The organism is Agrobacterium rubi TR3 = NBRC 13261 (assembly GCF_000739935.1).
In the GTDB taxonomy this organism is placed as follows: domain Bacteria; phylum Pseudomonadota; class Alphaproteobacteria; order Rhizobiales; family Rhizobiaceae; genus Agrobacterium; species Agrobacterium rubi.
In genome coordinates, this window is sequence record NZ_BBJU01000015.1 from 56,348 (window position 1) to 112,318 (window position 55,971).

Sequence of the window (55,971 nt, forward strand, 5' to 3'; positions counted from 1 at the left end):
TTGACGTCACAAATCACGTCACAAAAATGGGTTTTGAATGGCTGGCACTCTCCGGCATTGGAAAGAACGAAACGGCCGCTATTCAGCGCGACTCGTTGTTCCGCCTTATCTCCGTCCATACCTCGACAATAAAGCAGAGTTGGAAATCCAGCTTGGCGGCGACCGGCGCACAGCGCTTCGCAACCACGCCGCCGCCGTTGCATCAATCCAGCGGCAGTTAGGTATCGCAAGGCAGAAGCATGAGGCAGCAACCGGTCAACAATCGAAAGCACCGCCTTACCCGCTTACAGCCCAACAAATCGCTCTTCGGGATTACGAAAGCCAAATCACCTTCGATGCAGAGATTCGGGCGCATGATCCCCGTTATGCGCAGATCGATCCCGATCCGGCATATGACGCCTTCCCATTTCGTGACGGCTTTGCAGGTAAGCTTTCAGACGACGAGCTAGAGGAACTTGTTGGCGCACGTATCGAGCGCGTTCGCCTTGTAGGAAACTCCGATGCTGTGAAGGGATCACCTGAATGGCGTAGTTGGCTCACGCGCTCTGCGTTGCGTCCTTTGAGGCGGTTGCACGTCGCTATGAGCGCAATGATGGTGACTTCAACGGCACGCCATCGCACCCCATGCTTTCGGAAGCCGTCAAACAGGATGAAGAAGCTCCCCCTGTCACATTTGACAATATAATAGACGACGAGGTGAAGCGGCGTGCGCGCGGGAAGAATGCAAAGCCGCTGCCTGATCGCTCGGTTAAGAAGTATCGGGATCATTGTGCTGCATTTTCGAAATGGCGAAAGAGCAAGAATGCCCTGACCGTTACCGCCGCTGAAGGCAAGGGCTGGATCGAATCATTGCAGGACGCTGGCGAACTCGGCAATCGCACCGTGAAAGCCATGCTTCAAAACATTCGCACTGTTATGAATTGGGGAAGACAGAACGACCCCACTAACTTTTTCCCGGCTGGCAACCCGCTCACCGGCATTAAAGCCCCTGACTTCACCACCCTGCCCTCCTATCTTCGCGCCTTCACGATGGATGAAGCCAAGCTTGTCCTTTCAGCAGCCCGGAAGGAAGAAAAGGCCATGTTTCGGTGGATACCGTGGCTTTGCGCGTATTCCGGGATGAGGGTTAGCGAAGCAGGCAATCTTCACAAGGAAGACTTTTTCGAATTGAAAGGCCAGTGGTTCTGGAAAGTTACCACAGTCGGTGCACGGTCATTGAAAACAGCCAGCAGTGAGCGCCGTATTCCCGTTCACAAAGCTCTGATGGATGAAGGACTGATCGAATTCGTCAAGGCCGCGAAACCCGGTCGCTTGTTCAGAGGCGACACCAAAGATGCCGTTCTCATCCAACCGCGTATCAGCACGTGGGTTCGCAGTTTCATACCATTCGACAAGCGGCCCGAACTTTCACCGAATCACGGCTGGCGACATTTGTTCGAGGATTTGTGTCGGCGCGATGGAGTGCCGGAGGACGCTCGCAATTACATCACGGGACGGACGGATGGTGGTTCACAAGAGCTATATGGCCGTAGCGAAGTCATGCTTCCGGGACTCGCGAGCGCTATGAGCAAGATCGATCCCCTGCCCGTATGATGATAAAAATTGATAGCTTTAGCGTAAATAATCATTATTTTTGATAACTGCGATTCACATCAGATTCGGCATATGAGATAATATTCCTAAGTTAAATAGGAGTATTATCCAGTGGGATTTTGGAACGACGTCAAAAGCATGTTTGGAACGGGTGAGCGCAAAGCTTACACCCTGACCGACCCTGCCGTTTCCGAAATCTTTGGTATTCGCTCCACGAACAGCGGCGTGAGCGTCGGCGGTTTATCAGCCCTCAACACCCCGGCAGTGCTTCAAGCCGTCCGGCTTATCTGTGAAACGATTGGCTCCCTCCCGGTCAAACTCTATAAAGAGGTGGCCGACGCCAAGACGTGCGCAAAATATCACACCGCTCATAAGATCGTTCATAAACGGGCGAATGAGTGGACCGGCGCAGGCGCGATCCGAACACAGCTTACGTCTGACGCGCTGATTTACGGCAACGGCTTTGCCCGTGTCGTGCGATATCCTGACGGACGCCCGTTTGAGCTTATAATAATGAGTGGCGCAAAGCCCGTGCCGAATATCTACAAGCACACCCAACGTGCCGTCTATGCGGAAACCTTGCGACCCTAGTTGATCACGTCATTCCCCATCGTGGTGACAAGCGCCTGTTTTGGACCCGTGCCAATTGGCAGCCCCTTTGCACACCCTGCCATAGCTCCACCAAACAACGGCAGGAGTTGTCCTCTTGCTAAAAGTAACTCGAGCCGGAATCGTTGGGATACGGAGTGTCTGCGAATTTGTAGACATGATGGTGATCAGTTTGACAGGTCCGATAATCCCCATTGCCTTGCAAAAAACTGACAAGCCTGTCGCGATTCAAGCAGACTGGGCAAATGAAGTGAGCCGGTTGATTATTGCGCATAGCATCGCTCAGTTTGAAAACAAGCGATCCTTCCGCAGTCTGAAAAAGCTCGTATCTTGCCTTTTCACGCGCAAATTCGTCTTGCCGCAGAAGCTCCTGATTCAGTGCTTTGAGCGCTTGGCTGATTTGAACGTTCGTCATGTTTGCCAATGTCAGTTCATTCGCAAGCTCATTCAAAAGTTTCGAAGCTTCACCGCTGTCCGGAGTCTTGCCTCCCTCAAACATGCCCTTGATAGCTGTGATCGTGGAAGCAGCTTTGCCCGTAAGCCCCACCGCGCTGGATGCAAGGCCGAGCGCCTCGTTGAAAGTGGTAAGGTCCATGTCCCCGTTCCCCGAAATTTGATCCGTAAGTCTGAACTCTACGCATCTTCAATTACTGCGCGCAAGAACACTGCGGGGGTGGTCCTCAACTTTCCATACACCACCGGGACCGGCGCGGGGAAGTCTCTTCAAGAAAGAGCGGAAATAACTTTTTCAAAAGAAGCAGCGGAATGACAGGCATCACACCTGAACTCGCCAAGCAACACATGCGCGTTGATCACAGCGAAGAAGATGCTTTGATCATGCTCTACATTGAAGCGGCGGAACAATATGTTTCGAATTACATCGGCAGATCGCTTGATGATTTCGACCCATTCCCGGCTGATCTGAAAATCGCAATCCTCCGGCTTGTGGCTTTCTATTATGAGGTGCGCAACGTCACCACCTTCGGCATGTCTAGCCAGATCGCACCGCAGACCATTACCCAAACCCTTGATAGCTACCGTTTAGCGTGGTTCCACGATGGGGAATGATGGCCTTGACGATCTCATGAAGGCATTCGACCGGGTGAAGAAAGCCCCGCGTGATGCCGTTTTGAAGGCACTGGCGACCTCGGCAGAGTCGATTGCATCAACACAGCGTGTCCTTGCACCGCAAGATACAGGCGCATTGAAGCAGTCGATCACCGTCACCATGCCCGGCCAGTCCACCCCGCCTTATAGCCAGCCGGGCGGCAATCGCGTTGCCGGTCCCGCCGAAGTCATCATCACCGTTGGCGATGCCGACACCCGTTATCCGCACATTATCGAATACGGCACCAGCAAAGCCGACGCTCAACCCTTCTTTTGGCCGGGCTTTCGGCTTCAGCGCAAGCGCGCACAGCAACGTATCGACCGAGCTGGCCGAAAAGCCATCCGGGACGCATGGAAAGGCACGACCAGCCAATGAGTATCGAACCCGTTCTTACGCTTCAAACAGCGATCCGAAGCCGCCTGATCCACAAGCCGGAAGTGACCGACCTTGTGGACGCCAGCCATATCCGGGCAGGCAGCACACGGCCTGACAAAACGCCGTCCATCATCATCGCAGACGGCAACACCGAACTGCATGGCAATGACTATCGCGCACAGAGCGCTGCATGGGTTTATCTCGACCTCCATATCTGGACGCTAGATGCTGGACAGGATGCAGCGAAAGAAATCGCAGCGACCGTCAACGCCGCATTGTCCAAATACAATCTTTCCAATGAGATGCAGAGCGTTGGCGCTTACTGCGATCATTTCAAGGTGACGGATATCAGGCATGTCCGCGACCCTGACCCGGCCTACGGGCATTCTATCGTGAGCGTGGAAGCGCTAATCCGGTGGCTGGCATGATCAATATTGGCCGCATGGATCGACGTGTCACCATTGAGCGACAGGCCGAAACTGTAGAACTCTCCGGCGACGTGGTGAAGACATGGACGACAGCAGCCGTTGTTTGGGCTGAAATCATCCAGCAGACCGCAACAGAATTCTTTACTGGCTACGGCGAAGCGGAAACCGACAGCGTGATTTTCCGTATCAGATACCTTCCCGGCATCACCACGGCAGATCGCGTCACATATAACGGCAGCGCCTACGGCCTGAAAGAAATCAAAGAGCTTGGCAGATACGAAGCCCATGAGTTGCGTGGGGAGGTTCTGCAATGACTATTGCAATCAACAGAAGAAATAACTATGGTTTTCATAGTGCGCCATTGGTGAAACTGGTAGACACGCGGTATTGCCTAAACACTCCAGCGGTGTGTTTAGGAATATCGTGGGGAAACCCTTGCAGGTTCAAGTCCTGCATGGCGCACCAATTCTCTGAGGCTGTCTAATGCGTGGCCTCAAACCCTCCGTGATCGTTCCCGGTTCTTCTACTGTGCTGACAGTTCCGAAGCCTCCGGCCTATCTTTCTCGTGACGCTAAGGCTGAATGGAAGCGTGTTGCGCATATCCTCACTCACGAGCGCAAAATTCTAACTGAAGCCGATCTTGCCGCTCTTGAAAATTACGTAATCGCCGTCGCCACGATGCGGGAGGCACACCGTGAATTGCAGACCTCCGGCCTAATCGTCAATGGCAAACGGAACCCTGTCTCTACAATTCTTAAAGACAGCCAAATGCTTTCACTTCGAGCAGCATCGGAACTTGGCCTGACGCCCGCCGCCCGGTCACGCGCAGCGATTATGCAAGTAAGCTCCGACGATGACGACGATAACCCCTTGGCGGTGGTGTAATGGCGAGCACCTACCCGAATTGGGTTTTCGATAACAGCACCATTGAAGACCCATTCGGTCATGGGGAACGCGCCGTGCGCTTCCTTCGTATGCTTCGCCATCCATCCAGCAGCGCACCCAAACGCGCCTTCACCCTCACCCCGTGGCAAGAGCGCATTATCCGTCGCATCTACGGCCCACGCACGCCAGACGGCCACATGATCGTGAAGACGGTTCTGCTTTTGATGCCACGCGGAAATCGTAAAACCACGCTGGCCGCAGCACTGGCATTACTCCACACCATCGGCCCGGAAGCGGTTGCCGGTGGACAAGCTATCTTCGCAGCAAAGGACAGCGATCAAGCCAAGATCGCGTTTGAAGAAGCCGCTGGCATTTTGCGTGAAGACAAGCGGCTCGTTTCCGCGACAAAGATTTATGGTTCAAAGACCGGCAAGCGCCTGATCGACTGCCCTGTGAAAAAGTCGCGGCTTGAAGTCATGTCGTCGGACGGCGGTAAAGCGCACGGTCTATCCCCGACATTCATTCTTGCCGACGAATTGCATGTCTGGAAAGGCCGCGAACTTTGGGAAGCACTCAAAAGCTCCCGTGTGAAGAAGCGCCCCTTGACCATCATCGCCAGCACGGCGGGCGCTGGAAACCAGAACCTGCTTTATGATGAGTATGTAAACGCCTGCAAGATTGCGACAGGTGAGAAATTTAATCCGTCATATCTTCCGGTCTTGCTCGTGGCCGAGCCGGACGACGCATGGGACGACCCGGCGACATGGCACAAAGCGAACCCCGGCCTTGCTGACGGCTTCGTTTCTATCGAAGAATTTGAGAACCTCGTCACCGACGCCAGAGACAGGCCGCAAGAGCGCTATTCATTCCTGCAATACAATCTGAATATCTGGCAGGGCGCTTCCCGTGAACCGCTCTTCGACATGGGTATCTATGACGAGGGCCATGACACAAATTTCGATCTAACCGAACTCGAAACGCTCCCGGCATATCTCGGCGTGGACATGTCCGTTAATGGCGACCTGACGGCCATTGTTGCTGCCTTCAAGCATGGTGATGGCCGCATTTTCGTCCACCCGTGGTTCTTTGTTCCCGGTGACGATCTCAAGGCCAGAGCCGTCAAAGATGCCGTGCCTTATGAGCAATGGAAGGCTGACGGCCATGTAAATGTGATAGACGGCCCGATCATTGAACCGGAAGCTATCGAACAGCATATCCGCGATCTCTGCGCCACCTTCGACGTCAGAGAAATCGCCTTCGATCCGTATCTTGCCCGCAAGACCATGCAGCGCCTCCACGATGACGGCTTGCCAGCAATCGAAATGCGACAGGCACCGCTCACCATGGGACCGGCGACTGGCGATCTTGAGCGCACGGTCAATGGACGGATGATCCGCCACAACGACCACCCGGTTCTTCGACACCATTTTGATTCGGTTGTCGCAAGCCGTGGCGATACCGGCCTTGTCAGAATGCACAAGGACAAGCGCACAGATCGCATCGACGGTGCGGTGGCAGCAGCCATGGCCGTTTCCCGTGCCATCCAGAGCAACAACACCCGGTCAATCTATGACCTCCCCGAAGATGATTTTGATCGGCTGATGCAGGCCGCAGCGTAGGAGTTTCCACCATGGCAGATGAAGGCCAACAGCTTTTAGTCACACTTGCAGCCCGTTTCGACAAATACGAACGCGACATGGACCGCCAGAAACAACGCAGCCGCGACGGTTTCCGCAGGATGCAGAAAGATGCCGACGACGCCGGTAGAGGCATGGAGCGATCCATGAATAAGGCGTCAGCTTCCATCGCCGGTAAAATGGAGGGCATGTTTGCTGGCGTCATGAAGGGCGGTGCGCTTGTTGCGGCAGTCGGTGGCGCAGCGATTGCAATCAAGCAAGTTGCCGATAGCGTGGCCGAAGTAGACCGGGAAGCTCGGAAGGCAGGCGTGTCTTCTAAAGTGTGGCAGCAATGGTCATATGTAGCGACCGCCACCGGCATGAGCATTGACGGCGTGACAGATGCGATAAAGGAACTGAACATTCGCGGCGATGAGTTTGCCAAGACCGGCAAGGGCAGCGCCGAAGAAGCTTTCCAACGCCTTGGCTATTCTGCGACAGACGTTGCGCAGAAACTCAAAGACCCTAGCCGGTTCATGGACGAAATCATTGCCAAGTTGCAAACGCTGGACGCTGCAGCGCAGACACGCATCCTTGACGAGATTTTTGGCGGAACTGGCGCGGAACAGATGGCTAAGGTTCTTGGCCTGTCCGTTAGCGAAATCCAGAAGATGCGCGGTGAAGCCGCTACTTTCACCGACGAACAGGTTGAGGCGGCAAAGAAGATCGACCGGGAGTTTTCGACCATGTGGCGGAACTTTACCGTTTACGCCAAACAAGCCGCGATCTCCGGGGTTGATGTTGCATCCAAGATCATCGGTGCAATCAATGACCCCTCCGGCGGTGCGCGTGACAAAGCCGTGGCTGCCTACAACTCCCCCGAAAAGCATCTTGAACGCCTTCAGGAACAACGCGCCAAAATCTTGCGCCAGATCGAAGACACGCAGGGCGGAACGTCTGTCCTCAAAGAAGCGGAGTTGCGCCAGCTTCGCGCCTCCTTGTCGGCGGTCGATGAGAAAATCCACGATGTAACGGGCGGCAGTGAGGAATTTAAGAACGCGATGAAGGCGCTTTCCACTGCAAGCCTTAGCCTCTCCACCAACATGAACGGCAATGTCTCGGCGGCGGCGAACTTCAAGGGCGCACTTGTCGAACTGAAAAACCTAGTGCCGGAACTGAAGGCGGAAATGGATAGCCTTGCGACCGCGAATGGCATTGACGCCGCTTATCAGAGCGCCGTTGGCAATGCCCGTTCGATGGGACAGGTGATGGATGCGACCGCTATCGCAAATCGTGCCAAAAACATTGTGAGCGTCAATTCAGCGAAGTCCGATCCGACGCGCTTTCTTGAGGGCAATCTGGCCAGCGGTAAGAACCGCCAGCATATCGACGGTATGGCTTCGGCCTTCGCTGAAAAGCTGGCGACCATGCTTACCTCGATGCCGGAAAACCTGAAGGGCGATATCACCATCAACTCCGGCTATCGGGACGTGCAACGCCAGCAAGAGCTTTGGTTGCAGGCACTCAAGAAATACGGTTCCACGGAAGCAGCGCGCAAGTGGGTTGCCCCTCCTGGTAACAGCCAGCACAATAAAGGCAATGCTGCTGATCTTGGCTATGCGTCCGATGCTGCCCGGAAATGGGCGCATCAAAATGCTGGTGACTTCGGCCTGTCTTTCCCGTTGTCGAATGAGAACTGGCATATCGAAGATACTGACGCGCGGAACAAGGCGAAGAGTGCAGAACTCGACCAGCAAACGGAAGCCATCACCCGGCAGAACGACGCACGGCGCAACTTGAACCAGAGTGTTGAGGACGGGCTTGATCTTGCCCGCTTCGAAGCGTCCATCTCTGGCCTGTCCGCATCGCAGCAGCAAATTGAGCTTGGCGTCTATCAGGCACAGGCTGAAGCGAAACGTGCCGGGATCACGCTATCTGATCAAGAGCTTGCCAAGATTCGTGAGAAGATCACGCTGACGACACAGCTTGATCAAACAAACCAGCAGGTTGCTGCCTCGTCCGATGGCCTTAAGAATGCGCAGATGTATTTTGCGGAGTCCTTCACATCTTCCCTCTCCGGCCTGTTGACCGGCACCACGACTTTGAACGGTGCGCTTCAGAACCTTTTGAACAGCCTGATCGATGCGACCCTTCAGGCGGCGTTGCTTGGCAAAGGTCCGCTGGGCGGTTTGTTTGGTGGCGGGCTGGGCAGCGGTATTCTTGGCGCGATCTTCGGTTTCGAGTCGGGCGGATACACCGGCGACGGCGGCAGGAGCGAACCGGCTGGCATCGTCCACCGTGGCGAATACGTCATGTCGAAAGCTGCTGTCAGCCGCATTGGTGTTAGCAATCTTGAAGCTTTACATCAGGGGGCTTTGAAAGGTTATTCCGATGGTGGATTTGTCTCACCGACACCTGCCCTGTCCGCGCCTTCAATCGGAAGCTCGTCGGTCCCTGTCCAATCCATCACTATCTCAGCACCTGTTACCGTTAATACCAATGGCGGTGGCACACCACAACAGAACGAAGACCTCGCGAAACGGATGGCAAAGGAGATGGAAGCGACAATGCGTGGTGTTGTGGCTTCAGAAATGCAGCGCCAAACAAGACCGGGCAACTTTGCCAATTCGCGCTCCCGATAACGGAGCTACAACCAATAAAAAGGGGAAGCAGCCTATTGGCTCTTCCCCCGTAGCGTTTGCCGCCGTCGCTTGCAGCGTTTAAACTCTACCCAATAGTCGATAATAAATCAACAAAATCATTTGTTTATTTGAATTTCCTGAAGCGTCTGCTTGCGTGATCATTTGCCCAATGCTATATTAGTGCATCTAAAGCATTCAATGCATTCAAAAGGAGTTTTCGCATTGGCTACCGCAGCAATCCGCCTTCCCGAAGAACGCGCCGAACAGGCTCGGAAACTGGCCGCTCATAAGGGCATCACTGTCGCTGATCTTGTCGGCGACCTCATCACCAGCGAAATCAAGCGACTTGGCCTTGGCCTGCAAATCGGCCTTGGGAGTATTGATATTGCCGATCTGGAAAACGGCCAAGTCCACCTTGATTATGGCGCTGGTGTCCATATGTGGACCAAAGCACAGACGCTTGATGTTGCCCAAGCTATTGAAAACGCGCTTGCCCGGAAAGGCGGGGTATTGAACATGGACGCTGAAATCGAATTGGGCCGTGTAGGCGTTTCGGTCCGGCTGAAAAATCTCAACACCAACCATGAACGGACACTGGCTTCGTCCGTTGCGAAAGAATTGGTAGCGCTTCTGCGCCACCACGCCAACCACTAAAAATACTCTGCCGTCGCTCGTATCACCCCGTTGAGGCTCGTCGCCCTTGTCTTCTAATCCAAGCCACTACTCCGGCCAATCGCCACTCTTCCGCCGCCTGATCAATGGCCCATTGGAAGGTGAGGAAACGCGCAAAATTGCGACAAAAAGCGATGACGATAAGACCTCTGAACCCCTTGCAGAACAAGGGTTCGAGCGTGATTCGTCAGACGCTAGGCTAGTAGCTCCCCAACAAACCTCTACTACCCTCAAAAAACCAACTAACGAAGACACCTCCACACCCCTGAAAGCACCTCTAACAGACCAAGCAGAAACACCTCTTCCAGCCACGCCTAAAGCAGCCAAGCCCAAAAAGCAGGCTCCGAAAAAATGGCGCAACCTTTCTGATATCGAAAAGCTGACAGAAGCTCACATCACCGCTGAAAGTCTCGGCGCGCTGGCCTTCACCATCAACTTCAGCGACCGCCTACAGAAAACCCTTTCAGCATTCAGCGATCCAACCCGCCTCATTTCCGGTTATATCGGCAGAGAGCTTCGGAAAGCGCTTGGCCATTCCCTCCCCCATGTATTCACTATTGAAGTCTCCCGGAGTGGAAAGCTCCATGCACACGGCGCTGTAGTGATTGGCGATGATCTTCGGGAAGAACGCATCGCATCTATAGACAAGGCTCTTGGCCGGGCTGGTGGGAAGCTGAAAGCTGCAAGGATTGTCTGCCAAACCCAAAGCTATCTTGATCACCTTCATAATGGCGAAGGATGGGCAAAGTATCTGGCGAAGTCGCGTAGTGCGACGTGCAAGCATTTGGGAACAGACAAGATCAGCTTCATTTCCACCGATCTTCTACGGTTGGCAAGGTTTTCGATGGAATAATGCTGGGATCAGCACAAAATACCTGTTGGTAGTTTATGCACGATACTTGAACCTCCGCTGTTTTATTCTATTTTGGTAATGTCCTCATTTGAGGGGATAGTCAGGAGGCTCCTTTGGAAGCTTTTTTGGTTCCCCTAGTCTCAAGGCGTTGCGAATAGCCTCGCTCTGAGGCGTCTCTGAACGGGGACGGGTTAAGACCAAATGGAATCCGGGGGTGGGCTATTGCCACCGGTCTGCATACGTAGAGTGGCATTCGGATGTTTGCCATTCTGGGGAATCCCTCATATGGATCAACCCCGGTCGCGTCCGGCAGATAAGGTCGATGATGGAACGTAGAGACGCCTTGCGTGGAATGGCAGGACCCGGCCTTGTAGCTGGAACTCGGCCTAAAACGCACCAGAGAGAGCGGACCGTCGAACCCACTGTAACCACCAGCCACTTGTGAATCGCTCTCCACGGCCCGCTAAGACTCAACCCGCCCATGTGGCGGGTTTTCTATTTTCTTTTCCCAGTTTGTTGACTTTGATTTGGTAACGATAGATAAGCGTTACCAGTAACAGAATATATCGTTACCGGGGAGATGGATGGCAAAGACACGAGCAGAAATTCAACGTGAATACCGAGAACGAAGAAAAGCGGAAGTGCAAGCCAAGCGCGCAAAGCCTGCTCCGGTTCTTGATCCCAGCATGGCAAATCCCTCCCTGTCCTTCGCTACGTTCCTCAAGGACCGGGAGGCCAACTTCACACTGCCGGAAAATCTGCACTGGGTGGGTATCGAACTCGAAACCGATCTGACAGCTGACGTGCCTAAGCTAGAGCGCTCCGAAGAATGGCAAGAAATGGGTTTAGAAGTGAATAGCCTGACAGTGGCAACGGCCATGGTGGAAATCATGATCGACGCAGCGAAAGAGCTTTCCACGCTGATCAACACCTACAAGCTCGAAGAAATCGACCGACTGATGGAAAATGCATCGCTGGTGAAAAGGGCACAGCTTGAAGCCCTCAAAACCCGGCTGGCGAGGAAGACCAGCCATTTCTTCCCGGTCATCGACTGACCACTTAGACAATGCCCTACCGAAGCGGTTGCAGCCGCCCCGGTAGGTTGAGAATGCCAATTAGGGTCAACATTCATACAAGAGCAAGATACAATGAAACTCGAAGAAACTAAAGGCGCAACAAACTACGTCGATATCTCTGTCAGCAGTGAGCTTTTTGAGAAAGCTTCAAGGGGCTGGCCGGTTAAACGTTTTAACGGCAAATATAATTGTGTTGAGTATCTCAACTCACCATCCGGCCTGATTATCCTTGCGCACCAGAACACACGCGACCGCCAAGTTGACGGCATTCATCCCGCCGTCCTCTCCGAGAGCATTAACAGTGACCGAAACATTGTGGAGCCGCTGAAATCACACTCCGGCAATCCGTTTTCTAACAGTCCGGTTGAATACAACATGCACTGGATGACGCGCCGCTCACAAGGCGCGCTTATTCAAAAAGCCTTTGGAAGAATGATCGACCAAGGCGATAAGGAAGCTTATGTGATTGAGCTTTCGACAAGCGTTCAACTTGCCATTTACGATGCGCCATTCGGCCTTGTCATTGCTCTGTCTGGCTCCAGGACCAATGACGTTGCCGTTATCCTTTCTGCTGGCGAGGTCGATTTCATGGAAGAAGGTGTGATCAGAAGTTAGGCACCGGAATTGGTGGAAATGACGCCGGAGGATGAGGCGAATATTCAGCCTAAATAAACTGACTCAATCGATTGACGGCCCGCCTCTTGCATTCGGCGGGCTTGTCTCTCGGCGGCATTATGAATCCTTTCTAGTCTCTCCTCATTTTCGACAATTGGCCTTTACATGCGAGCAAACTATAACTAGAACAAAAAAGGAACATTTAGAGAATCGATACTCAACTTGTGGGTGGAGCAAAAATCACCTGTGTTTTTTGGTTGCTTTAGGTTGCAAGTCTAATTTCCCGCTTTTAGGGTGCTTTCAATCTGGAGGCTCACCATGGCAAGAAAAATTAAAGTATCGGCATCTGCACTGAACATTCGACTGCATCCGCACGAGCAGGGAACCTATTCAAAATGGCTGCGAACGGTATATAGAAAACGAATTATTGGTCCGGTTCACGGTGATCGACACGGGATGATATCGTCGCTTGATACCCGTCAAGAAATTGAGGGAATAGTTACCGGATTAATCACGACATTTGTGAAATTTGACAAAGACGCGGAGTGGTTTAATTCAGCGGAACTAAAAGAAGCTACCGAGGACGAGCTTTCAGAAATCGAAATACCTCCGGATTTACACTACAATCCAGCTTACTTTTACTTCGCTCTCCATGAGAAAACACACAAGCTATATTTTCAGACTTATTCGAAAGGAGATACGCTTACTCCTTTGTCAGCGAAGAAATTTTTTGGGTACCTCGCCAAAAATATCGACGTGATGAGAGAGTTTGGAGAGGCGCAAATATCTCTGGTCCAAGAGAAAGCTAGCCTAGAGAGAATGTTTGAGATCGACCGCATCACAGAGATATCAATAACGATTGCTAAGCCTAATACTGATATCTTCGATGATGATTTTGATAAAAACATTGAAAATCACCTAGCAGAGACCCACAGTCGAGCAATAACGATATCTTATAAAGCTGATGCAGGTGGATCAATTCAGCCGGATGACGACATTAGAAAAATCAGTAACGTTGCTCTCAGCAACGGATCAGTGGAGGTTAAGGGGCGCGACGAAAAAGGTGCAGTTAAGCTAAACAGCGAAGATTATCCGTTGGAACTGCACGATAAATACGACCCAGACGCTAAGCAAGAACGTAGTGCTTTTCTGGCGTTGTTGCCCATCTTCGGAGCTGCCTTTAGGTAGATATGTTCAAACAGTGGAAAACACTATATCGGTGGCTTCGTCGCTACTTGCACGCTTATGGCGGCGTCATCGGAATTCTGGGCTCCCCCATTTTTGGGGTGGCGGTCATTGTCAGTGCGTTAAGTTATTCAATCTGGCTATCGCCTACGTGGGTAGACAAGGTTGATTCTTTGATTCCCAGCCTCTTAGGATTCAGTCTCGGAACCTATGCTATTTTGTTTAGTCTCGTTAGCGCCCGGATAAAGGGCACTCTGCGCGCTTTGACCACAACCTCTGGCGTCACTTACCTTGAGTCAATAAACGCAACGTTTTTCCATTTCATAATGGTGCAAGTCGTGACGCTTGTCTGGGCAATTCTATTTAAGGGCAGTTGGTTTTTTGATGCCCTTGATTTTTTGGGCGGCGACGCACCTTGGGTTTCGACAGCTAAATGGTGGGCTTTTCGTAGCGGTGCTTTTGGCGGATTCGTAATGTTGACTTACTCGATACTACTGACAATAGCGGCGGCGCTGGCGGTTTACCGACTGGCGATAATCAAAGACCCAAAGGAAGATAATTGATCGGTGACATTGGAAATTTTGTCACAAAAAGATCACCGTCACAATGTCACAAATTAGGTAAATCTAACATTTACTTTAATAAATAAAACTAATTATTTAATTACATTAATTTTGAGAGATTTGACTTTTCGAGTCTCTCATCGCCCACCATTTTCCATAATTCGACATACGATATTGCGCGCAGGATCTGCTGTCGGCGGTTTGTTGTCGATGCCCTTGGCAAATATTGACGGCGCCGTTTAGGCACACACCAAATTCTTATGCGGTATCATGTGTCATTCGGTTAGCCGACAGCGAAAGGCAGGATAAGCCGAACACCTCCGGCCTACCCTCCCCCTCATCAAACACCGTCAACCATCTGCCGGATGCCCTGACGTGGTGAAGCCGCCGCCTTGGTAGATGACGGCCGGGTCTTTGGGGTCTTCCTTGCCGATTTCCGCGATGATCTCTGCGCGCCATTTCGACGAGCTGTCTTTTGGTTTCCAGCCCAAGAAAGACGTGTTGGCGTTGTCCCACCAGCTTTCGTGATTGTTGGATGCGCCGTAAACGACGGCGTGGCCGAGGCGCGGGGCGTCGAAACCGTGGGCGCATAGGGATACCAGATCGCCGATGCTGAGCCATGTCGCCAGCATGCGGGTGTTCAGCGGTTTGGGCGTGCAGGAGCCGATGCGCACCGACAGGGTTTCCTGTCCGAACTTGTCGAAATAATAACTCGCCAGGTTTTCGCCGAAGCACTTGGAGACGCCATAGAGCGTGTCGGGGCGAACCGGTGAATGGCTGTCCAGCTTCTGATCGCGCCTGTGAAAGCCGATCGTGTGATTGGAGCTGGCGAAGATGATGCGGGGCTGGCCGTTGTGGCGGGCAGCCTCGTAGAGATTGTAGACGCCCTCGATATTGCCCTTCAATATGAGCTCGAACGGCCGTTCCACCGAGATTCCGCCAAGGTGTATGATGCCATCGACGCCAGCCACAGCTTGATCGACTTCGGCGCGGTTGGAAAGATCGCATTTCACGAAACGCTCATGGGCGGCCATATCGGTGATATCCACCATATCAGACAGCACGACGTTTTCGGCTAAATCCGTCAGCAAGGGTCTGATGGCCTTGCCAACGCCGCCTGCGGCTCCTGTTAACAACAATGTTTTCAGCATGATTCCTCCCCATCGAAACCCAAATCGCCCACCGATTTGTGGTCATACAGAATTCCGTTCGTTATCTTATCTCTAAGCCATGGAGCCGCATCTGTTCAAGCGCGAAGATTCGCCGATATTCTCTGCGCCCGTGCCACGGCATCAAGCATGACTACCGCTTTCTCTATTTTCTCTTCCATAAAGATTCTACATCCGAATACGTCAACTCATATGATAAGTTCTTGACGAAGATCATATCTCGATTATCATCGCCGCAAACATAAAATCGGAGAGACACATTTCATGGCTATGGATCCTCAAGAACTCAAAGTCGCACTCGGCGCGGGGCTGCTGTCCTTCCCTGTCACGCCTTTTACCCAAAATGGCGACTTCAACGAAAAGCCGTATCTGGATCACGTCGGCTGGTTGTCGGGCTTCAATGCATCCGTCCTGTTTGCTGCAGGCGGCACGGGTGAGTTCTTTTCTCTGGCGCCTGAGGAAGTCGCGACCGTCGTCAAGGCTGCGAAATCTGCGGCGGGTACGGTGCCAATCGTTTCGGGCTGTGGTTACGGCACCAAGATGGCTATTCAGATTGCCCAGAGCGCTGAACAGGCCGGTGCGGATGGTATCCTGTTGTTGCCGCATTATTTGATGGATGCCTCACAAGCTGGCATGTATGCGCACATCAAGGCCGTGTGCGATTCCATCTCGATCGGCGTCATGGTCTATAACCGCGACAATTCCATTCTGACCGCAGAGACGCTGCAAAAGCTCTGTGACAACTGCCCCAACCTCGTGGGTTTCAAGGATGGTTCCGGCGATATCGGCCTTGTGCGCAAAATCACCGCGACGGTCGGGGAGCGCCTGACCTATCTCGGCGGCATGCCGACGGCCGAGTTGTTTGCCGATGCCTATCTGGGCGCTGGTGTGACCACCTATTCCTCTGCCGTCTTCAATTTCGTGCCTGAGCTTGCGCAAAAATTCTACACGGCACTGCGCGCGGGCGACAGAGCAACGACGGATCGCATTCTCATTGATTTCTTCTATCCATTCATGGACATTCGTAACCGCCAGAAGGGCTATGCCGTGTCCGCCATCAAGGCTGGTGTGCGCCTGCTGGGCTTCGATGCTGGCCCGGTTCGTGCGCCGCTGACGGATTTGACGGAGGAAGAAGTCGAAATGCTCGAAACCTTGATTGAGCCTTACACGTCATGAAAATAGAGGCGGTCCGCACGCATCTGCTCGACTACAAGCTGGGTCATGCCTTCGAAAGCGCGTCAATGCGTTTCGACCGGCGCATCCACTGCCTTGTCGAGATCATTTGTGATGACGGCACCGTGGGCTGGGGCGAATGCCTCGGCCCGGCGAAGCCGAATGCAGCGGTGGTGGCGGCTTACGCCCCTCACCTCATCGGCAAAGACCCGCTCGATATCGAAATCATCTGGCATCAGCTTTATAATCTGCTGCGCGATCAGGGGCAGCGCGGTCTGACGGTGACGGCGCTGAGCGGCATCGATATCGCGCTTTGGGATATTAAGGGCAAACGCTTCGGCACATCGATTTCACGGCTGCTCGGCGGTCGTTTCCGCGACAGCGTCCAAGTGTATGCCACCGGCTCCTTCCGCAAGGATGGTGTCGATGCGGTCTCGGATGTGGCGGCGGAAGTTGCCGGTTACGCTGCGCAGGGCTTTCACGCCGTCAAGATCAAGATTGGCTTCGATGTGTCGGAAGACATCGCCGTCATCCGCGCTGCGCGCGAAGCCGTCGGTCCCGATGTCCGCATCATGATCGACGCCAATCATGGATACGATGCGCTTGAAGCCATCGAGGTCGGCAACGCGCTTGCGCCGCTGGGTATCGACTGGTTCGAAGAGCCTGTCGTGCCGGAGCAGCTGGACGCCTATCAGGCCGTCCGCGCGGGTCAGCCGATCCCCGTTGCAGGTGGAGAGACCTGGCATGGGCGCTATGGCATGCGCGCGCCACTGGAAAACCGTGCGGTGGATATTCTCCAGCCCGATCTTGCCGGCAGTGGTGGATTTTCAGAAACCAAACGCATCGCCGATCTCGCGACGCTCTACGGCGTACGCGTCGTTCCACATGTGTGGGGGACCGGCGTGGCGATTGCTGCGGCGTTACAATTCATGGCCTATCTGCCACCGGACCCAGCGCGCCGCAATCCGCGCCCGCCCATTCTGGAATTCGACCGAACGGAGAATCCGTATCGCCAGGCGGTGCTCACCAGCCCGCTGGATCACGTCGATGGCGTCGTAGAGATACCGGATGGACCTGGACTGGGGATTGAAATCAATCGGGATGCGCTGGAAAAGTATGCTTTGAAGGACGCGTGATATCTGGGTGATATCTGGGTGAAGCGATCACGATAAAAAAGCCGAGCGTCAGAGATGACGCCCGGCTTTTTGCTTGATGGGTGCTTCCTACTCCGTCATCCCGGACTTGATCCGGGACCCAGTCCGCGCCGCAAAGACTCCTTCTCGCCGCAGACGCGGCGAACTGGATTCCGGCTCAAGGCCGGAATGACGGAGAAATAAGCGGTGCAGCTTATTAAGCTCAGTGCGTAGCCTTCATGTCGACGGAGAAGAACAGCGTCTCACCGGACGAGTCATCCACGCCGTCATTGTCGGTTACCGCAAAGGCTTTGCCCGACTTGTCGAAGGCGAAACCTTCGAGTTTATCCACGACGTAGCCGTTCGTTTGAGCTTTCAAGTCGGGGAGGAAGTCGTGAGTTTCCGTTTTCTTGACCAAGGGTAATGCGCCACCGATCTTGCCCGGCTTCAGGTCTGCAATGGCGACGCTGTAGAGCTTCTTGATCTTTGCCTTTTCGCCAATCTGATTGTCACGCTCGACGATGTAGACCTTGTCGCCATGGGCGGTGATTTCTGACAGGCCGACCCAGCCGTCCTTGGTCTTGTCCAACGGATAGTGCACGGCGCCCCATTCCTTGGATTTGAGATTGTAGGAAACCAGTTTGACGGTGCCCTTTTCATCGTTGCCCCATTCGCGCTGAACGGCCATCCAAAGGGTGGCGTCGTCGCCTTTGCCGATCAGCGTAATGCCTTCGAAGCCGAATCGCGTCTCGCCTTCCAGCAACTCTTTGGGAAGGGCGATCTCGGCTTTGATCTCGCCCTTGGCATTGATGTTGTAAAGCGCGTGCGGAACGAGCTTTTCACTGTTGCCTTCGGAGGCGACCCAGAAGCCGCCCTTTCCGTCCAGCGTGATGCCTTCCATATCCAGCTTCTGCGCGGTCATGCCATCACGTTTCACACGAAGGACGCTGGTGATGAGGGCGGGCTTTTGAGTGGCGTCGATGGTGTAGATCGAGGGCTGGTTGCCATAGACCGAGTCGGAGATGGCGTAGAGAATGCCGTCCTTGTCCGAGTCGCCCACGAGGCCCGACAGAGCACCCCAACCGATGGGCGCGCCATCGACCGTGGCCGATGTGAGCTGCGGATAGGCCGCCTGCCCTTCGGCACGCTCATAGATCATCACATGCGAGCGAGCGCCGCCGTCTTCCACCAGATCCGCTTCGTTGGCAGTCACCAACAAATTGCGCGATGGAATGGCGACGGCACCTTCCGGCGAGATGCCGGATGGCAGCAATTGTTTCAGTTCTGGTTCTGCGCCGGTGTCCTTGTAGACGCCGACGACGGAGGCACGCTCGGCCAAAACGAAGAAGTATTTATCATTGCCGAAGGTCGCGGTCTCCAGGCCTTCAGGCTCTATGCCTTTGGACTTGGAGCGCTTCTCGGGGTAATGGCCGATAGCTGCTACGGCGCGTTCCAGCGAGGCACCTGCCTCATAGACCGGCTTGCCGTTCTTGTCGAAGATGGTGAAGCCGCGCGAGCCACCCTCCCAATCGCCCTCATTGGCGATGACGATGCGGTTGTTGTCAAGCCACTTGACGGCATCCGGCTCGCGCTTGCGGGCCTTCTGGCTGTCGGTGAACTTCAGTTGGCCATCCGACTTGGCGTCGATGCCGTCCAGATCGACCGTGCCGGCGGAGAAATGGTTCGTGACCTTGCCGCTCTTGCCATCGATGATGACGATGTGGTTGTTTTCCTGAAGCGTCAGGGCGATCTCGCCATTGGTATTGATGGAGACGAATTCAGGCTCCGGGTCTTCAGGTGAAATCTCGGCGAGACCAGTCACGTCGATTTTCTTCAGCGTCGAGCAATCGGCAGCGCCGTCTTTCAGGCCGATGGTGACGAGAAAGCCTGCGGGCATCTGCGGCAAGGCGCCATCATTGACCTTTTCATCACGCTCGTTTTCGATGGCGATCGCCACAAAGCTTTTATCCGGTGAAACCGCAACAGAATCAGGCTGGCCACCGAGTTCACAGCTCGCCTCGATTGTCTTCGTTGCAATATCGACCGTTACCAGCTTGCCGGATGGTTTGACGAAGCTCTCCGACGTGTTGACACCCGCCAGCACCTTGGAGCCGGAAGCGATGACCGATGTCGGCTCGCCATCCATCATAAGCGCGCCGAGCGCCTTCGGTGCCTTGGCGTCCTTGATGTCGATGAAGCCGATGCCACCCAATGGGCTGTCGGAATAGACCAGCGTGTTGCCGTCTTCGCTTGCGGTGATGATTTCGGCGGAGGTGACCGTCTTCTCATCTTTGTCGGATGGAAGATTCAGAGCCACGGCGAAGAATGCGATTCGGTTGAAAACCGGCTCGGCCACCGCCGGAAATGCGACGGAAGCGCAAAGCGCTGCGGTGAGTGCAGCACTGGAAAATCGGAATGTCATGGTGTCCCCCTTCAATGCATTTGAAATGCCTGATTGGGCTTCTGCGACATGCACGTGACACGCACATGACAATCAGAACTGACTGATAAACAAAAAGCCCGGCATGGCCGGGCTTTCTGCATTTTATTCGGCCGCATTTTACAAAAATTGCAAAGAGCCAAATTGTCCTCGTGTCATACAAAGACTGACTGCACGCCGCAGGCGCGATCAGCCTTCTGAAACTTACGAGTTAACCGCGTCCTTCAGGCCCTTGCCTGCAGAGAACTTAGGAACGTTGCGAGCCGGGATATCGACTTCTGCACCCGTGGATGGGTTACGGCCCTTGGAGGCTTCGCGACGGCTTACGGTGAAGCTGCCGAAGCCAGCGAGACGGATGTCGCCACCGGCCTTCAGTTCGCCCTGGACAGTTTCGAATACAGCATCCACAGCGGAAGCAGCATCAGCCTTCGTAAGACCAGCCTTTTCGGCAACTGCAGAGACGAGCTCGTTCTTGTTCATGTTTCCACCCCTTTCAATGGTTTGAAACGACTCAAATAAAGTCGGCGCAGAATACGAATGCATTCGCGCACCGCAACTCAAAAGCGCTGGAATGGCCTGAAAAACAAGGGGTATGCTGATATTTTCACAAAAAAAGACCGGCATGACTGCCGGTCTTGGACTTAATTTGTGACATATGGGTATCACCGTGGCGTGAATGCCTCAATGAGCGATTGTTTGCCCGGCGTCATCGACGCCCTCGACAGTGGCAACCAATGGCGTTTCGATGCTGCCATCCCACTCGATCGGCTCCGGCTTGCGGATCAACGCGTGCTGGATGACCTCTCCCATACGCGACACCGGAATGATCTCCATTCCGTTTTTCACGTTGTCGGGAATGTCGGCCAGGTCCTTCGCATTCTCTTCAGGGATCAGCACTTTCTTGATCCCGCCGCGAAGGGCTGCAAGCAGCTTTTCCTTGAGGCCACCGATGGGCAAGACACGGCCACGCAGAGTGATTTCACCCGTCATGGCAACATTCTTGTCCACCGGAATACCGGTCATGATCGACACGATGGCCGTGGCCATGGCCACACCGGCAGACGGACCGTCCTTGGGCGTCGCACCTTCCGGTACATGCACGTGGATGTCCGACTTGTCGAAACGCGGTGGCTCGATGCCGAAATCCACGGCGCGGGAGCGGACATAGGATGCCGCTGCCGAAATGGATTCCTTCATCACTTCCTTCAGATTACCCGTCACCGTCATGCGGCCTTTGCCGGGCATCATCACGCCTTCGATGGTCAGAAGCTCACCGCCAACTTCGGTCCAGGCCAGACCGGTGACGACACCGACCTGATCTTCGCCTTCCGCTTCACCGTGGCGGTAACGCGGAACGCCAAGGTAATCGTTGATGTTGGCAGCCGTGACGGCCACAGATGTAGATTTACCCTTGATGATCTCGGTCACGGCTTTACGCGCCAGTTTCATCAATTCGCGTTCGAAGTTACGCACACCGGCTTCGCGGGTATATTGCTGGCTGATGGCCATCAACGCATCGTCGCTGACGGAAAACTCTTCCGGGCGCAACGCATGTTCCTTGATGGCCTTGGGCAGCAGGTGACGCTTGGCGATTTCGCGCTTTTCGTCTTCCGTGTAACCGGCAATGCGGATGACTTCCATACGGTCCATCAATGGGCCGGGAATGTTCAACGTGTTGGCGGTAGTCACGAACATGACGTCCGACAGGTCATATTCCACTTCGAGATAGTGGTCCATGAATGTGGAGTTCTGTTCCGGATCCAGCACCTCCAGCAGAGCGGAGGAGGGATCGCCACGGAAGTCCTGTCCCATCTTGTCGATTTCATCGAGCAGGAAGAGCGGATTGGACTTCTTTGCCTTCTTCATTGACTGAACGATCTTGCCGGGCATGGAGCCGATATAGGTCCGACGATGGCCGCGGATTTCGGCTTCATCACGAACGCCACCCAGCGCCATGCGCACATATTCGCGTCCGGTTGCCTTGGCAATCGACTTCGCAAGCGAGGTTTTACCAACGCCGGGAGGACCGACGAGGCAAAGGATCGGACCACGAATTTTCGAAGCACGGGCCTGAACGGCCAGATACTCGACAATGCGTTCCTTGACCTTATCAAGCCCAAAGTGGTCCAGTTCAAGAACGGCTTCAGCAGCGTTCAGGTCCGTCTTGATCTTGGACTTCTTGCCCCATGGCAGGCCGACCAGCCAATCCAGATAATTGCGCACGACGGTCGCTTCCGCGGACATAGGGCTCATCTGGCGCAGCTTCTTCATTTCCGCGTCGGCCTTTTCCTTGGCCTCCTTGGAAAGCTTGGTCTTGGAGATGCGCTCTTCCAGTTCGGCCATCTCGTCGCGGCCATCCTCGCCGTCGCCAAGCTCCTTCTGGATCGCCTTCATCTGTTCATTCAGGTAATATTCGCGCTGGGTCTTTTCCATCTGGCGCTTGACGCGCGAGCGGATGCGCTTTTCGACCTGAAGAACAGAAATCTCGCCTTCCATGAAGCCGAGAGCCTGCTCCAGACGCTGCTTGACGCTGAGCGTCTCCAGCATCTGCTGCTTTTCGATCATCTTGATCGGCAGGTGCCATGCGACCGTATCGGCGAGCTTGGAATTGTCATCGATCTGGCTTGCGGTGCCAACGACTTCAGGCGAAATCTTCTTGTCGAGCTTCACATAGCTTTCGAACTCCGACACGACGGAGCGAGACAGAGCCTCAAGCTCGACAGGGTCTTCCTCGGTCTCGTGCAGAGCAACGGCCTTGGCTTCATAGAAGTCTTCCCGATCGGTGTATTCTTCGATCTGAGCGCGACCTTTGCCTTCGACCAGCACCTTCACCGTGCCATCGGGCAGCTTCAGAAGCTGCAAGACGTTGGCAAGCGTGCCGATCTTGTGGATCGCGGATGGATCTGGATCGTCGTCACTCGCATTGATCTGGGTGACCAGCATGATCTGCTTGTCTGAACCCATGACTTCCTCTAGCGCACGAATGGACTTTTCGCGGCCGACGAACAATGGAACGATCATATGCGGGAAGACGACAATGTCGCGCAGGGGAAGTACGGGATATGTACCACCAGATGCAGCAGACGGAACGTTTGTCATATCATTTCCTTTCAATGGTCCCTTGGGAGGGACGCCTGCCGGACTTTCTTGGGGAGTTTCCGGCATATTCTTTGTCGTGACTAAAAGTGGAGTTCGTCACTGTCATTTTCAAGTCACAAGAGGAGATAGCCTCGACCGTTGGTGCAGGCTAAAATCTCGCACACGCAATACGTCACAATACGCTTCACATTTTTCCGCATTCGCCCGCCACGCCGAATCGGAAAACACAGCAAACGTTCAAAAAAACGTCATATCGCGCTGCAAATCACATAAAAACTCTATCGGAAACGCCATTCCGCTCCAAACGCTAAATCGGTCAGAGTCGAAATATCGGGACGTTTTCGGTGAATAACAAACGAAAAGACCCGCCAGAAGCGGGTCTTTGCTTGTCATCAATCGTGCGTGAAAGCTTAAGCCGAGACGTTGGCTTTCTCTTCCTGACGATCCGCGTAGATGTAAAGCGGACGCGCGGCACCGCTGACGACCTCGTCAGAGATAACGACTTCACGAACGCCTTCAAGCGTTGGCAGTTCGAACATGGTGTCGAGCAGGATTTTCTCCATGATCGACCGCAGTCCACGTGCGCCGGTCTTGCGGGTGATCGCCTTGCGAGCGATCTCACGCAGGGCGTCGCCCTGGAATGTCAGTTCCACGTCTTCCATCTCGAACAGGCGCTGATACTGCTTGATCAGTGCGTTCTTCGGCTCCGACAGAATCTGGATCAGCGCGTCTTCATCCAAGTCTTCGAGCGTTGCCAAAACAGGCAGACGACCAATGAATTCGGGGATGAGGCCGAACTTGACGAGATCTTCCGGCTCCAGTTCACGCAGCACTTCGCCAACGCGACGATCGTCTTCCGCCTTCACCGTTGCGCCAAAACCGATAGATGTCTTTTCGCCACGGGCAGAGATGATCTTGTCGAGACCGGCAAAAGCGCCGCCGCAGATGAACAGGATGTTGGTCGTATCCACCTGCAGGAATTCCTGCTGTGGATGCTTGCGGCCACCCTGTGGAGGAACGGAGGCAACCGTGCCTTCCATGATCTTCAACAGCGCCTGCTGAACGCCCTCGCCCGACACGTCACGCGTGATGGATGGGTTGTCCGACTTGCGGGAAATCTTGTCCACTTCGTCGATGTAGACGATGCCGCGCTGGGCGCGCTCAACGTTGTAATCGGCAGACTGGAGCAGCTTGAGAATGATGTTTTCAACATCCTCACCCACGTAACCGGCTTCGGTCAGCGTCGTTGCGTCAGCCATTGTGAAGGGCACATCGATGATACGGGCCAAGGTCTGGGCAAGATAGGTTTTGCCGCAACCGGTCGGGCCAACGAGCATGATGTTGGACTTCGCCAGCTCGATGTCGCCGTTCTTGGACGAATTCGCGAGGCGCTTGTAGTGGTTATGAACAGCCACGGACAGGATTTTCTTCGCCTGCTTCTGGCCGATGACATATTCATCGAGAATCTTGATGATATCCTGCGGGGTGGGCACACCCTCGCGAGACTTCACCATAGAGGTCTTGTTCTCCTCGCGGATGATGTCCATGCACAATTCGACGCATTCATCACAGATGAACACCGTCGGCCCGGCAATGAGTTTCCGGACTTCGTGCTGGCTCTTGCCGCAGAATGAACAATAGAGTGTATTCTTAGAGTCGCCGCCGTTGCTGCCGCTGACTTTGCTCATATCTCTTTCCTTCCAGCACGCCGCAGGTCCGCAAAGCGAAACGCGGTCAACTTACCGTCTGCCGACATGGTCGCTTCCTACAAGCCTCCATGTCCGCTTCGTTCCCGGGGGTACTAACCGCATCAGATATTACACCCGACAACGGCGGCAACGAATTCCCCTTCATACCGCCAAGGCAAAAATGCCTCGGCATTTATCTCGTTTTCTGCCCCTTGAGCCGAATCAGGCTTTTATGGGACCAGACCAAGCTATGTCATAAAAATTCAACACAGCCTTAATATCTACTATTAGCGCTTTATTTTCCCGTTTAAACCCCGAATGTGACTTCGATAGGTCAAATACGCGCCAACGTTCTCGCGGCTTAGCTGGCTGCGGCACCTTCAAGTTCCTGACGTGAGGTCAGGATTTTGTCGATAACGCCCCAGTTTTTCGCCTCGTCCGCGTCCATGAAGTGGTCACGATCCAGCGTATTTTCAACTTCTTCGAGCGTACGCCCCGTGTGCTTCACATAGACGTCATTAAGGCGGCGCTTCATCTTGATGATGTCGCGGGCGTGACGCTCGATGTCGGAAGCCTGGCCCTGGAAACCGCCAGATGGCTGGTGAACCATGATACGTGCGTTCGGTGTGCAGAAGCGCATGCCCTTTTCACCGGCAGCCAAAAGCAGCGAACCCATGGAGGCAGCCTGACCGACGCACAGCGTGGAAACAGCAGGACGAATGAACTGCATCGTATCGTAAATCGCCATACCGGCGGTGACGACACCACCTGGGGAATTGATGTATAGCGCGATTTCCTTCTTCGGGTTTTCCGACTCGAGGAACAGTAGCTGGGCGCAAACGAGCGACGCCATGTGATCTTCCACCGGACCGGTCAGGAAGATGATCCGCTCTTTCAGAAGACGCGAGTAGATATCATAGGACCGTTCGCCGCGGTTGGTCTGCTCTACGACCATTGGCACCAAAGCCATGGCGGTATCAACTGGATTTGTCATGTCCGTCCTTTGTCAACTCTTGACCGGCGAGCATTCGCAGCCGGAATCAATTCTATTCGTCTACTCTCTACATAGAGTGTGATTGCCCGGTTCTTCAAGACTGAGGTGACGGATATCCTTAATGACGTCCCGGCAAATATCACCGATCGCCATACAAGGCCGCAGAAAAAGGCACCATGGCTATTCAGCCTACAAATGGCGTCATCAACCGAGAAACACAAGAGTGGTCAACCAAAGGTTAAACACGACAATATTTGATGCGCAACCTCTCGTTACGTAAAGTAGAAACCACTTTTTAGGTTTTCAATGATGATAGTGCTCGCGACAGCTTAAAACCACCCACAGCTGACTGACGGTTTTTTGAAGCATTCATTTGAGACGCAGACAGCGCGGGCAGACCCTAAACGTCGTACCTCGCCATCCGCCGCACGGATAAACTACGGGGTTCGTTACGTGTTAGACGCCAAGACGGGCATGATCATATGGTCGATGGAGACCTTGACGCTTTCAGGCGTGCTGGTGGTGTTATGGCTGCATGATACGACAAAAAAACATCACCTGTGTTTCGCATCCGGGTTTGCCCTGGTGGGTATCGGCGCCATCCTCGTCGCACTGCGCGGAGCCATTCCCGATTTTCTGTCCATTCAGTTCGGAAACATATCCGCACTCGCGGCATTCAGTTTGTGGCTGGCGGCCCTCTTGCTCCTGGGAAACCGCCGGATCGAAGGCTGGATCGCCATTCCCCCGCTCACATGGATCGCCTTCATGTTTGTGCCCCCGGTGCACGACAGCATGGCAGCCAGGGTTATTCTTTACCACGTATGCGCCGGGATCGGGTACTTCATGCTGGCGGGCGTCCTGCTGACATCGAAAGAGTTCATCTCGAAAACCAGAAAATTGTTGGCGGTGGCCCTCGTCGTTCAGGCCTTCGTGGGTGCCATCGCCGCGTCCCTCGTCATTCCCTATAATCTCGTGACGGGCCAGGTCGTGCCGCTGACGACCCCGATTGTTGTCGCGGGCGCATTCGGCTTCATCGTCTTGATGATGATCAGCGTCAAAATGTTCATGGAGGACGCGGAGCGCCGCCTGCAGCGTCTCGCCATGACCGACCATCTGACCGGGACGCTGAACCGTCGCGGGCTGATGCAGGAGTTTGGTACGCTGAAAGCCAGACTTGCCGGCACGTCGAGACATCTGGGTTTCATTCTCTTCGACATCGACAACTTCAAAAAGATCAATGACGAATACGGTCATCAGTGCGGTGACGAGGTGCTGGTCAAGTTCTGTGCGCAGGCTGGTCAGATCACCGAAGGCCGGGGCTTTTTGATCCGTATGGGTGGCGAGGAATTCGGCTGCCTAGTGGAAACGGACGATCCCTCGAAAGTCGCGATCCTGGCCGAAGCGATTCGGATTCGTTTCAGCCGCCTAGACATCTTCGCGGATGGCAAACAGTTTTCCGCAACCGTCAGTGCCGGGGTGTTCTGCCAACTCGCAACCGACGCTGTTCTCGACACCATGCTGACGATGTCCGACCGCGCGCTTTACGGTGCCAAGAAGGAAGGTCGCAACCGCACCGTCGTGCGCGACGGCTCGGTCAACATGGTCATCCCCGCCAACGACCGCGACGAAGACCCATGCGACAACAATGCCGACCGGCAGGTGGCCGCTCTGACGCGCATCTCGCATATTGCCAATCGATAGACCATGACTTGACCTGACCGTCCCTGCGATCCCATCATGCGCGCCAAAGGCAATGGAGGTTTCGTCATGACTGTCAGGTTTTTCACCGGGCTCTTGATATGTGCAGCACTCGCCGCTGGTTCGGCTCAGGCGCAGCAGGCATCGGACACGGTTGCACCAGAACGGGCAACTGGCACCAAGACCGCAAGCCGCGTCGAAACCAAAAATTTCATGGTCGCAGCCGCCAATCCGCTGGCAGCAGAAGCAGGCCGCAAGGTGATTGCCGATGGCGGCAATGCCATCGATGCGCTGGTTGCCGTGCAGACGGTTCTGGGTCTTGTGGAGCCGCAAAGTTCTGGCTTGGGTGGCGGCGGTTTCCTGGTCTATTACGATGCCGCAGCCAACAAGCTGACCACGTTCGACGGGCGCGAAACAGCGCCGATGGAAGCGACGCCGAAGCTTTTCCTCGATGACAGCGGCCAACCGCTGAAGTTTCTGGATGCGGTGATCGGTGGACGGTCCGTCGGCACACCGGGAACGGTGCGGCTACTTTCCGACGTCCATCAGAAATATGGAAAGACGCCCTGGCCTGAGCTTTTCAAGCCAGCTGAGAAACTTGCGACCGATGGCTTTCAAGTGTCTCCGCGTCTCGCATCTCTGATTGCGTCTGACGGCGAACGGCTGAAGAAATACGAGGGGCCGCGTGGCTATTTCTACGATGCCTCCGGCGCGCCACTGAAAGCTGGCACGGTTCTGAAAAATCCCGCCTACGCGCAAACGCTCAAAACCATCGCGACCAAGGGTGCCGACGCTTTCTATAGCGGGCCGATTGCCGAGGCGATCGTCAAGACAGTGCGGGAGGCTGCGGGCAATCCCGGTGTTCTGTCTCTGGCCGATCTGACAAACTACCGCACCAAGGAGCGGGAGCCGGTCTGCGCCACGTACCGCGCGCTGGATGTGTGCGGCATGGGACCGCCCTCCTCCGGTGCTGTCGCGGTTGGCCAGATGCTCGGCATCCTCGAGAATTTCGATATCAAGGCGCTCGGTCCTGAGAATGTGGAAAGCTGGCGGCTGATTGGCGATGCGCAGCGCCTGGCCTTCGCCGACCGCGAACGGTATGTGGCTGACCCTGATTTCCTGCCGCTGCCCACCAAGGGCTTGCTAACGAAGGACTATCTGGCCACGCGTGCGTCGCTGCTGGACGGAGACAAGGCGCTTGCTGCTGATGCCGTCAAGGCCGGTGAGCCGCAGTGGGACCACGCATCGCTGTTCGGTCGTGGACCCACGCTCGAGATGCCCTCCACCAGCCACTTCGTCATCGTCGACAAGCAGGGCAATGTCGTTTCCATGACGACCACCATCGAAGGCGGCTTTGGATCAAGGCTGATGACGAATGGTTTTCTGCTGAACAATGAGCTGACGGATTTCTCCTTCAAGACGCATGATGGCGGCCTGCCGGTTGCCAACCGCGTCGAACCGGGCAAACGCCCGCGTTCCTCCATGGCTCCAACGATCGTGATGAAAGATGGCAAGCCGCTTCTGGCCATCGGCTCGCCCGGCGGCAGCCAGATCATCGGCTATGTCGCACAGGCGCTGATCGCCTATATCGACTGGGGCATGCCGGTCGAAAAAATCGTGGCGCAACCGCACCTCATCAACCGCTTCGGCACCTACGATATCGAGGCCGGGACGGATGCGGAAAAGTTTGCAGACCCGCTGAAGGCCATGGGATATGAGGTGAAACCGGGTGAAATGAACTCCGGTCTGCACGCCATCGAAATCACCGGCAGCGGTCTTGTCGGCAGTGCCGATCCTAGGCGCGAAGGCGTCGCCGTGGGCGAATAGAATCGCTTCCGTGAGGCAGGTGTTTGCGATAGAGATCGGGCATGAACACCGTGACTGATTTCCTCCATATCGATGCGGACAAACGCTCTGTTTCTCTCGATGCCCGCAACCCCGCTTTCTACGGGAACCCCAACGCCGTTTATGCGGCCTTGCATGCCCACTGTCCGACCTTTTACTGGGAAGAGCAGAAGCAATGGTTCTTCACCGGCTATGACCATGTAAACGCTCTGCTGCGCGACCGACGCTTCGGGCGGCAAATCCTGCATGTTGCCACCCTCGAGGAGCTCGGCCTGCCGGAGCCTTTGGAGCATGTCCGGCACTTCGATGCTGCTGAGCGACATTCCCTGCTGGAAATCGAACCGCCTGAGCACACGCGACTCAGAACGCTGGTCAACCGCGCTTTCGTCTCTCGCCACGTGGAGAAGATGAAGCCGGAAATCGAAGCGCTGGCCAACGGTCTGATCGACCGCTTCGAGAAGGACGGCAGGACTGAGTTGCTGTCGTCATTTGCGGACATCATTCCCGTGACGATGATTGCACGGATGATCGGCATTCCCGAGGAGATGGGACCGCAACTGCTGAAATGGTCGCATGCCTATGTCGGCATGTATATGTTCAAGCGCACCCGCGAGGATGAACTGGCCGCCGACATCGCTGCGAAGGAATTTGCGGATTATGTGCGCAGTGTCATATCAGAGCGCCGCGCTGAGCCGAAAGACGATCTGCTCAGCCACATGATCCATACCGAGCACAAAGGGCAATATCTCACCGACGACGAGTTGATCTCGACCACTATCGTTCTTCTGAATGCCGGGCATGAGGCCACCGTCCACCAGATCGGCAACTCCGTGCGCGTTATCCTCGAAAGCGGCAGCGACCTAGACCTGCTGTTTCAGGACGAAAAAACGACAGAGCGCACCGTGGAAGAAACGCTGCGTATCGGCGCGCCGGTGCACATCTTCCAACGCTGGGCACTGGAGCCAGTCAAAATCGACGGCATCACATTCAAACGCGGCGACAAAGTCAGCCTCATCCTCGCCGCCGCCAATCTCGATCCGAACAAATTCACCGACCCACTCACCTTCAAGCCCGACCGCACGGAAGCCCCCAACCTGTCCTTCGGCGCCGGCATCCACTTCTGCATCGGCGCGCCACTGGCACGGCTGGAACTGAACATCGTGTTGCCACTGCTCTTCAAGCGACTGCCGCGATTACGGATTGCAGAGCCGCCAAGGGTGAAGGACGTGTATCATTTCCATGGGTTGGAACGGCTGGATCTGGTGTGGTGATGATCCACCTCACAACCTGACGACATAGTCCTTGCGAGTCATTTCAACCACTTCCCAGGTTCCTTTAAACCCAGGTCTGAGGATGAGGCGATCGCCGGGTCTCAGATGAGTGGGTTCTGCGCCGTCTTCTGTTAGGATGGAATACCCCTCCAGAATGTTGAAGTATTCCCACTCGTCATATTCGACGCGCCATTTGCCGGGTGTGGATTGCCATATGCCAGCGTACAGGCCGCCGGATGCCTCTTCGAGGTTCCATGTGGTGAATTTCGGGTCGCCGGAGATCAGCCGGTCGGGTGCGAGGGTACCCTCTTCCGGCTGGATGGAGGCGAGGTCGCCCGTTGGCTTGAAGTTGAGACTAAGCGTCATGGGCGACCTTCCTTTTGACTAGACCCTGGCGAGCGATTGCTCGAGGTCTGCGATAATATCCTTCACGTCTTCGATGCCGATGGACAGGCGCACGACATCCGGGCCAGCACCGGCAGCGGTCTGCTGCTCCGGCGTCAGCTGCGCATGCGTTGTTGAAGCGGGGTGAATGACCAGGGAGCGGGTGTCGCCGATATTGGCGAGATGCGAAAACAGTTGCAGCCCTTCAACCAAAGCCTTGCCCACCTCATATCCGCCTTTCACGCCGAAGGTGAAGACGGAGCCAGCGCCCTTGGGCGAGTATCGCTGCTGAAGCGGGTAGTTGTCGCTATCCTCCAGCCCCGCATAATGAACCCAGCCGACCTTCGGATGCGCTTTCAGCCATTTCGCCACAGCGAGTGCATTATCGGAATGGCGCTGGACGCGCAGCGGCAGCGTTTCGATGCCGGTGAGAATGAGGAATGCGTTGAACGGCGCGATGGATGGGCCAAGGTCACGCAGGCCTAGGACGCGTGTTGCGATGGCGAAGGCGAAATTGCCGAAAGTCTGGTGCAACACGACGCCGGAATATTCAGGCCGCGGCTGAGAGAGTGCTGGATATTTATCGCTCGCCGACCAATCGAACGTGCCACCATCGACAATGATGCCGCCCATAGAGTTGCCATGACCACCGAGAAATTTCGTCAGCGAGTGGACCACGATATCTGCGCCGTGTTCGATGGGGCGCAGCAGATAGGGGCTGGCCATGGTGTTGTCGACAATGAGCGGCAGGCCGTGTCTGTGGGCGACATCGGCAATCGCGGCGATATCCACAAAGGTACCGCCCGGATTGGCAAGGCTCTCGATGAAGATCGCCTTCGTGCGCTCATCGATCTGGCTTTCGAAACTTGAGGGATCGGCGGCATCGGCCCAGCGCACCTGCCAGTCGAAGCCTTTGAAGGACTGGCCGAACTGGTTGATGGAACCGCCGTAAAGCTGTCGAGCCGCAACGAAATTGTCGCCTGATGTCAGCAGCGTATGAAACACGAGAAGCTGCGCAGCGTGGCCGGACGCAACAGCAAGCGCGGCCGTGCCGCCTTCCAAGGCTGCAACCCGCTCTTCCAGAACCGCCTGCGTGGGATTCATGATGCGGGTGTAGATGTTGCCGAATTCCTTCAGCCCGAAAAGGGCGGCCGCGTGATCCGAATCACGAAAGGCGTAGGCCGTCGTCTGGTAGATCGGCGTGGCGCGCGCGCCGGTGGTCGGGTCGGGCTCTGCACCGGCATGAATGGCCAGCGTCGAAAAACCCGGGTTGCTCTCAGACATTTATCCCTCCAAATTCATTGTGCCCACTTCCGAGCGTCAGGGATCATACCGCGCCGGAAACGAATGATAAGTGCGACTTGTGCTAACTATCATGCGATATTGAGACGCGGATGCTCAATTGCAGGGCAGCGGTTCATCACCACTTCTATGCCATAGGCTTCAGCCTTTGCGGCTGCGTCATCGTGCCGGACGGACAGTTGTCCCCAGATGACCTTGGGACGAGGCGATAGCAAAATCACTTCGTCAACGATCGCAGGCAAATTGTCGGCGGCGCGGAAAATATCGACCATGTCGATCGGCTGAGGAATATCCGCCAGTTTGGCGTAGACCTTCTGTCCGAGGATCTCCGTGCCCTCCTGGCCCGGATTGACCGGAAACACCGTATAGCCCTTTGACAGCAGAAACTGCATGACGCCATGGCTCGGCCGTGACGTGTTGGGTGACGCACCTAAAACCGCGATGGTTTTAACATCGGTCAATATCCGGCGAAAAGTGTCGTCGTCGTAGGTTTCGTGGTTCATGGTCATCCTCCCAGATAGAATGTATCGTTCTATTATTGACGCGATGAAGGAACCGAAGAAAGCTTTTTCTCGAGAACGTCCGCCCTTACATTTTTGAAACCTACCACAAATGATTGCGTCGATGTCATCCATAATCCACACTTGTACTTTTTTTGATCCATATATGTTCGCTTCATTTTAGAAACTACTTATAGTTACATTAGCAGAATATGTTGCTCTTCAATTTTGAAGCAACATTAGAAACAAGGCGCGAGTGAAACGATTGAAATGGGGCAATGGCTCATGAAATCGGTGTTTCCACGAAGCCCAACTAGATAAAAAAGTTGTATCGGCTTCGTTTCATCGAGCCAATCTGTTGGCGGATTCTTGGAAATTCCCGCTTCCGACAGTGCAACGCGTCGGCGAACAGATTAGAGCTTGTTGAGGTTGGGTTATCAGCGAGTCGCCTGTGTCGATTGACGTGCTTTTACTGGTTTTGCTGGGTGCTCTTTTGCATGCCAGCTGGAATGCGCTCGTCAAATCCGGTACGGACAAGGCGCTGGACGCAACGCTGATCGCCGCGGGTGCCGCGGTCTGCTCCATTCCCTTTCTGCCCTTCGTGCCGCTTCCCGGCATCGCCGCCCTGCCTTTCCTGCTGGTGTCGGCCGTCCTGCAGTTCACTTATTTCCGTTTGGTCGCAGCGGCCTATACGGCGGGCGATATCGGTCTCGTCTACCCGATCATGCGCGGCGTCGCGCCATTGATCGTGGCGGCCAGCAGCAACCTGTTTCTGGGCGAAAGCTTGAGCCCTGCCGCGCTCTGCGGCATTGCCGTCATCTCTGCCGGTATTCTCACGCTTGCCTTTGAGGCACGCCATGGCGGCAGGCACGCAATTCTGCTGGCGCTTGCCAATTCGGTCTTCATCGCCGGCTACACCTTCGTCGATGGTATCGGCGCACGGCTCTCGGCAAGCTCCATCTCCTACACCCTGTGGATGTCGCTGATGCCACCGGTACTGCTGTTTACATGGGCGCTGTACAGGCGCGGCTGGGCGCCGGTTTCCCGCCATGTGCGCAACAACTGGTGGCGTGGGTTGGCGGGTGGCGCAGGCTCGATCATTTCCTATGGTCTGGCACTGTGGGCAATGACGAAAGCGCCGGTCGCCGTCGTCGCCGCTCTTCGCGAAACCTCCATCCTTTTTGCCGTCATCATCTCCGTTCTCATCCTCAAGGAGAAGGCGAGTATCTGGCGTTATGTCGCAGGCGCGATCATCGCTTTGGGCGTGTTGATCATGCGTCTAGGCTGATTTCGAGTGCATTTTATTGTGGTATTATAAAACCACATATGTAAGCCATTGTTTTCAAATGGCATTTTTTTACGATGCGAATTGACCTGTTATTGACGGGATTTCCTTCACAGCCTATAAGCGCGCCAGACAGAATTTCCCTGGAAATACAGTCATTCCGGCTGAACGCTTGCGATCAGCCTCAAGCAACAAGAAACGCCCGCATGCTTCTACTTTGAAACGTGACGGGTCCTAGAGAAAGTTAAAAGAATGTCTACTTTCGTTCAGAAGCCCGCTGAGGTGGAGAAGAAGTGGATCATCATCGACGCCGAAGGCCTCGTTGTTGGTCGCCTCGCCACTGTTGTTGCAACCCGCCTGCGCGGTAAGCACAAGGCAACGTACACACCGCACGTTGACGATGGCGATAACGTCATCATCATCAACGCTGAAAAGTGCGTTTTCACCGGCAAGAAGTATTCCGACAAGAAGTACTACTGGCACACTGGTTACCCAGGTGGCATCAAGGAACGTACCGTTCGCCAGATCATCGAAGGCCGCTTCCCGGAGCGCGTTCTCGAAAAGGCTATCGAGCGTATGATTCCCCGTGGTCCTCTTGGCCGCCGCCAGATGAAGAACCTCCGCGTTTACGCCGGTTCCAACCATCCGCATGAAGCACAGCAGCCAGCCGTTCTCGACGTGGCACAGCTGAACAGCAAGAACGTAAGGAGCGCCTGATAATGGCCGATCTTTCCTCTCTGAAAGACCTCGCCCCTGCATCGGAAGCGTCTGCTCCCGTGCACGTCCGCAAGGTTGACACACTCGGCCGCTCCTACGCGACCGGCAAGCGCAAGAACGCCGTTGCCCGCGTATGGGTCAAGGCTGGTTCCGGCAAGATCATCATCAACGGTCGCGATTTCTCCACGTATTTCGCACGTCCGGTTCTCCAGATGATCCTGCAGCAGCCTTTGATCGCAGCAGCCCGTTCCGGCCAGTTCGATATCATCGCAACTGTTGCTGGTGGCGGTCTTTCCGGCCAGGCCGGTGCTGTTCGTCACGGCGTTTCCAAGGCTCTCACCTACTTTGAACCAGGCCTTCGCGGCGTGTTGAAGAAGGGTGGCTTCCTGACCCGCGACAGCCGTGTTGTTGAACGTAAGAAGTACGGTAAGGCCAAGGCTCGCCGTTCGTTCCAGTTCTCCAAGCGCTAATCGCTTATCGGACGACAAGACATCAAAAGGCGGGGCTTCGGCTCCGCCTTTTTCGTTTGTTGTTTGCTTTCTTAGTTGGTGGTGGCCGCTTTAGCCTGGCCCACTTCGCGCAGAATGCTGTCCACAATCATCGCTGCACCCGCAGTCGTGTAATGGCCTCTGTCTGCGATATAGGCCACGCCCTCGCGACCGAAGAAGCACATGCCTTGCGCTTCCCTTTTGCAGAAAATCGCCTCTGGCAGCACTTTGCCGAAACTCTCCGGCACACCAGCATCCAGCATCGAATAGGCACGGGCCGTGTTGGCCTTGAAATCCGAGTAAGAAAACGGAAAGTCCGGCGTCTTATCGCCCTTGACGATCCGTGCCGCCATAATGTCGATGACGGGCTTGTCGAAACGAGGGCTGGGATAGACCACAATCACGCGCTTTCCGCTGGCGCGCAATGCTTCAATCGTCTCACGCAGGTTCTTCGCCATGTCCGGTATGGACGCCTCGTTGGCGGGGTATTCCTTGCCATCGATCTGCATATATCCGGCATTCAGAAAGCTGACCCATGATGCCGAGAGGATGACGGTGTCGATCTTGCTGTCTTTCAAATACGTCAAGGCGCGCCTGTTGACATCATCGCAAGGGATGGCTCCCTCTTCCCGCGCCATGGAGACGCCAATGATGGGTGCGCAGAAACCGTGTGTGATTTGCACCAGACCGATGCCTCGGCGTTGCAGCGCTTCTGCCAATGACGGCGCGAATGAAGCGGCAATCGAATCGCCCCAAAGGGCGTAAGACGTGGCCGCCTCCGCATTGAAGGTGCATTTCGGATCGGGCACAGGCATATCGCCATCTTCTGCTTGGGCGAGACAGTGATCGGTCCACGTGGTGCGTTCGACAAAGCTCTGGACGTCCGGTGACAGCCGGAACGGCAGCCCGTCTTTGAGTGCTCCCCAGAGACCAAAGCTTGTCAGTACCAAAGCGAAAGCAACGGTGGCACCGATCAAGCGACGAAGACCAATCCCTCCGCGCCGGAAGGGCTGCTCGACAAACCGCCAGCTCAGGGCCGACAGCATCAGGACAAGAACGATCAGACAGCACATCACCCAAGTCGACGGTTCTTCAATGCTTCTGATCCGCCAGAAGGCAAACACCGGCTGGTGCCAGAGATAGGCGCTGAAACTGACGCGTCCTACCCAGACCAGAGGCGACAGCGACAGGATGCGGCCAGCGAATGTCTCGCTGGAGGCGAACAGCAGAAAGATGCAAGCGCCGAGAACCGGCAACAACGCGACAAGCGAGGGTGTGCGTGTGATGGGATCGAACAGGAGGATGGCAGCGAGAACCATTGCGATCCCCGCCAGTGCCGCAGGACCATTGATGGCTCGCACTCGTCCGCTCACGTAAAATGCGCAGATTGCCCCTGCCAGAATTTCCCAGGCGCGAGTGGGCAGGAGGTAGTAATTGGCCGATGGAAAATACCAGGAGCCGATCTCGCTGCCGATGAGACTGGCGACGGCCACGGCAAGAACGATCCTGAAGATCGTTTTGATTTTCAGCGGCAGCAAAAACAGCAAAGGGAAGAGCAGATAGAATTGCTCTTCAACGCCCATGCTCCATGTGTGGAGCAACGGCACATCGGTAGAATCGGGTGCGAAATAGTCGGTTTTCCTGAGAAAATAGATATTGGAAACCGACAATGTCGCGGTCACCAGGCTTTTGGAAAAGGCTTCATAGGCATCCGGCAGGAGCCATATCCAGGCGGCAGGGACCGTGCAGAGCAGAACGAAAAACAGCGCCGGCAATATTCTGCGTGCGCGGCGCTGGTAAAAGCCGATGAGGGAGAAACGCCCCTTCGCCCGCTCGTCTAGAATAATGATGGTTATCAAGTAGCCGGTGATGACGAAGAAGACATCGACGCCGATGAAGCCGCCACCCAAAAATGGCAGATCGGCATGTGCAAACATGACGCCGAGGACAGCAACAGCGCGCAGACCATCGATTTCCGGTCTATACTTCATGGTCGTCCAAGGGGTGGCAGGGTTGAGAAAGCACGCCGACGCACCGGTTCGGTCACGTAACTTACAGACGAACAGATTATATCCAACACCTTAATGTGGTGTTGAGGATGAAAGCTCTTCAGGGATTGCGACATTACCACACCATCGAAAACCATCCATCGCATCGATGTCACCGCATTGCCGCGGCGGCGGTTGCGCTGTATATGCTGGGTACGCGCGCAGAACGACGTGCGAAAGCCAGTTCACACATTGAGTCCGGGCGTTAGCAAATCGAATCCGCGTGTTATCGTAACCTATTGAACAAGCAGGATAAGGACATGGCAGCGAAAATCTTCATCGATGGCGAACACGGCACGACGGGCTTGCAAATCCGCACGCGCCTCGCCGACCGCCGCGATATCGAACTGCTGTCCATTCCCGAGGCAGAGCGTCGCAACGCCGCCATGCGCGAAGACATGCTGAACAATGCCGACATCTCCATCCTGTGCCTTCCCGACGATGCGTCGAAGGAAGCCGTCGCGATGGTATCCGGCAACAACAATATCAGCATCATCGACACATCGACGGCCTTCCGCATCCATCCCGAATGGGCCTATGGCTTTGCCGAAATGGACAAGGCCCAGGCCGAGAAGGTGCGCTCTGCCCGTTTCGTGGCAAACCCCGGCTGCTACCCGACTGGCGCCATCGGCCTCATCAGGCCGTTGCGCAATGCTGGCATCTTGCCGGATGGCTACCCTGTCGCGGTCAATGCTGTCTCCGGCTACACCGGTGGCGGCAAGCAGATGATCGCACAGATGGAAGACCCAAGCCGTGATGACGCCATCAGCGCCAACAACTTTCTCTATGGCCTGACGCTGAAGCACAAGCACGTTCCGGAAATGAAAATCCACGGTCAGCTTGATCGCGCGCCTTTGTTTTCACCCTCCGTCGGCCGGTTCCCGCAGGGCATGATCGTCCAGGTGCCGCTGTTCCTGGGTGATCTGGCGGAAGGCACGACGGTCAAATCCGTCCATGATGCGCTTGTCGAGCATTATGCCGGACAGACCATCGTGCAGGTCGTGCCGCTCGAAGACAGCAAATCGCTGTCGCGCATCGATGCGGAAGAGCTGGTCAATCAGGATACGATGAAGCTGTTCGTGTTCGGCAGCGACGAGCACATCAATCTCGTCGCGGTTCTCGACAATCTCGGCAAGGGCGCATCCGGCGCTGCCGTCCAGAACATGGAACTCATGCTCTCGGCATGAGGGGTGATCCATAGTGGTTTTCAAGGCGGTGGAGTTTCTCCTCCGCCTTTTTTATTGCCGTCTTCGGGGGCGTTAGTGCCTGCTTTCAGCAGCGCTCGGCAGCGGATATTCCCCGATAAACCCGCGCCAGTGGGCGATTGCGAAAGCCAGCACCAGCAGCGCCATACCCTGGTGTGCGAGAGCAACGTGGATATCCACATGCATCAGAAGGGTGGTGATGCCGAGTGTCGCCTGAATGCAGATGAGCGCGAAAAACAGGATGGAACGACGTGCGTGCGGTGTGTTCGGCAATGTGCGCGCCATGTTGATCATGTGCCACAGCGTCGTGGCAAGAAGCACATATGCGCCCAGCCGGTGCACGAACTGCACGGTCTTGGGATTTTCGAACAGATTGATCCACCAGGGTTGCTGGAGGAAGAGATCGCCGGGGATTAGTGCGCCATCCATCAGCGGCCATGTGTTGTAGGACAGGCCAGCATTCAGACCCGCCACCAGCGCACCGAGATAGATCTGGACAAGACAGAGGATGGCCAGGAGGGCGGCGACACCCCTGCCCCGCTGCTCGTTGGCGGCCTGTGGAGAGTGAAGCGAGAGCCCGCGCAATATCCACATACAGCCCGCAAAAATCAGGCAAGCAATCGTCAGATGGGTGGCCAGGCGGTATTGCGACACATCGGTGCGGTTGACCAGGCCTGAAGAGACCATCCACCAGCCGACGAAACCTTGAAACCCGCCCAGCGCCAACAGGCCGACCAGTGGCAGTTTCAGACGCTTTTCGATTCGCCCCGTGATCCAGAAGTAGGCGAGCGGCAGCGCGAAGATCAGGCCGATTGCACGTGCAATCAGCCGATGCGCCCATTCCCACCAGAAGATGGTCTTGAACTCGCTGAGCGACATGCCCTTGTTGATTTCCTGATATTGCGGAATGCGCTTGTAGAGCTGGAACTCTTCTTCCCATTCGGCAGCGGACAGAGGCGGAACTGCACCATGGATCGGCTTCCACTCGGTAATGGACAAGCCTGATTCCGTCAGACGCGTCGCGCCACCGACCAGCACGAGACAGAACAGCGTAAACAGCACGACGCGCAGCCAGATGCGCAACAGGCGGCGGTTCTTTTCCTGCGTTGTCAGCGCCGCGGGGCGGCCCTGCTCGACAGAGGTTTCAGCCTTACCCACCGTGTTCGTTTGCATTCCTGACACTCCACAAGTCTTATGCTTTGGTTTGCAACAACGAAACGTGCAAAACAAGCCCTTATGCCCCGGTGTCCGGCCTTAAAGCTTTGCGGCATGGGGTCGCGGCTGTATAGTGATCCAACACATTCAGCAGACGGAAAACCGCATGCCCACGCGCCTGAAATCATTCATCGGAACCATCGTCATCATCTGTCTGGTGGTGCTTTACGCCGTGGTCGCGACATCCTTTGCCACAGCTGCATTGGCCGCGCAGCCATGGTGGGTGCATCTGGCGTACTTCTCGATTTCCGGCCTGTTGTGGATATTGCCAACTATGTTCATCATCAAATGGATGGCCGGACCGAAGCAGCAGAAATAGACCTATGACGCGCTTCGCTTGGGCGTTGGATCGGTCATCACCATCACATCCGGGTAGCCCATGGCGCGAAGCGCTGCCAGCGTCGGTTCTGCCATGGCCTCATCCGGCGATGACAGGACGATATCTGCGTCCACGTATTTCAGCAGCGTCGTCACACCCTCGATATCGGATGCACCGAACTCCAGCAGAAGAGTGTCGTAGGTATCCGCCAGCGCATGCAGTACCATGGTCAGGCGCTCAATGATTTTCACCGCCTGTACGGGCTGGGCGAGGCCCTGCGGCACGATGTGAGCGTTGGAAAGTCTGTCGTGATGGATGGTCTCGCCGAAGGCGGTTTCGCCGAAGAGCAAATCGGAAAGTCCCGGAAGGCCTGCCTGCGGTGACATCAACCGCGTCGGGCAGCCCGACACCGTCATATCCACCAGCACGATGGAACGTCCAAGCTCGGCCATGGAGCGTGCCAGCATCACCGTTGCCGTGGAACCATCATCGCCGCTGGGCGACAGGAATGCGACGGCCGGTTTTGCGCCACGCATGGAGAGAAAATCCGCGACGTCGCTTACCGGAAGACTGAAGCGCTCCTGGGACGTGATGTCGATGTCATCTGGACGAGACGTGTTGTCTTTCAAGTGATTTCTCAATGTGTTGGCGCCACGGCAAATTGCTTGATCCACAGCAACTGTACGATTTCCCGGTAACGCAAGCGTTAAGCTTAGAGATCACCACCCGGATTACGCATGATTGAGAAATGAATCTCCACCTGTTTACGGTGCATTAACCATAAGGAGGGGATAACGGCATGAAGAAATGTATTTGGAGCAAGATTGCGGATGACGTTCGCTGCCCCACGTTTGATATCCGCATTGATCGTTGCTTTGGCAACGACGCTTGCAGGTTGTTCTGCGTACAAGCCGGCACCGCGCGCCTTTAACGAGGCAGCGCTTCAACCCTATCACCTCGATAGTGGAGACCGTCTGCGCGTCAACGTCTTCGACCAGAACGGCCTGACAAACACCTACACCATCGACCAGGCTGGCTACGTCGCCTTCCCACTCGTTGGCCAGGTGGCGGCACGCGGCAAGACCGTTGCTCAACTCGAAGCGGGTATCGCCCAGAAGCTGCGCCAGGGCTTCCTCAAGAACCCCGACGTGACGATCGAGATCGATCGCTACCGCCCGGTCTTCGTGATGGGTGAAGTCGGCAGACCTGGCCAGTATTCCTATGTTCCCGGCATGACGGCCCAAAACGCCATTGCCATCGCCGGTGGCTTCACACCCCGCGCCAATCAGCGCGACGTGGACGTCACCCGAAAAATCAACGCCGAAGTGCTGACGGGCCGAATCATTATTTCGGGGCCGGTCATCGCAGGCGACACCATCTATGTTCGAGAACGCTTCTTCTAAACCCATCTGCAGGCTTGCCTGACAGACGCGGTTCACTCAAGAGGCAATCACACGAAAAAATATGGTCTGGAATGGAAACGACCTTGTGGTTTCCAGCCGACTGACAGTTGCGGGTAAACAGGTATTGCGTATCCCGCCCCCCTCATCTGCTCGACCGGAAAAGCCCGGTCTGAGGAACTCATGTGTCGCGGTAGCGTTTTTACGGCGCCAGATCGCGGGACATATGCTAGAGCAGTGGCAACCAATGCGATGACGTTGACATAAAGGATTTATTAGTAAATCCTTTAGTAACCTACCCTTCATTGGAGGCTTCGGAAAGACACGATGGACAAGGGTGGAGGCGAAAACAATCCCATTGATCTGAATGCTTTGCGGAAACAGCTTTCACAGAAGGCTCGAGAGGCCAACCCAGCCTCCCGCGAGCCGGTTACACTCAATCCGCTCGCACTTCAGGTCGCCAACCAGCTTCGTGGCACCAGCCATTCCCCCAATATCGTCATCGGGCAATTGCGACTTTTCGAATTCGTCATTCTGACGCTGATTGGCATTGTCATTAATGTGCTGGAAACGCCGCAGGAATTCAGCTCGCAAATCGTCCTGATCGCAATCTGCATCTGGAATGGCGCAATCTCGTCCATGCTGCTGCTGGTCACCGATTGCTATCAGCTTCCCCTGCTGCGCCGCCCTGTGCAGACGATACCAAGGGTTCTAGGTTCGCTTCTGGCTGCATTCGCACTCACCATCGTCACAATGATGATGCTCCTGCCCCAGACGGTCTATTCCTGGCAAACCTTGGGCGTATGGTTTGCGGTCAGCGCGGTTTTCATTCTCATCGAGCGAATCATTGTCGGCCTCGCCATTCGCCACTGGGGCCGCAATGGCGTCATGGAACGGCGTGCCGTGATCGTGGGTGGCGGACAGGCGGCGAAGGATCTGATCCGCTCTCTCGAAGATCACGACAACGATATCCGCATCTGCGGCATTTTCGACGACCGTAAAAGTGCGCGCTCTCCCGAGGTCGTGGCCGGTTACCCGAAGCTCGGAACCTTTGCCGAACTGGTGGAATTTGCGCGTCTGACGAAGCTCGACATGCTGATCATTTCCATTCCCATGAGTGCGGAAGCACGTATATTGGAGCTCATCCGGCAATTGTGGGTGCTGCCTGTCGATATTCGCATTGCAGCCCAGGCCAACAAGCTACGCTTTCGCCCCCGCTCCTACTCCCACATAGGCAACGTGCCGATGCTGGATGTGATGGACAAGCCGTTGCGCGACTGGGATTCGGTTGCCAAGCGCGTTTTTGACGTCGTCTTCAGCATCATCTGCATCGCGATTCTCTGGCCGGTGATGCTGGGTGCGGCCATCGCGGTCAAATCGAACTCCAAGGGACCCGTGCTGTTCAAGCAGAAACGGCATGGTTTCAACAACGAAACGATCAATGTCTGGAAGTTTCGGTCCATGTACACGGAGATGAGCGACCCGACCGCGAAGAAGGCTGTGACCAAGAACGATCCACGCGTCACGCCGATTGGTCGATTCTTGCGAAAATCATCGATCGATGAATTGCCGCAACTCTTCAATGTTCTGGCTGGCGATCTTTCGCTTGTGGGTCCACGCCCCCATGCCGTCCATGCGCAGACGGGCGACCTGAAATACACCGAAGTCGTCGAGCATTATTTTGCACGTCATAAGGTTAAACCCGGCGTTACAGGCTGGGCGCAAATAAATGGCTGGCGTGGTGAGATAGATCACGGGGACAAGATCAAAAATCGCACGGCCTATGATCTTTATTACATCGAGAACTGGTCACTGTTGCTTGATCTCAAAATTCTCGTTTTGACGCCGATCCGTCTGCTGAAATCGGAAAACGCCTATTAAAGGTGCGGAACCTCTTGCGAATTCATGCGTTTAGCGCTCGCATATTTCTGCACAGGGGAAACACATGACACGATCAAACAATCTCTACTTCATTATCGGCGCGCTGCTGATCGCCGTCGTCGGACTGAGCGTTTATGTCTGGCACGAAGAAAGCAAGCCCAAGGGCGTCGAAATGAAGATCGGGCCAAATGGCGTCTCCGTTCAGGAGAATTAAGCGCCTCCAGCTTCGCGCAGGTTGAGAAATCTAGACCGGTTTGTGTCAGGTATATTTCACCTCACACACACCGGTCTTTTCATGAGAGTGGACCATAGCAATGCTCGCTTTAACCAAAAGCGATAGGCTTTCGCAGATGCATGCGACGAGCTGAGAATTAGGGACGCCACACAGCATGGTCTCCGGACTTGCCACTTCCGTCAAGCTTCTGTCCACGGAGCTTGCGTTGAAAGCCATTCAATCCCACGAAGCCGCAGCTCCGCACAGGGCGCACTTCAGCCAATCCGAAACCGATGAGGAGGTCTCTCATATCGAGACGACGATCATCGGTTCGACGCCGACACCCGCCGACGAGCCTGTCGACGCTGATACGACCGATATCGACCTCACCTGCGCCATTACAGATCCTGCCTTCTTGAAAAGCCTGAAGACAAGGCTGCTCGAAATGTCAGACGATCCCACATGCGCGTTTCAGGGACAGGCCATGCTCAAAGCAGCTGACGCCAGCACCCTCAAAATCTTCGACCCCATCGAAGGCGTGGTCCTCACCGCATGGGGCGATGCGGCCACGCAGGACGTTCCTGGCACGATCGATGCCATCGGTTGGAGCCCGTTTCTCAAGCAGCATATTCAGCGTGAGCACGGCACGGCCTATGCCAAGGACGAAAACGGCAGCTACATCGATATCATGTCCGGCGAGAGCGCCTATTTCGGCAGCGTCGGCAACAAATATTACTATTTCACCTGGCCGCAATAAGCCTATCGCCAGCATAGCCAATCTCCGGATTGGCTATGCTGGGTCGCGACCCAGCAATTCATGAATTGTTGTAGAATTGGAAAAAGGTACGGGGAATACCTTGAAGACAATGGTCGGAGCGGCGGGATTCGAACCCACGACCCCTTGACCCCCAGAAATATGCCGCGCCTAAAGAGACGCAACTATCCATAACGCCAAATTACATGCAATCCCTTGCCTCATAAGCGATTGTTCGATTATGTTGCCCGCTGTTATCAACACTGCGTAACGCCCTCTAACACACGAAATGTGTTACCCCGCGTTACCCCAGAGGGCATTTGATCCATGGCTAAACGCTCTGCGAAAACACTTACAATTCTCGCCGTAAAAGGCGCCCAGGGTAACGGGGTAACAAGACAGGAAATTCCAGACGCAGCTTTGCCGGGTCTGTATCTGGTCATCCAGCCTGGGGGCTCGAAGTCGTGGGCGTTGCGGTATCGGCAAGATGGAAAGCCTGCGAAATTGACACTCGGGCCGGTAATCAACGAGCGAGAAAGCCCCCTCGATGGCGATCCTTCTATCGGCAGTGGCATGACCCTCACAGAGGCGCGCAAGGTTGCCAGACGAGAGCTTCAGGCTTTGACCGAGGGACAGAGCCTGGCGCGGAGAAAAGCTGAAGTTGCTGTCCTGGCGGCTTCCAAAGCTTTGGACGAAGACTTCCTCGTAGAGCGCTTGGCCTCGAAGTTTATCGAGCGGTACGCAAAACCAAAGAACAAGACGTGGACCGAGACGGAGCGGCAATTCAAGAAAGAGATCGGATATCGCGACGAAGCCACCGGCACCACATTCAAGGCCGACTGGTTCGGTCGCGACGTTCGAGATTTGCGGAAGGCAGACGTGGTGAAGCTGCTGGACTCGATCGTTGATCGAGGCAGTGCGATCACCAGTAACCGAGTTTATGCGACGTTGAGCACTTGGTTTGGCTGGATGGTCGGCCGCGATATCATCGCTTCAAATCCAATGACAGGTCTAAGGAAGCTTAGCGTCGAGTCCTCTCGTGATCGCATCCTTACAGATGACGAACTCCGCGTTTTCTGGGCTGCTACGCTGGCGCACCCTTATCCGTTTGGTCCAATGTGGCGATTGCTGCTTGTTACAGCGCAACGCCGTCAGGAGGTTGCCGGATTGGAATGGTCTGAGTTGTCTCTTGGCGACGACCCACACTGGCTGCTCCCACGTTCGCGTTCAAAGAATGGCCGAGAGAATTTCTTGCCCTTGTGCGACATGGGCAAAGCTGAACTAAAAGCGATTGATCGCCAGAAGGGGCAAAGATTTGTCTTCAGCACCACTGGGCAGACCGCAGTAAGCGGTTTCTCACGTTCAAAAGCGAGGCTGGACGCCACTATGGTCGCGATAATGCAGCAGGAGGCCAATGAGCGAGGTGAAGACGCGTCTAAGGTGAGACTGCAACAATGGGGGCTGCACGACCTGCGACGCACAGCAGCCTCAGGAATGGCGCGACTAGGACAACCAATCCACGTGATCGAGGCAATTTTGAACCACACTGGAGGGTCTATTTCAGGGGTCGCTGCGGTCTATAATCGACATGACTATCGTGATGAAAAGCGATCCGCATTGATTGCGTGGGAAGATTTCGTCTCACGCTTGGTCACAACAGAATCGGCGGGAAATGTCATTCAGCTCCGGAACGGCCGGTTGTAGTCGAAGAATATTTTGCATCCGCTCAAGCCTGGGAAAATCTGCTTACATGTCAATTACTTCGTCAAATACGTGATCGCTTTGGGCGCGATTTTCATTGTACAAAACGAGTATTCGTTTTAGTGCGCATTATTTGAAACAGTATAAACTGCAACCTCACTCATCAATCTAGCAACTTTCAGTGCGTTTTTCGTTGTATATCGTGATGTAATATTTGCCATAGTTACGCAAATGGAGACAATCATGAATAGCAGCGCTGTAGAAAACGAAAATATATACATAACTGCACCCGAGGTCGTCCGACGGTATCATATCACGAGCATGACGCTTCATCGTTGGTTAAAAGACGATGGTCTCAATTTTCCCCGTCCCATGGTTGTTCGCAAGCGCCGGCTATTTGTGGCAGCCGAGCTAGACGCTTTCGATGAGCAGCAGAGGGCAGCCCGATGAAAATCAAATTGAGCAAGACGGTTTTCATCACTCTCAATGACGACGGCTCAATCACGCAGCAGTCAGAATCTTCCGTCGCAATTCCTGGTTTACCTGAGATCCAAATCCACGGCTTCGGCGCTGTCCAGGACTGGCTAGGCGTGTTGCTTCGTGAGGGTCGATCTGACCTGATCGAGGCTGTCCAGCGCCTCCTGAACGCCGCTGAAGGCGACGGAGGCGCGAAATGAAGGCGGAGCGGTTGTCGGCTGCAAAAGACGCGCTTGGCAGTTTGCAGGAACAGCCAGGCTTTGACCTGAGCGATTTCCAGAAATGGGAGTTGGCGGATTTTTCATCTCGGTTTGGTATTTCGACGGAGGATGCTCGAAAACTCTGCCGAGAGACGGAGCGTCATGAGGTTGCAGTTGGTTTCACCCGTCTGAAGCTGTGGCATGACGCCATATTGGTCAATGCGACGATGTCAGCGGTGGAAAAGGTCGCAGCTCTCCGCGTTTGGTCTTTTGTCAACCACAGCCATCTGTACGCGTGGCCATCACAGGATCGGCTAGCAAAGGAGCTCGGATACTCCCGAGGTCCGAACCTTGGAAAGGCTCTCCGTCGTTCATTTGAACTAGGTGCGTATTCGCCAGTGCCAATAAGGGATCTTCCTATCGATCTCCGGGACATGGCCGTGAAGGGTTCTGGCCGATCAATGCGTGGCGTGGCGTACCGGTTGAATCCGGTTGAAAAATGGGCCGAAGAAGCTGCAGCTTTTGCCTCGTTGCAAAAAGGTGACATGTTCCGTGGTGGAACACTGGAAGGTTCCATGGCGCACCACCTTAACAGTGAACTGAACCATCAACTGGCTGCGCCAGCTTCTCCATACATATCTGTTGGAGAGTCACCACTGACGTTTCAACCAGTGGATAGCTCTCAGTATGGCAATGATGGAGGTAAACTCTATGGTTGAGCTGTTTGTTCTGGATCAAAGCGATGAAGTGCTTGTGCGGCTGGAGGCTGCCAAACTGTGCGGTAAGCGCCAACTCACCAAGATCAATCGTCTGCGAGAGTTGGAGCGCCAGTTAATCCTCGAGGCAGTGAGAGGAGGAGCGAAGCGGTGGGAGGCAATCAAGCGTGCCGACGAGTTTGCTGCTGCCCTTGGAGTGCGCTTAGCCATCATAGAGGAACGCTCTTTGCGGCCAAGCGCTACAGTTCTCGGTCTTCCACACGCGAGGGCAGCGCTATGAGCCGCGTCATGGACTGTGCCGTCCAAGCAATGGTGATGATGGAGACGCTCCGCCCGCGCTCCCCCCCACGGGTAGGTTCTTCCCGGCCCACCCCCCACCGCCCGCGGGTCATCTGCAGCGCACTTTGTGACATGCGAATACGCTTTTTGAATCGCGTTTCCATTTCCGTTTTCAGGAGGAAAAGATGAACGATATCAACGAAATTGAAGTTTCGGCTCGACAACTTGCGGAAATGCTTGGCGTTTCAGACCGCCGCGTCCGGCAATTGGCAGACCAGGGGGTGGTTGTTCGAGGCGGAAAGACCGGCCGCTATCTGCTTTCAGCTTCGGTCAAAGGCTACGTTTCAGAAACCAAAGCCGCTTCGACTGACGAGGCGGGCCAATTGCTGATCGCGATGCGGAAACAAAAGCTTGACCGTGAAAAGCTGAAGTCCCGGATCTCTGACGGCGAGCTGATCGAGGTCGGAGCGTTCGATCTGCACGCAATCGGCGTTCGACGCGCCCTCGAAAAGAGCTCGCAAGTTTTGGACCGCGCATTGATGCCCGTGCTGAAGAATGCGTCTGCCGTGAACACAGTCGTTAACGCGTACCATGACGCTTTGCAGAGCTGGCTGGATGCCGCTGAAACCGTAATCAAGCGCGGTGCCGACCAGCAAGATCTGAATGAGTTTTTCGGAGGCCAAGCAACGCCTAGCGAAGCTCGCAAGGCAGCTCGCCGCAAACCACGCAAATCGGAGGCTTCCGTCGATGAATGATTTTGTGACCCAAAAACGTGAACTGTTAATTCGGTCCGTCTCGAAGATCCTGACGCCGAGACCCCGCGAAGTCCGAGAGATGCCTTTCCGGCAACGCGTGCTCCGGGTCAATGCTGAAGTCGACCGGCTCGTGTTGGCAAAGGCCGTTGCCGATGGTGCCACCGTCGTCCCAGATCCGGTCGTGCCGCACGCGCTACGGTTCAGCCTGAAAACACGGGCGTGGCTCGAATTGCTCGAGCCAGAGTTGGCGGGGGCGACAGGCCGCGAACCGTTGTCACGCAAAATGTTGAAATCGCTGTCGATGAATGGCCTGCTCACCCACCTTGAAGACGAAATCGGAAGGCACACGAAATGACCAGCACAATCGCAGTAATTTCCGCTCGGGTGGTCTGCCAAGCGATCCAGCTTGAAGACGGCCGAACCATCGCGATCGAACTTACAAACCCGCTGCCGCAGTTCGCGATCGTTCGTCGAGAAGGAGACGACGTCTCTATCCTCGCAATGAGAGAGGACGAAGAGACCGCAGTCGCGGAAGCACAGCGGATTGCTGGCCAGCTCGAAGCCCTTTCGAACGCGGGGGCGATCCATTGAAATACGACGCCGACGACGAACTGCCGTTTTACGATCGACCAGAACTCACGCTTGATCGCCTGGTGCGATTCATAGTCGTTGCTGAAAACGTGCCAGGGAGCGATTTCTGCAAATCCGGTTGCATGGGTACCGCCACACGGATCGCTTTAGAGCTCGGGCTCACGGTCGAACAGGCCCATCACCGGGTTTTCGCTCGGTATGAGGATTATTTCAAAATGTTCGATCTCGACCGAGCGGCTTTCATTCGTGGTGCAGCTCTATTGCGGTCTCAGTACGGTGACGAAAGATTGCGCGAACTTTATGCGCTGAAACAATGATTGAGGGGCCGAAAGGCCCCTTCTTTGGTCAATCGCCGTATGTTGTTCCAGAAAACACGGTCTGTTCGGACCGGCGCAATTGGCTGCTGATGATCTGCGCAATCTCTTGCGCCTGCGATCGGGCATTGTCGCCTTTGATGATGAAAGTGTTGCTGATCTGAGGAGCAGCTCGAGCCCCTGAATCGCTGCCACCACCTGGCGTAATGAAGCCGTCGGCTCCTGGAGTGTAGAACTCCGTTCCTTTGCCACCCACCGGATAGGTCACACCGGCCTTTACCGGCCCGCCCCTGCGCCGTGGGTGGCCAACGCCACCTGATGCTGGTGCAGTGGCTCCGCTGCTGACAGCGAGTCCTGACGTCTCTCCACGCAGCACAGCGGCCAAGCTGCGGGCGAGCCCAAGGGCGCGCTCGAGTCGACCAGTGTTGACGTCGGGGTTTCCGACGACGTTAAGCTGCGTTTCGATTTCAGAACCAATGCGGTTGGCTTCGGCTTCGGCCTGCGCGCCACCGGTCGTCAACGCGGCGACGTATTCACGCATACCTTGTTGAGCTGCGAACGGCCATGACACGGTCGATTCCGCTATGGACGCTTGCAAGGGTGCAGCACCTGCGTTTCTTGCGGATGCTGCTGATGCACTGCGAGCGTTTGCTGCATCTTTTTCACCGTTCAATCTCGCTGCGGTGGCTCGAGCTTCATCACGCATCTTCTGCCGGTCTTCCGGGGAAGCATTGACATAGGGGTTGTCGGCCGTACTGCCCTGCTGCGATAGAAGGGCGGTTAAGGCCAGCAAACCAGGTGTACGGGACACAAGCCCGCCAATCCTTGATGCCACCCCACCTGTCGCGCCCCCCGCAGCCCCACCGCCGCCGCCCGTGATGCGGCCAATCAGACCGGTAGCGCCTTTGAACGCAGCAAAGCCGGCAAGCAGAGCAATGCCACCACCGATGGCTTCGATCAGTCTGCGCGTACTATCCGACAAACCGATGAAGCCATCGATGACTGCGTTTGTCTGGTTGATCAATGGCCGCGTTGCGAACTCCCAATCCTGCCCAACGCGAGTGAGCGCGGTTTCAATGGTACCGGTCAGCTTGGTATAATCACCATACAAGCCTTCGTTCGCCTTTGTGCCGATGTCATTGGCGACACCTGCCGGAACGTTCTGCATCTTCTTCAGGAGCTCCTGGAACAGAGGCCACTGCTGGAAGATCATGTTGGCGCGGCCACCCTGCTTGTCCGTGAAGAAAGCATTGAGATTGCCGAGTGTCGGATCACTGGCGGCAATAGCGTTGAGCAAGCCCGTCGCGTCCACACTCTCGATCGAGTATTTCTGGTAGGCAGCCAGCTCTCTGGCCAAGGCTTTGGAGTCCTGCACGGACACCTTGCCCTTGCTGTCGGCAAACAGCGGGGCGAGAATATCGCCCATCTGCGTGACGAACTCGCCGCTGTCTGAAATGACCGACTGGCTTTCACCGGTATCGGGGTTCACGAACTCCCCATTGTCTATGAGATCGGCAACTTCTTTCCGCATTTCCAGCGTCAACCGCTGGCCGAAGTTGTTCTTCATCAAGATGCCAAGACCGTCAGCATTCATGGTGTCGATAGACGTGAACTTGTTGTAGTCGATCCCCATAGCCGCGAGCGAGTCCCGACCCTTCTTGGTTGGAGCAACCAGCTTCGATGCTGCCGAGCGTGCGAACACACCAGCCTCGTCGCCTCGCACGCCGGACTGGCGAAGGATCATACCCATGGCAGCCATGTATTCGTCCGGCAGTTTTGCGCCCGTGGTAGGTGCGCCGCCGTACTTGATGAACTGGCTGACGTCCTCGTTCGACATACCGCCGTTCTTTGCCATCCACACCATGAAGTCGACGAAGTTGGAAACCGCCTTGGTGTCCTTGATGTCGATGCGTTTGGACAGCGCAGACCCGGTAACGGCTTCCGCACCTTCCTCCAGCGTCACGCCCATGGCGAGGGCATAGTCGGTGATCTTGTCTGTCAGGCTCATGATGGTTTTCGTGTCGCGGATACCGCGCTGAAGAACCGTTGTTTGAGCCTGCACGACGTCGACGTTCGAGAACCGGGTGTCACCACCGATCTTTTCAGCCTGACGGTTCAGCGTCTTGCGTTCGTCGGGATTGAAGCCGCCGAGGGCTGACTGAAACGCTGCCTCTTTATCGAAGTTGACCGCGTAGCCGAAGGCCTTTTTCGCCGCGCTCTGGCCGGCGTTGGCGAGAGCGCCGCCGACAACGGCACCGCCGAGGTCTGCGCCGACACTACCGCCGCCTGAAGGGCGCACTGGCCGTGGTGACCGTTTGCGAGCCTCCCTGTCAAGCTGACGCATTTTTACAATGGTTTGAGCCAGCTCACTACGGATCTGCTTCTGAGAACTTGCCACGCCAGAACGGCCGGCAACACCGAAGGAACGCAGGGAGCGCTCTGATGCTTTGACGGCAGCGCCTTGCTGCTTGAAGGCTTCCGTCGTGCTTTTCAGCGTAGCGCGCGCGGTGCGCAGATCCGCTTCCATTTTCTTGGTGGGCTTGGCGACCGACGACAAGGCCTTCTCAAGGCCCTGCACGTTGGCGCGCGCGGTGCGCAGCTGGACCGCCGTATCCTTCAGGCCTCGCCGCGTCTCACGGAAATCTCCGATCGCAGTGGCCTTCTTCTGCAAATATTCAAGCTGTTTAACGAGGCGCTTGACCTCTGGAGTGCCAGACTTGCCGAGGCGACCTAGAGCGCCATCGATGCCCTTGAGGGAAGCCGCGACCCCTCTTGACGGACCGCTGACCGAGTCGACGAGCTGAAGGCGCAATACCGCTGTGCGAGAGACCATTTTTCAATCCAATCGTGATCAGAGAAACTTATCGCGAAAATATTCCGCCATAAGAAAATCCTATCAGATATTTTGATCGCATGGTATGCGTGTTCATCTTACGTTCTCATGGAGGTCTCAATGGCACTTTTTCAGGCCGACGTTGCCCGCTCAGTTGATTTCGGGCCTATGACCGTGGGCAGAGTCCTCCGAGCCCTCGACCGCGTCCAGCGACCGTTTACGGCGGAAGACGCCAAAACGGTATTCTGTGCGGCCGAGTTGCAGTCCCTTGGAATGACCGTCGCGGCTGCGGCGGAGTTGTTGGGGGAATTTTCCTCCGAGCTGCAATTCGTGTTGAAGACGCCAGCCAACCGATGCTGGATTGTATCGCTCGTGACGGCAAAAGGCGGACATTCGCGGCTGACTTGCCACACGATGCACCATCTAGAGGGATTGCTCGACGCGCATCCATTCGCAAGCGTCTTGCCGCTCCATGAAATTGTCAGCCGCGCCACAGAACGCTTCAAGCGACTCGAAGCCGCGAAGGAAGCAGCATGACCCTGGTAACACGCGCCGCATCAGTATCAACGCTCAACGAGGCAGACCGGACGGTTGAGGTTTGTTGGTCGACCGGAGTCGGAGTGAAACGCTACTCCTACGACGAAGGCTACTACATGGAGGAGCTCCAGGTGGATGCCAACTCCATCCGCATGGACCGCTTTGAGGCCATGTCCCTGCTGGACAGCCATGACAATTACTCCATGGATTCTGTCCTTGGCTCGGTTGTCCCCGGTACCGTCCGCATTGGTGGAGGCAAGGCCTACGCCCGAATTAAGTTCTCCAAAAAGCAGCGCGCAGAAGAGCTGTTCCAGGACGTTCGAGACGGACACAAGCTGGCGATTTCCGTCGGCTACAAAATCCACCGTTATGAAAAGACCGAAGGCGCAGACGGTCAACTCCCAGTACTCCGCGCCGTTGATTGGGAACCAATGGAATTGTCCGCGGTCCCGATACCGGCTGACGCCGGCGCTTTCTCAAGATCCGAAAAGGAACCATCCATGACTACCGCCACCGCTGAACAGACTCGCGCTGTTGCCACTGCCGAGCGTCGTCGCATCCGCGAAATCGAAGCTCTGGCAACCACCGCCAATATCAAGGTCGACGACGAGCTTGTCCGCAAGGCAGTCGATGACGAGACCACCGTCGATCAGTTCCGCAGCCAGTTGGTAGACGCCATGATTGCCAACCAGAATAAGGCCCCAACGTTTCCTATCGTGGAGACGCGCGATATGGACGGCGGTAACGGAAACCGACGCCAGGCAATGGCGGATGCGCTTCAGACCCGTATCAACCCGTCGCACACGCCGAAGGCCGACGCACGGCAGTATTGCAATCTCAGCCTGATCGAGCTCGCTCGCGAGGTTCTACAGGGTGACGGCGTCAATGTCCGTGGTCTTTCCAAGGGCGAAATCGCTGAACGTGCGCTTCACACAACGAGCGACTTCGCCATTGTGCTGGCCGAAACTGGAAAGGCCCTCCTTCAGAAATCCTATGACGCCGAGCCATCGGGCATCAAGCGGGTTGCGCGTGCGTCTACGATCGACGACTTCCGCCCTAAGCGTTCTGTACGATTGTCGGACTGGCCTGACCTGAAGAAGGTCAACGAGCACGGCGAGTTCACACGCGGCACCGTCTACGAGTCTGAAGAATCCTACCGGTTGCAGACCTACGGCCGAGTGATCGGCTTCACTCGTCAGCTGCTGATCAACGATTCACTCGGTGCTTTCACGGAACCATCGAAGCAGTTTGGCCGGTCGGCAGCACGGTTGGAGGCGGACATCCTGGCGGATCTCGTTGTCTCAAACCCAAAAATGGGTGACGGCAAAGCGCTGTTCCACCATGATCACAAGAACATTCTGCCCGCAGCAGCGTTGTCCGTTGAATCGGTCGCAGCTGCTCGCACAGCCATCCGGAAGCAGGTCGATGACCAAGGCAAGCCGGCAAGCCTTCGGGCCAAGTTTTTGATCGTGCCTCCTGACCTCGAGATGGAAGGTGAAAAGATCCTCGCAGCGATCGCAGCAGCCCGCACAGAGGACGTCAACGTCAACGCCGGACGCCTCGAACTGGTCGTGGAGGACCGCCTCGTAGATCCGAAGGCTTGGTTCCTTGCCGTCGACCCGGAGAGCGTTGAATCGCTGGAATATTCGTATCTGACGGGGGAGCCTGGCCCGCAGTTTGCTGAGCGCCCTGGCTTCGATGTCGACGGCGTCGAATACAAATGCCGGCTCGATTTCGGGGCTGGATTCCTTGGCTGGCGCGGTTGGTACCGCAGCGCTGGCGTTTAAGAGTTTCGGGTGAAAGCCCGTTTAGAGGGGGTCTTCAGCCCCCCTCAGGTCGAGCCGGTGATCTTGACATTCATCAAATAATCACCCCGTAAGCCGGCCCCATTTTCCGTGGGCGTGGTGGCTGCCCCTCCCATAACCTGGGAGGGGTTTCTTTCTTCAGCGAAGGTTTTCACAATGTCTATTTTTGAAAGACTAGACCGGATAGCAAGCGGCACAGCGGACGCAGTCGCATCGGTTCGGTTCGAGGTGCATCCGGCAAAAGCATCACCCAACGGTCGACCAGGTCCAGATCCAAACCGCGAGGTATGGGACGGCCGAGGCATCTTCGACGAAAACCCGACAGACGCGCCCGTTGAAATCGGCAACCGAAACCGGGCTGGCAACGACCTGAGAACGCCCGTCAACGGCAGCCGCTACGAGTTGTCGGTCGACCGCGCCCGTTTCCGCCAAGCCGATAGAGCCAAACAAGGCGATCGGATCTGGCTTGATGACCTTCGCAAATTTGAAATCTTGAGCGTGCAGCCAGACGGTCTATCCCGTGTCGTGTTCCAGCTCGCAGAATTGAGGGCTACAGCGCCATGAGCATCATTCGAGTATTGGTATGGGCTTTCGCGCTGATCGCGTCCTGGAGCCCCTCGCACGCCGAAACTGAGTCGTTCTACCAGGACAGGTTCTGTGCGGGCATGACGAAAGAACGTGTCCTACCAAATGGGACGCGGGTGGACTGCCTTACGGACGTATTTGCCATCGAGGTTGATTGGACACACAAGTGGGCGGAAGCAATCGGACAGAGCCTTTTGTATGCCGCCGCCACTGGCAAACAACCTGAGATCATCCTCGTCTGCAAAGTCCGCCAGGAAGCATGCCTAAAACATAGCTACCTCATTGAGGAAGCGACAGCGCACTGGAAATTGCCGATCAAGGTCTGGCTGTGTTTACCCGATGATTTGACGTTGAGCGAGTGTAGAGGTCAGTCCGGATAAGTGGTGAAACATCAATGGGGCTTTACGAATCCCTGCTTACGGGAGTCAACAAACAGAATGAAGTCATTTCCCAAATCTGTCAGCAAGACCTTCTGACCGTCAAAGTCGATGAGACCTTGTGTTAAGAGAAACGCAGACCACTTATCGAAATCCCATTCATCAAAAACCGGTTTTTGTGGCGCTCTCACTTCGGTTTCGTAGTACTGCTTTGCCTCTTCGAGGGGGATCGGACCTTGTCGTTTGAGCTCCCTCAAACCTTCGATTTGGCTTGCAAATATTATTCCGAAAATAAACTCGAAATTGGCGAAGACCCTAGCTTCAGCCAAGTGCCGAATAAGAACAGGGACTCTGTTCTG

58 protein-coding genes and 1 tRNA gene (1 of these 59 running past the window's edge) are annotated in these 55,971 nt (G+C 55.5%); 44 read left to right on the top strand and 15 right to left on the bottom strand.

The window, feature by feature from the left end; all coding sequences use genetic code 11:
- Nucleotides 1–37: 37 nt before the first annotated feature.
- From RRU01S_RS26460 to RRU01S_RS26750, 4 genes are all read left to right on the top strand, one after another.
- Complete coding sequence (locus RRU01S_RS26460) at nt 38–685, top strand: hypothetical protein (RefSeq protein ID WP_234936073.1); 648 nt, start codon at nt 38–40, stop codon at nt 683–685.
- Nucleotides 625–1,593 (top strand): site-specific integrase, encoded by a 969-nt coding sequence (locus tag RRU01S_RS26465; protein WP_234936074.1) that lies wholly within the window; start codon nt 625–627, stop codon nt 1,591–1,593. The genes RRU01S_RS26460 and RRU01S_RS26465 overlap by 61 nt, the downstream gene beginning before the upstream one ends.
- Before the next feature lie 111 nt (nt 1,594–1,704).
- On the top strand, nt 1,705–2,184 hold the full coding sequence (locus tag RRU01S_RS12885; RefSeq protein WP_327787015.1) for a phage portal protein: 480 nt from the start codon (nt 1,705–1,707) through the stop codon (nt 2,182–2,184).
- A gap of 11 nt (nt 2,185–2,195) precedes the next feature.
- A complete protein-coding gene (locus tag RRU01S_RS26750) occupies nt 2,196–2,306 on the top strand; it encodes a hypothetical protein (RefSeq protein WP_327787027.1) in 111 nt (36 codons plus the stop codon).
- Here RRU01S_RS26750 and RRU01S_RS25020 read toward each other — a convergent pair.
- Nucleotides 2,303–2,797, bottom strand: a complete 495-nt coding sequence (locus tag RRU01S_RS25020; protein WP_052816071.1) for a hypothetical protein — start codon at nt 2,795–2,797, stop codon at nt 2,303–2,305. The genes RRU01S_RS26750 and RRU01S_RS25020 overlap by 4 nt on opposite strands.
- A 170-nt stretch (nt 2,798–2,967) precedes the next feature.
- Between RRU01S_RS25020 and RRU01S_RS12900 the strand changes: the two genes are divergently transcribed.
- From RRU01S_RS12900 to RRU01S_RS12960, 14 genes are all read left to right on the top strand, one after another.
- Nucleotides 2,968–3,270: a head-tail connector protein gene (locus RRU01S_RS12900; RefSeq protein WP_045230695.1), complete on the top strand. Its 303-nt coding sequence runs from the start codon at nt 2,968–2,970 to the stop codon at nt 3,268–3,270.
- On the top strand, nt 3,260–3,685 hold the full coding sequence (locus RRU01S_RS12905) for an HK97-gp10 family putative phage morphogenesis protein (protein WP_045230696.1): 426 nt from the start codon (nt 3,260–3,262) through the stop codon (nt 3,683–3,685). Before RRU01S_RS12900 ends, RRU01S_RS12905 begins: the two co-directional genes overlap by 11 nt.
- Entirely contained in the window at nt 3,682–4,113 is a 432-nt protein-coding gene (gene gp17 / locus RRU01S_RS12910) for a tail completion protein gp17 (RefSeq protein WP_234936075.1), read from the top strand. Before RRU01S_RS12905 ends, gp17 begins: the two co-directional genes overlap by 4 nt.
- Nucleotides 4,110–4,427 carry a phage head closure protein gene (locus RRU01S_RS12915; protein WP_045230698.1) on the top strand — a complete coding sequence of 106 codons (318 nt, stop codon included), beginning with the start codon at nt 4,110–4,112 and terminating at the stop codon, nt 4,425–4,427. The genes gp17 and RRU01S_RS12915 overlap by 4 nt, the downstream gene beginning before the upstream one ends.
- Nucleotides 4,428–4,468: 41 nt before the next feature.
- A tRNA-OTHER gene (locus RRU01S_RS26200) sits at nt 4,469–4,578 on the top strand.
- Nucleotides 4,579–4,596: 18 nt separating this feature from the next.
- Entirely contained in the window at nt 4,597–4,998 is a 402-nt protein-coding gene (locus RRU01S_RS12920; protein ID WP_045230699.1) for a phage terminase small subunit P27 family, read from the top strand.
- A complete protein-coding gene (locus tag RRU01S_RS12925) occupies nt 4,998–6,617 on the top strand; it encodes a terminase large subunit (RefSeq protein WP_045230700.1) in 1,620 nt (539 codons plus the stop codon). The genes RRU01S_RS12920 and RRU01S_RS12925 overlap by 1 nt, the downstream gene beginning before the upstream one ends.
- Before the next feature lie 11 nt (nt 6,618–6,628).
- Complete coding sequence (locus tag RRU01S_RS12930; protein ID WP_045230701.1) at nt 6,629–9,256, top strand: D-alanyl-D-alanine carboxypeptidase family protein; 2,628 nt, start codon at nt 6,629–6,631, stop codon at nt 9,254–9,256.
- Nucleotides 9,257–9,478: 222 nt separating this feature from the next.
- Nucleotides 9,479–9,910 (top strand): hypothetical protein, encoded by a 432-nt coding sequence (locus RRU01S_RS26065; protein ID WP_131367792.1) that lies wholly within the window; start codon nt 9,479–9,481, stop codon nt 9,908–9,910.
- Between the two features lie 46 nt (nt 9,911–9,956).
- Entirely contained in the window at nt 9,957–10,781 is an 825-nt protein-coding gene (locus RRU01S_RS12940; RefSeq protein WP_131367793.1) for a hypothetical protein, read from the top strand.
- A 584-nt stretch (nt 10,782–11,365) separates the two neighbouring features.
- On the top strand, nt 11,366–11,836 hold the full coding sequence (locus tag RRU01S_RS12945; protein WP_131367794.1) for a hypothetical protein: 471 nt from the start codon (nt 11,366–11,368) through the stop codon (nt 11,834–11,836).
- A gap of 93 nt (nt 11,837–11,929) precedes the next feature.
- The gene (locus RRU01S_RS12950) at nt 11,930–12,472 is read left to right on the top strand and encodes a hypothetical protein (RefSeq protein ID WP_045230705.1); all 543 of its coding nucleotides are present in this window, start codon (nt 11,930–11,932) and stop codon (nt 12,470–12,472) included.
- A gap of 318 nt (nt 12,473–12,790) precedes the next feature.
- A complete protein-coding gene (locus RRU01S_RS12955) occupies nt 12,791–13,660 on the top strand; it encodes a DUF4747 family protein (protein ID WP_045230706.1) in 870 nt (289 codons plus the stop codon).
- Nucleotides 13,661–13,662: 2 nt separating this feature from the next.
- On the top strand, nt 13,663–14,220 hold the full coding sequence (locus tag RRU01S_RS12960; protein WP_045230707.1) for a hypothetical protein: 558 nt from the start codon (nt 13,663–13,665) through the stop codon (nt 14,218–14,220).
- 350 nt (nt 14,221–14,570) lie between these two features.
- Here the strand turns inward: RRU01S_RS12960 and RRU01S_RS12965 are convergent, their stop codons facing one another.
- A complete protein-coding gene (locus tag RRU01S_RS12965; protein WP_045230708.1) occupies nt 14,571–15,371 on the bottom strand; it encodes an NAD-dependent epimerase/dehydratase family protein in 801 nt (266 codons plus the stop codon).
- 288 nt (nt 15,372–15,659) lie between these two features.
- Between RRU01S_RS12965 and kdgD the strand changes: the two genes are divergently transcribed.
- Both kdgD and RRU01S_RS12975 read left to right on the top strand, forming a co-directional pair.
- Complete coding sequence (kdgD, locus tag RRU01S_RS12970) at nt 15,660–16,565, top strand: 5-dehydro-4-deoxyglucarate dehydratase (RefSeq protein ID WP_045230709.1); 906 nt, start codon at nt 15,660–15,662, stop codon at nt 16,563–16,565.
- Nucleotides 16,562–17,698, top strand: coding sequence for a mandelate racemase/muconate lactonizing enzyme family protein (locus RRU01S_RS12975; RefSeq protein WP_045230710.1), 1,137 nt, complete (start codon nt 16,562–16,564; stop codon nt 17,696–17,698). The genes kdgD and RRU01S_RS12975 overlap by 4 nt, the downstream gene beginning before the upstream one ends.
- A gap of 220 nt (nt 17,699–17,918) precedes the next feature.
- Here the strand turns inward: RRU01S_RS12975 and RRU01S_RS12980 are convergent, their stop codons facing one another.
- The 5 genes from RRU01S_RS12980 to clpP all read right to left on the bottom strand — a co-directional run bounded on the left by RRU01S_RS12980 (nt 17,919) and on the right by clpP (nt 25,916).
- Nucleotides 17,919–20,117 carry an esterase-like activity of phytase family protein gene (locus RRU01S_RS12980; RefSeq protein WP_045230711.1) on the bottom strand — a complete coding sequence of 733 codons (2,199 nt, stop codon included), beginning with the start codon at nt 20,115–20,117 and terminating at the stop codon, nt 17,919–17,921.
- 222 nt (nt 20,118–20,339) lie between these two features.
- Nucleotides 20,340–20,615 (bottom strand): DNA-binding protein HupB, encoded by a 276-nt coding sequence (gene hupB, locus RRU01S_RS12985; protein WP_042619695.1) that lies wholly within the window; start codon nt 20,613–20,615, stop codon nt 20,340–20,342.
- 201 nt (nt 20,616–20,816) lie between these two features.
- Nucleotides 20,817–23,234, bottom strand: a complete 2,418-nt coding sequence (gene lon, locus RRU01S_RS12990; RefSeq protein WP_045230712.1) for an endopeptidase La — start codon at nt 23,232–23,234, stop codon at nt 20,817–20,819.
- A 410-nt stretch (nt 23,235–23,644) separates the two neighbouring features.
- Nucleotides 23,645–24,922 (bottom strand): ATP-dependent Clp protease ATP-binding subunit ClpX, encoded by a 1,278-nt coding sequence (gene clpX / locus RRU01S_RS12995; RefSeq protein WP_045230713.1) that lies wholly within the window; start codon nt 24,920–24,922, stop codon nt 23,645–23,647.
- A gap of 361 nt (nt 24,923–25,283) precedes the next feature.
- Nucleotides 25,284–25,916, bottom strand: a complete 633-nt coding sequence (clpP, locus tag RRU01S_RS13000; protein WP_045230714.1) for an ATP-dependent Clp endopeptidase proteolytic subunit ClpP — start codon at nt 25,914–25,916, stop codon at nt 25,284–25,286.
- Between the two features lie 453 nt (nt 25,917–26,369).
- On the opposite strand from clpP, the gene RRU01S_RS13005 reads away from it, so the two are divergent.
- The 3 genes from RRU01S_RS13005 to RRU01S_RS13015 all read left to right on the top strand — a co-directional run bounded on the left by RRU01S_RS13005 (nt 26,370) and on the right by RRU01S_RS13015 (nt 30,730).
- A complete protein-coding gene (locus RRU01S_RS13005) occupies nt 26,370–27,617 on the top strand; it encodes a GGDEF domain-containing protein (protein ID WP_045230715.1) in 1,248 nt (415 codons plus the stop codon).
- Nucleotides 27,618–27,683: 66 nt separating this feature from the next.
- Nucleotides 27,684–29,441, top strand: a complete 1,758-nt coding sequence (gene ggt / locus RRU01S_RS13010; RefSeq protein WP_045230783.1) for a gamma-glutamyltransferase — start codon at nt 27,684–27,686, stop codon at nt 29,439–29,441.
- Nucleotides 29,442–29,482: 41 nt separating this feature from the next.
- Nucleotides 29,483–30,730: a cytochrome P450 gene (locus RRU01S_RS13015; protein ID WP_045230716.1), complete on the top strand. Its 1,248-nt coding sequence runs from the start codon at nt 29,483–29,485 to the stop codon at nt 30,728–30,730.
- Nucleotides 30,731–30,739: 9 nt separating this feature from the next.
- On the opposite strand, the gene RRU01S_RS13020 is transcribed toward RRU01S_RS13015, so the two are convergent.
- The 3 genes from RRU01S_RS13020 to RRU01S_RS13030 all read right to left on the bottom strand — a co-directional run bounded on the left by RRU01S_RS13020 (nt 30,740) and on the right by RRU01S_RS13030 (nt 32,919).
- Nucleotides 30,740–31,096 (bottom strand): cupin domain-containing protein, encoded by a 357-nt coding sequence (locus RRU01S_RS13020; protein WP_045230717.1) that lies wholly within the window; start codon nt 31,094–31,096, stop codon nt 30,740–30,742.
- 18 nt (nt 31,097–31,114) lie between these two features.
- On the bottom strand, nt 31,115–32,398 hold the full coding sequence (locus RRU01S_RS13025) for an O-acetylhomoserine aminocarboxypropyltransferase (RefSeq protein ID WP_045230718.1): 1,284 nt from the start codon (nt 32,396–32,398) through the stop codon (nt 31,115–31,117).
- Between the two features lie 89 nt (nt 32,399–32,487).
- Nucleotides 32,488–32,919, bottom strand: a complete 432-nt coding sequence (locus RRU01S_RS13030; protein ID WP_045230784.1) for a CoA-binding protein — start codon at nt 32,917–32,919, stop codon at nt 32,488–32,490.
- Nucleotides 32,920–33,367: 448 nt separating this feature from the next.
- Here RRU01S_RS13030 and RRU01S_RS13035 point away from each other — a divergent pair, with 448 nt between their 5' ends.
- The 3 genes from RRU01S_RS13035 (at nt 33,368) to rpsI (ending at nt 35,388) form a co-directional block, all read left to right on the top strand.
- Complete coding sequence (locus RRU01S_RS13035) at nt 33,368–34,204, top strand: EamA family transporter (RefSeq protein ID WP_045230719.1); 837 nt, start codon at nt 33,368–33,370, stop codon at nt 34,202–34,204.
- A 249-nt stretch (nt 34,205–34,453) separates the two neighbouring features.
- Nucleotides 34,454–34,918 carry a 50S ribosomal protein L13 gene (gene rplM, locus RRU01S_RS13040; RefSeq protein WP_045230720.1) on the top strand — a complete coding sequence of 155 codons (465 nt, stop codon included), beginning with the start codon at nt 34,454–34,456 and terminating at the stop codon, nt 34,916–34,918.
- A gap of 2 nt (nt 34,919–34,920) precedes the next feature.
- On the top strand, nt 34,921–35,388 hold the full coding sequence (rpsI, locus tag RRU01S_RS13045; protein WP_045230721.1) for a 30S ribosomal protein S9: 468 nt from the start codon (nt 34,921–34,923) through the stop codon (nt 35,386–35,388).
- Between the two features lie 71 nt (nt 35,389–35,459).
- On the opposite strand, the gene RRU01S_RS13050 is transcribed toward rpsI, so the two are convergent.
- Complete coding sequence (locus tag RRU01S_RS13050; protein ID WP_045230722.1) at nt 35,460–37,397, bottom strand: acyltransferase family protein; 1,938 nt, start codon at nt 37,395–37,397, stop codon at nt 35,460–35,462.
- Nucleotides 37,398–37,714: 317 nt separating this feature from the next.
- On the opposite strand from RRU01S_RS13050, the gene argC reads away from it, so the two are divergent.
- Nucleotides 37,715–38,641 carry an N-acetyl-gamma-glutamyl-phosphate reductase gene (argC, locus tag RRU01S_RS13055; RefSeq protein WP_045230785.1) on the top strand — a complete coding sequence of 309 codons (927 nt, stop codon included), beginning with the start codon at nt 37,715–37,717 and terminating at the stop codon, nt 38,639–38,641.
- A gap of 72 nt (nt 38,642–38,713) precedes the next feature.
- On the opposite strand, the gene RRU01S_RS13060 is transcribed toward argC, so the two are convergent.
- Entirely contained in the window at nt 38,714–39,832 is a 1,119-nt protein-coding gene (locus RRU01S_RS13060) for a COX15/CtaA family protein (RefSeq protein WP_045230723.1), read from the bottom strand.
- A 148-nt stretch (nt 39,833–39,980) separates the two neighbouring features.
- Here RRU01S_RS13060 and RRU01S_RS13065 point away from each other — a divergent pair, with 148 nt between their 5' ends.
- Nucleotides 39,981–40,193, top strand: coding sequence for a DUF2842 domain-containing protein (locus tag RRU01S_RS13065; RefSeq protein ID WP_045230786.1), 213 nt, complete (start codon nt 39,981–39,983; stop codon nt 40,191–40,193).
- A 2-nt stretch (nt 40,194–40,195) separates the two neighbouring features.
- On the opposite strand, the gene RRU01S_RS13070 is transcribed toward RRU01S_RS13065, so the two are convergent.
- Nucleotides 40,196–40,822 carry a tyrosine-protein kinase family protein gene (locus tag RRU01S_RS13070; protein ID WP_045230724.1) on the bottom strand — a complete coding sequence of 209 codons (627 nt, stop codon included), beginning with the start codon at nt 40,820–40,822 and terminating at the stop codon, nt 40,196–40,198.
- A 201-nt stretch (nt 40,823–41,023) separates the two neighbouring features.
- Here RRU01S_RS13070 and RRU01S_RS13075 point away from each other — a divergent pair, with 201 nt between their 5' ends.
- The 12 genes from RRU01S_RS13075 (at nt 41,024) to RRU01S_RS13135 (ending at nt 49,478) form a co-directional block, all read left to right on the top strand.
- Nucleotides 41,024–41,596: a polysaccharide biosynthesis/export family protein gene (locus RRU01S_RS13075; protein WP_045230725.1), complete on the top strand. Its 573-nt coding sequence runs from the start codon at nt 41,024–41,026 to the stop codon at nt 41,594–41,596.
- Between the two features lie 324 nt (nt 41,597–41,920).
- Nucleotides 41,921–43,474, top strand: a complete 1,554-nt coding sequence (locus tag RRU01S_RS13080; RefSeq protein WP_045230726.1) for an undecaprenyl-phosphate glucose phosphotransferase — start codon at nt 41,921–41,923, stop codon at nt 43,472–43,474.
- A 64-nt stretch (nt 43,475–43,538) separates the two neighbouring features.
- On the top strand, nt 43,539–43,688 hold the full coding sequence (locus RRU01S_RS25835; protein ID WP_045230727.1) for a hypothetical protein: 150 nt from the start codon (nt 43,539–43,541) through the stop codon (nt 43,686–43,688).
- Nucleotides 43,689–43,863: 175 nt separating this feature from the next.
- Nucleotides 43,864–44,445 carry a hypothetical protein gene (locus RRU01S_RS13090; RefSeq protein ID WP_045230728.1) on the top strand — a complete coding sequence of 194 codons (582 nt, stop codon included), beginning with the start codon at nt 43,864–43,866 and terminating at the stop codon, nt 44,443–44,445.
- A 324-nt stretch (nt 44,446–44,769) separates the two neighbouring features.
- Nucleotides 44,770–46,146, top strand: coding sequence for a tyrosine-type recombinase/integrase (locus RRU01S_RS13095; protein ID WP_045230729.1), 1,377 nt, complete (start codon nt 44,770–44,772; stop codon nt 46,144–46,146).
- A 443-nt stretch (nt 46,147–46,589) separates the two neighbouring features.
- On the top strand, nt 46,590–46,820 hold the full coding sequence (locus tag RRU01S_RS13105) for a hypothetical protein (RefSeq protein ID WP_045230730.1): 231 nt from the start codon (nt 46,590–46,592) through the stop codon (nt 46,818–46,820).
- Nucleotides 46,817–47,539, top strand: a complete 723-nt coding sequence (locus RRU01S_RS13110) for a hypothetical protein (protein ID WP_045230731.1) — start codon at nt 46,817–46,819, stop codon at nt 47,537–47,539. The genes RRU01S_RS13105 and RRU01S_RS13110 overlap by 4 nt, the downstream gene beginning before the upstream one ends.
- Nucleotides 47,532–47,816, top strand: a complete 285-nt coding sequence (locus RRU01S_RS13115) for a hypothetical protein (protein WP_045230732.1) — start codon at nt 47,532–47,534, stop codon at nt 47,814–47,816. Before RRU01S_RS13110 ends, RRU01S_RS13115 begins: the two co-directional genes overlap by 8 nt.
- A 184-nt stretch (nt 47,817–48,000) precedes the next feature.
- Entirely contained in the window at nt 48,001–48,570 is a 570-nt protein-coding gene (locus tag RRU01S_RS13120; RefSeq protein ID WP_045230733.1) for a hypothetical protein, read from the top strand.
- A complete protein-coding gene (locus RRU01S_RS13125; RefSeq protein ID WP_045230734.1) occupies nt 48,563–48,925 on the top strand; it encodes a hypothetical protein in 363 nt (120 codons plus the stop codon). The genes RRU01S_RS13120 and RRU01S_RS13125 overlap by 8 nt, the downstream gene beginning before the upstream one ends.
- Nucleotides 48,922–49,161 (top strand): hypothetical protein, encoded by a 240-nt coding sequence (locus RRU01S_RS13130; RefSeq protein WP_045230735.1) that lies wholly within the window; start codon nt 48,922–48,924, stop codon nt 49,159–49,161. The genes RRU01S_RS13125 and RRU01S_RS13130 overlap by 4 nt, the downstream gene beginning before the upstream one ends.
- Complete coding sequence (locus RRU01S_RS13135; RefSeq protein WP_045230736.1) at nt 49,158–49,478, top strand: hypothetical protein; 321 nt, start codon at nt 49,158–49,160, stop codon at nt 49,476–49,478. Before RRU01S_RS13130 ends, RRU01S_RS13135 begins: the two co-directional genes overlap by 4 nt.
- Before the next feature lie 28 nt (nt 49,479–49,506).
- Here the strand turns inward: RRU01S_RS13135 and RRU01S_RS13140 are convergent, their stop codons facing one another.
- Entirely contained in the window at nt 49,507–52,308 is a 2,802-nt protein-coding gene (locus tag RRU01S_RS13140; RefSeq protein WP_045230737.1) for a phage tail tape measure protein, read from the bottom strand.
- 120 nt (nt 52,309–52,428) lie between these two features.
- Here RRU01S_RS13140 and RRU01S_RS13145 point away from each other — a divergent pair, with 120 nt between their 5' ends.
- The 4 genes from RRU01S_RS13145 to RRU01S_RS13160 all read left to right on the top strand — a co-directional run bounded on the left by RRU01S_RS13145 (nt 52,429) and on the right by RRU01S_RS13160 (nt 55,615).
- Nucleotides 52,429–52,845, top strand: coding sequence for a hypothetical protein (locus tag RRU01S_RS13145; protein ID WP_131367795.1), 417 nt, complete (start codon nt 52,429–52,431; stop codon nt 52,843–52,845).
- Nucleotides 52,842–54,632: a prohead protease/major capsid protein fusion protein gene (locus tag RRU01S_RS13150; protein ID WP_045230739.1), complete on the top strand. Its 1,791-nt coding sequence runs from the start codon at nt 52,842–52,844 to the stop codon at nt 54,630–54,632. The genes RRU01S_RS13145 and RRU01S_RS13150 overlap by 4 nt, the downstream gene beginning before the upstream one ends.
- Nucleotides 54,633–54,806: 174 nt before the next feature.
- A complete protein-coding gene (locus tag RRU01S_RS13155; RefSeq protein ID WP_045230740.1) occupies nt 54,807–55,214 on the top strand; it encodes a hypothetical protein in 408 nt (135 codons plus the stop codon).
- Complete coding sequence (locus RRU01S_RS13160) at nt 55,211–55,615, top strand: hypothetical protein (protein WP_081880069.1); 405 nt, start codon at nt 55,211–55,213, stop codon at nt 55,613–55,615. The genes RRU01S_RS13155 and RRU01S_RS13160 overlap by 4 nt, the downstream gene beginning before the upstream one ends.
- An 11-nt stretch (nt 55,616–55,626) precedes the next feature.
- Here the strand turns inward: RRU01S_RS13160 and RRU01S_RS13165 are convergent, their stop codons facing one another.
- Nucleotides 55,627–55,971, bottom strand: the end of a protein-coding gene (locus tag RRU01S_RS13165) for a hypothetical protein (RefSeq protein ID WP_045230741.1). 399 nt of this gene lie beyond the right edge of the window; the window shows 345 of its 744 coding nt (coding positions 400–744); the start codon falls outside the window, past its right edge — the gene reads right to left on this strand; its stop codon occupies nt 55,627–55,629.

What these genes read in the sequence shown, in the direction of transcription:
- RRU01S_RS13160 (WP_081880069.1), top strand. Translation starts at nt 55,211, where the DNA reads ATGAGCATCATTCGAGTATTGGTATGGGCTTTCGCGCTGATCGCGTCC.
- RRU01S_RS26465 (WP_234936074.1), top strand. Translation starts at nt 625, where the DNA reads ATGCTTTCGGAAGCCGTCAAACAGGATGAAGAAGCTCCCCCTGTCACA.
- kdgD (WP_045230709.1), top strand. Translation starts at nt 15,660, where the DNA reads ATGGATCCTCAAGAACTCAAAGTCGCACTCGGCGCGGGGCTGCTGTCC.
- RRU01S_RS13060 (WP_045230723.1), bottom strand. Translation starts at nt 39,832, where the DNA reads ATGCAAACGAACACGGTGGGTAAGGCTGAAACCTCTGTCGAGCAGGGC.
- RRU01S_RS13065 (WP_045230786.1), top strand. Translation starts at nt 39,981, where the DNA reads ATGCCCACGCGCCTGAAATCATTCATCGGAACCATCGTCATCATCTGT.
- hupB (WP_042619695.1), bottom strand. Translation starts at nt 20,615, where the DNA reads ATGAACAAGAACGAGCTCGTCTCTGCAGTTGCCGAAAAGGCTGGTCTT.
- clpP (WP_045230714.1), bottom strand. Translation starts at nt 25,916, where the DNA reads ATGACAAATCCAGTTGATACCGCCATGGCTTTGGTGCCAATGGTCGTA.
- RRU01S_RS13125 (WP_045230734.1), top strand. Translation starts at nt 48,563, where the DNA reads ATGAATGATTTTGTGACCCAAAAACGTGAACTGTTAATTCGGTCCGTC.
- RRU01S_RS12955 (WP_045230706.1), top strand. Translation starts at nt 12,791, where the DNA reads ATGGCAAGAAAAATTAAAGTATCGGCATCTGCACTGAACATTCGACTG.
- RRU01S_RS13120 (WP_045230733.1), top strand. Translation starts at nt 48,001, where the DNA reads ATGAACGATATCAACGAAATTGAAGTTTCGGCTCGACAACTTGCGGAA.
- RRU01S_RS13015 (WP_045230716.1), top strand. Translation starts at nt 29,483, where the DNA reads ATGAACACCGTGACTGATTTCCTCCATATCGATGCGGACAAACGCTCT.
- clpX (WP_045230713.1), bottom strand. Translation starts at nt 24,922, where the DNA reads ATGAGCAAAGTCAGCGGCAGCAACGGCGGCGACTCTAAGAATACACTC.
- RRU01S_RS12930 (WP_045230701.1), top strand. Translation starts at nt 6,629, where the DNA reads ATGGCAGATGAAGGCCAACAGCTTTTAGTCACACTTGCAGCCCGTTTC.
- RRU01S_RS12965 (WP_045230708.1), bottom strand. Translation starts at nt 15,371, where the DNA reads ATGCTGAAAACATTGTTGTTAACAGGAGCCGCAGGCGGCGTTGGCAAG.
- RRU01S_RS13150 (WP_045230739.1), top strand. Translation starts at nt 52,842, where the DNA reads ATGACCCTGGTAACACGCGCCGCATCAGTATCAACGCTCAACGAGGCA.
- RRU01S_RS25020 (WP_052816071.1), bottom strand. Translation starts at nt 2,797, where the DNA reads ATGGACCTTACCACTTTCAACGAGGCGCTCGGCCTTGCATCCAGCGCG.
- gp17 (WP_234936075.1), top strand. Translation starts at nt 3,682, where the DNA reads ATGAGTATCGAACCCGTTCTTACGCTTCAAACAGCGATCCGAAGCCGC.
- RRU01S_RS12980 (WP_045230711.1), bottom strand. Translation starts at nt 20,117, where the DNA reads ATGACATTCCGATTTTCCAGTGCTGCACTCACCGCAGCGCTTTGCGCT.
- RRU01S_RS12900 (WP_045230695.1), top strand. Translation starts at nt 2,968, where the DNA reads ATGACAGGCATCACACCTGAACTCGCCAAGCAACACATGCGCGTTGAT.
- rplM (WP_045230720.1), top strand. Translation starts at nt 34,454, where the DNA reads ATGTCTACTTTCGTTCAGAAGCCCGCTGAGGTGGAGAAGAAGTGGATC.
- RRU01S_RS13155 (WP_045230740.1), top strand. Translation starts at nt 54,807, where the DNA reads ATGTCTATTTTTGAAAGACTAGACCGGATAGCAAGCGGCACAGCGGAC.
- RRU01S_RS12975 (WP_045230710.1), top strand. Translation starts at nt 16,562, where the DNA reads ATGAAAATAGAGGCGGTCCGCACGCATCTGCTCGACTACAAGCTGGGT.
- RRU01S_RS12905 (WP_045230696.1), top strand. Translation starts at nt 3,260, where the DNA reads ATGGGGAATGATGGCCTTGACGATCTCATGAAGGCATTCGACCGGGTG.
- lon (WP_045230712.1), bottom strand. Translation starts at nt 23,234, where the DNA reads ATGACAAACGTTCCGTCTGCTGCATCTGGTGGTACATATCCCGTACTT.
- ggt (WP_045230783.1), top strand. Translation starts at nt 27,684, where the DNA reads ATGACTGTCAGGTTTTTCACCGGGCTCTTGATATGTGCAGCACTCGCC.
- RRU01S_RS13025 (WP_045230718.1), bottom strand. Translation starts at nt 32,398, where the DNA reads ATGTCTGAGAGCAACCCGGGTTTTTCGACGCTGGCCATTCATGCCGGT.
- RRU01S_RS13030 (WP_045230784.1), bottom strand. Translation starts at nt 32,919, where the DNA reads ATGAACCACGAAACCTACGACGACGACACTTTTCGCCGGATATTGACC.
- RRU01S_RS13105 (WP_045230730.1), top strand. Translation starts at nt 46,590, where the DNA reads ATGAAAATCAAATTGAGCAAGACGGTTTTCATCACTCTCAATGACGAC.
- RRU01S_RS13130 (WP_045230735.1), top strand. Translation starts at nt 48,922, where the DNA reads ATGACCAGCACAATCGCAGTAATTTCCGCTCGGGTGGTCTGCCAAGCG.
- RRU01S_RS12950 (WP_045230705.1), top strand. Translation starts at nt 11,930, where the DNA reads ATGAAACTCGAAGAAACTAAAGGCGCAACAAACTACGTCGATATCTCT.
- RRU01S_RS12945 (WP_131367794.1), top strand. Translation starts at nt 11,366, where the DNA reads ATGGCAAAGACACGAGCAGAAATTCAACGTGAATACCGAGAACGAAGA.
- RRU01S_RS13050 (WP_045230722.1), bottom strand. Translation starts at nt 37,397, where the DNA reads ATGAAGTATAGACCGGAAATCGATGGTCTGCGCGCTGTTGCTGTCCTC.
- RRU01S_RS13075 (WP_045230725.1), top strand. Translation starts at nt 41,024, where the DNA reads ATGACGTTCGCTGCCCCACGTTTGATATCCGCATTGATCGTTGCTTTG.
- RRU01S_RS25835 (WP_045230727.1), top strand. Translation starts at nt 43,539, where the DNA reads ATGACACGATCAAACAATCTCTACTTCATTATCGGCGCGCTGCTGATC.
- RRU01S_RS13115 (WP_045230732.1), top strand. Translation starts at nt 47,532, where the DNA reads ATGGTTGAGCTGTTTGTTCTGGATCAAAGCGATGAAGTGCTTGTGCGG.
- RRU01S_RS12920 (WP_045230699.1), top strand. Translation starts at nt 4,597, where the DNA reads ATGCGTGGCCTCAAACCCTCCGTGATCGTTCCCGGTTCTTCTACTGTG.
- RRU01S_RS13145 (WP_131367795.1), top strand. Translation starts at nt 52,429, where the DNA reads ATGGCACTTTTTCAGGCCGACGTTGCCCGCTCAGTTGATTTCGGGCCT.
- RRU01S_RS13110 (WP_045230731.1), top strand. Translation starts at nt 46,817, where the DNA reads ATGAAGGCGGAGCGGTTGTCGGCTGCAAAAGACGCGCTTGGCAGTTTG.
- RRU01S_RS13080 (WP_045230726.1), top strand. Translation starts at nt 41,921, where the DNA reads ATGGACAAGGGTGGAGGCGAAAACAATCCCATTGATCTGAATGCTTTG.
- RRU01S_RS12915 (WP_045230698.1), top strand. Translation starts at nt 4,110, where the DNA reads ATGATCAATATTGGCCGCATGGATCGACGTGTCACCATTGAGCGACAG.
- RRU01S_RS13140 (WP_045230737.1), bottom strand. Translation starts at nt 52,308, where the DNA reads ATGGTCTCTCGCACAGCGGTATTGCGCCTTCAGCTCGTCGACTCGGTC.
- RRU01S_RS13020 (WP_045230717.1), bottom strand. Translation starts at nt 31,096, where the DNA reads ATGACGCTTAGTCTCAACTTCAAGCCAACGGGCGACCTCGCCTCCATC.
- RRU01S_RS13095 (WP_045230729.1), top strand. Translation starts at nt 44,770, where the DNA reads ATGGCTAAACGCTCTGCGAAAACACTTACAATTCTCGCCGTAAAAGGC.
- rpsI (WP_045230721.1), top strand. Translation starts at nt 34,921, where the DNA reads ATGGCCGATCTTTCCTCTCTGAAAGACCTCGCCCCTGCATCGGAAGCG.
- RRU01S_RS26460 (WP_234936073.1), top strand. Translation starts at nt 38, where the DNA reads ATGGCTGGCACTCTCCGGCATTGGAAAGAACGAAACGGCCGCTATTCA.
- argC (WP_045230785.1), top strand. Translation starts at nt 37,715, where the DNA reads ATGGCAGCGAAAATCTTCATCGATGGCGAACACGGCACGACGGGCTTG.
- RRU01S_RS12960 (WP_045230707.1), top strand. Translation starts at nt 13,663, where the DNA reads ATGTTCAAACAGTGGAAAACACTATATCGGTGGCTTCGTCGCTACTTG.
- RRU01S_RS13090 (WP_045230728.1), top strand. Translation starts at nt 43,864, where the DNA reads ATGGTCTCCGGACTTGCCACTTCCGTCAAGCTTCTGTCCACGGAGCTT.
- RRU01S_RS12925 (WP_045230700.1), top strand. Translation starts at nt 4,998, where the DNA reads ATGGCGAGCACCTACCCGAATTGGGTTTTCGATAACAGCACCATTGAA.